The sequence below is a fragment of the Rhizobium sp. P2_G2 genome (assembly GCF_056403555.1).
On record NZ_JBFUFF010000005.1, the window covers coordinates 169,677 to 214,084 of the forward strand.

Genomic DNA, 44,408 nt, shown 5'->3' on the forward strand with positions numbered 1-44,408 from the left:
GCCGGTCTTCGGCGGCGACCGTGGTGCGGTGCCGTTGAAGGCGCATGATGACGTCGATATTTATATTCCAGTGGACAACGCGGACAGAATTCGGGCAAGAATCGCCTATACATGGCCGCTGAAGGCGCCGGTGAGCAACGACCAGAAGATCGGTACCATGACGATTTCCCTGGGTGACCGCCCGTTGCGCGACGTCGATGTCTACGCGACCATGCCCATCGGAACCGGCACGCTGACGTCGAAGGCGTTTGACGGGCTAAAGGAGTTGCTGTTCTTCTGGCTTTGACCGGAGAGCAGGCGCCATTGGGCGCGAGTAGTGGAACGGGATAGACTGGTGCGATCCAAGCAAGGGCTGTTTGTGACATTCGAAGGCGGGGAGGGTGCCGGCAAAAGCACCCAGATCCGGCTTCTTGCGGATCGCCTGCGCCGCATGGGTGTCGACGTGCTCACCACCCGCGAACCGGGCGGCTCGCCCGGCGGCGAAGCTGTGCGCCACCTGCTCCTGTCTGGCGCCGCCGAGGAATATGGCACGCGCGTCGAAGCCGTGCTGTTCGCCGCTGCCCGCAATGATCATGTCGAGGAGATCATCCGGCCGGCACTTGCCAGCGGTGCCGTCGTGCTTTGCGACCGTTTCCTCGATTCGACACGCGTCTACCAGGGCATTACCGGCAATCTCGAGCCGGCCTTCATCCAGAACCTGGAGCGGGTGGCTGTCAACGGCGTCATGCCCGACTGTACGATCATTCTCGACCTGCCGGCGTCCGAAGGCCTGAAACGCGCCCGCAGCCGCGCAGAAGCCCAGCCGCAGGCCGCTGCTCCCGACCGGTTCGAGAAGGAAGAACTCGATACCCATGAGAAGCGCCGCGAGGCATTCCTCGATATCGCCGACCAGGAGCCGCTACGCTGCCGCGTCGTCGACGCATCGAACGCGCCGGAGGTAATCGCGGAAAAAGTATTCTCGATCGTCGAGCCGCTGCTGCCGATCCAATCGTCCCGGGTCAAGGAGACCGGCAGCGCGTGAGCACGGAAGCGGAGACGACGCTGCTTGATGGCGCCATCGCGCCCTCGGCCAACACGGTGCTGTTCGGCCACGACCAGGCGCAGGCTTTCCTGGCGCAGTCCTATGCCTCGGGCAAGGGGCACCATGCCATCCTGATCGATGGGCCGGAAGGCATCGGCAAGGCGACGCTCGCCTTTCGCTTTGCCAACCATGTCCTCAACCATCCGGATTTCCGCACCGCACCCGACACGCTTGCCGATCCGGACCCGAGTTCCCCGGTCTACCGGCAGATCGCCGGCGGCGCCTCTCACAATCTGCTGTATCTCACCCGCCCTACCGATCCCAAGACCGGCAAGCTCAAGACCACGACGACGATCGATGAAGTGCGCCGGGCCGGAAAATTCTTCTCGCAGACATCGGGAACCGGCAATTGGCGCATCGTCATCGTCGACACCGCCGACGAGCTCAACCGCAATGCCGCCAACGCCATTCTGAAAATGCTGGAAGAGCCGCCGAAGCGGGCCATGTTCCTTGTGCTCTCGCACGCTCCGGGCAAATTGCTGCCGACCATCCGATCGCGCTGCCTGCCGCTGGTGGTGCGGCCGCTTGCAGAGGATGATTTGCTGGCCGCACTCGGCCATCTCGGCGTTCAATTACCGCAGAATGTTGCGGGCAGGGTGCTGGATCTCGCCGGCGGCAGCGTCGCGCAGGCGATCAAGCTCGTCAATTACGGTGGGCTCGACATCATCGATGCTTTCGATCAGGTGATATCGCAATCTGGGCCGACGCAGCGCCTGGCGATGCATCGGTTGGCCGACGCAGTTTCGCAGCGCGACAGCGACACGCTCTACAGCTTCTTCGTCGATCACGTCAGCGTATTTGTCGCGGAGCGGGCGCGCGAAGCGGCCTTCGCGGGCAAGGTCGGCCGCGCCTTCGATCTGTCACGCCTGCAAAGCGCGATCACCGAACGGTTTACCGTGGCCGATGCCTATAATCTCGAGCGCAAGCAGACGGTTCTGACGACGCTCGGCGAACTGGTCTTGCAGGTTTAGGGTCGGTCAGTGATAGACCAGCTTCCAGGCGACCAGCGACAGGGTGATCGCAAGGATCGGGCGAATGACCTTGTCCGGCATGCGTGGCGACAGATAGCTGCCGATGATGATGCCCGGGATGGAGCCGATCAGTAGCGAGCCAAGCAGCACCCAGTCGATCTCGCCGATGTACCAATAGCCGAGCCCGCCAACCAGCGTTAGCGGCACCGCATGCACGATATCGGAACCGACGACATCGCGGATCTGCAGCCGCGGAAAGAGAACCAGCAGCACGGTGACGCCCAAAGCTCCTGCGCCGACCGATGTCAGCGTCACCAGCGTGCCGAGCGTGATGCCCAGCAGAAAGGTCAGCACCTTCACGGTATTTTCGCTGAGCGGCGGCCGGTGACTGCGCCATGCGGCAACCTTGTTGACGATGACATTGCGGAAGAGCAGAAGCACGGCTGTCAGCAGCAGCATCCAGCCGAGCGCATAGGTGATGAACGACACCGCCGCTATGCTTTTGCGGTCGACGCCGGACATGAGATAGAGCGTGATCAGCGCTGCAGGCACGCTGCCGAGTGCCAGGAACCGCACGATCATCCAGTTGACGGTCTTGTTGGTGCCGTGCACGGCAGTGCCCACCGACTTGGTGATCGCCGCATAGAGCAGGTCGGTACCGACGGCCGTCGCAGGATGGATGCCGAGCAGCACGAGCAGCGGCGTCATCAGCGATCCGCCACCAACCCCGGTCACACCGACGAGCGCACCAACAACCAGCCCCGAAATAGAGTAGATCGGGTTAAACGAAGTCAAAAACGCCAATTCAGCCCCTTTCAGGCATGACGAAACGCCATGCTTGGCCACCGCCGGACGATCATGTCCTGCCGCTGTGCCTCACCCACACGATAGCGGGATATACTTTGTGACAATTCGGTGTCAAGGCGCGGCAGCTTAACGATCCCCGGACATAGCGCCGCGATCGCTGGGCGGATTTCCTCTCCCGCGATGCAAACTTATTGTTTTCACGTCACTTCACATAGGCTAGAAGCCCTGCCAGACAGAAGAAAAAAGGCATAGCGAATGACCGACAATTCGCCATTTTACATCACCACCGCCATCTCCTACCCCAACGGCAAGCCGCATATCGGCCATGCTTATGAGCTGATCGCCACAGATGCACTGGCGCGCTTCCAGCGGCTCGACGGCCGGCCGGTCTATTTCCTGACGGGCACCGACGAACATGGCCAGAAGATGCAGCAGACGGCACGCAACGAGGGCATCGAGACGCGTGCGCTCGCCGATCGCAATTCGGCCGAGTTCCGCCGCATGGGTGAAGCGCTGAACAGTTCGAACGATGATTTCATCCGCACCACGGAAAAGCGCCACTATGAGTCGGTGCAGCATCTCTGGGTCAAGATGGCCGAGGCGGGCGATATCTACAAGGACAGCTATTCCGGCTGGTATTCGGTGCGCGACGAGGCCTATTACCAGGAAGAAGAGACCGAGGTGCGCGACGGCGTCCGTTATGGGCCGCAGGGCACGCCGGTCGAATGGGTCGAGGAGGAGAGCTATTTCTTCCGCCTCTCCGATTATCAGCAGAAACTGCTCGATTACTACGAGGCGCATCCGGATTTCATCGGCCCGGATGAGCGCCGCAATGAGATATTGTCTTTCGTCAAATCTGGTCTGAAGGACCTGTCGATCTCGCGCACCACCTTCGATTGGGGCATCCCGGTGCCGAACGACTCGAAGCACGTGATGTATGTCTGGGTCGATGCGCTGACCAACTACATCACCGGCATCGGTTATCCCGACACGACCGATCCGAAGTGGAATTTCTGGCCGGCGATCCACATTATCGGCAAGGATATCATCCGCTTCCACGCCGTCTACTGGCCGGCTTTCCTGATGTCGGCAGGCATCGAAGTGCCGCGCCGCGTCTTTGCCCACGGTTTTTTGCTCAACAAGGGCGAGAAGATGTCGAAGTCGGTCGGCAATGTCGTCGATCCCTTTAATCTGGTCGAGCATTTCGGCGCCGACCAGGTGCGGCATTTTTTCTTGCGCGAAGTTTCCTTCGGCCAGGACGGCTCCTATTCGGAAGAGGCGATCGCCAACCGCATCAATGCCGATCTCGCCGACAATTTCGGCAATCTGGCGCAGCGCTCGCTGTCGATGATTGCCAAGAATTTCGAGGGCAAGCTGCCCGAGCCAGCGGCGTTCACCGCTGAGGATGAGGCATTGTTGACGCTGGCCGACAGGACGATCGAGGTCTGCCGCGCCGAAATGGCAACCCAGCAGATCCATAAGTCGATGAGCGCCGTGTTCTCGCTGAGTTCGGAAGCCAACGGCTATTTTGCCGCCCAGGCACCTTGGGCGCTCGCCAAGTCCGGTGACACCGTGCGGATGGCAACCGTGTTGTTCGTGACGGTGGAGGTGGTGCGGCAGATCGGCATCCTGTTACAGCCCTATGTGCCGGCTGCGACCGCAAAGCTGCTCGACCTGCTGGCGATCCCCGAGGTGGAGCGGAAGTTCAGTTTCCTGGGTGAGGTCGGCCGCTTGAAGAGTGGCGTGGACCTGCCAAAGCCCGAGCCGGTCTTCCCGAAATACTACCCGCCGAAGGAGTCGTGACGGCATGCTGATCGACACGCATTGCCATCTCGATTTTCCTGATTTCGATGCGGAACGGGATGAACTGCTGGCGCGCGCCGATGCGGCGGGCGTCAAGCAGATGATCACCATCTCGACGCAGGTGCATCGTTTCGAGCGCATCAAGGCGGTCGCCGAGACCTATGCGAATGTCTTCTGCTCGGTCGGCACCCATCCCAACCATGCTCAGGAAGAAGATATCGAGACCGAAGAACTGGTCCGCCTGTCCGAATACGAAAAATGCGTGGCGATCGGCGAAGTCGGCCTCGACTACCACTATGACTATGCGACACCCGAGCAGCAGTCCAAAGGGCTTCGCAAACATATCGCCGCCGCCCGCATCACCGGCCTGCCGATGATCATCCACGCGCGCAGCGCCGACGATGACATGGCCGCGATCCTGCGGGATGATCATGAGCGCAATGGCGCCTTTCCCTTCCTGCTGCATTGCTTCTCTTCCGGTCCTGCGCTCGCAGCGACTGGCGTCGAACTCGGTGGCTATGTGTCATTCTCCGGCATCCTGACCTTCCCCAAGTCCGAGGATATCCGCGCCATCGCCAAGGCCGTGCCGCGCGACCGGCTGTTGGTCGAGACCGATGCGCCCTACCTCGCGCCGAAGAAGTGGCGGGGCAAGCGCAACGAACCCTCCTACGTCGTCAATACCGCCGAGGTGCTGGCCGAGACGATCGGCGTGAGCGCGGAAGAGATCGCCGAGATCACGACGGAAAATGCTTTCCGCTGCTTCTCCAAGATGCCGAGGCTGGCCGGCTGATGGGGACAAGGCGTTTTACCATTCTCGGATGCGGCTCGTCCCCCGGCGTGCCTCGCATAACCGGCGATTGGGGCGCCTGCGACCCGTCCAACCCGAAGAACCAACGGACCCGCGCGGCGATGCTGGTCGAGCAATTTGCCGACAACGGCGCAATGACCTCGATCGTCATCGACACAGGACCGGATTTCCGCAGCCAGATGATTGCCGTCGACGCCAGGGACCTGCATGCCGTCGTCCTGACGCACGCCCATGCCGACCACCTGCACGGCATCGACGATGTCCGCTCTTTCGTCTACAAGAACCAGCATCGCATGCCGGTCTGGGGCGATCCGATCACCATGCAGCGGGTGCTGGAAGGCTTCGGCTATTGCTTCGAGACGCCGGAGGGCAGCTCTTATCCGCCGATCGGGCGCTCGAAGATCATCTCTGACCTCGATGCCGTCTTCGAAGTGGAAGGCCCCGGCGGAAGTGTTCCTTTCCTGCCGCTCTGGCAACAGCATGGCGAGACGCATTCGCTCGGTTTCCGCATCGGCGACATCGCCTACTGCACCGATGTCAGCGACTTCCCGGAAGAATCCGTCGCCAAGCTCGCCGGGCTCGACATCCTGATCATCGATGCCCTGCAATACAAGCACCATCCAAGCCATCTGTCGCTCGAGCAGGCGCTTGGCTGGATCGAGAAGATCGCGCCGAAGCGGGCGATCCTGACGCATATGCACATCCCACTTGACTACGAGACCGTGATCCGCGAAACGCCCGCTCATGTCGAGCCGGCCTATGACGGCATGCGTTTCGAGGTTGCATTCTGAATTACATAAAGTGGTCTTGGGCTTGGCGCACGCCCTCCGAGGTGGCGACGCCTGGGATTGTCCATGCCAGTGCGATCTTCAACAGGTGGCGCAGCATCAGGCCGCGCTACGCCGAAATTTCGTGCGGATGTTGTCGATATAATATTCGCCGGGCGAAGGAGCGGCGGCAAGGTTTTCCGCCTCTTCCTCGGGTACGTTTTCGAAGAAGCGCTCCTCGCCGCTCTTGAAGCTGATGCGCAGCTTGCCGTCTTCGGGGCTGAAATACACTGCCTGGATGATCTTCGACTGCACCGGCAGTTCCCGCATATAGCTTTCCACGGAGGTGCCGTCGGCAACCGCCAGCACCGGCTTGGTCCGGATGCGCCGGGCCGATATTGTCCAGCCGGCGATCCGGGAGGCGGCGATATTCATCGCCACGGCAAGGCCCACGCCGATGAATGCGCCGCCGGCCTTGACGATCGCGTCGTCGATCCGGGCATGCCGGGTCGGCGAGAGAAGCTGGAGCGCCTCGATTGCCGCGGCGCCCGCGACCATGATCAGGCCAATTAGCTTCCAATGCTTTGGGTAAGCCAGGACGAACAGACCGGCGAACACCGCACAGGCGAGCGCGCGATCCGCATCAACAGGCAAAACGTCCCGCGGCCGCAGGTTTAGCGGCAATACGGTGACAACGACAACGGCAGCGAGGGCAAGCCAGGCTAAAATCTGAATGGGGCGTCTCATCATGGGGACGCACACTAATGATGCGGYCTTGCAAAATCATGTCCCGGAATTCGGAAACAGGAATCGAGGTTAATGAATTCAAACAGTTAGCGGCAGGCCGTTTCAACACGAAGCATCACGCCTTGCATTGCTTGGCGAGGTGGCGGATCCGCACTTTGGCGCCGAATGTTCAACAAATCCGCGCGGCCAGCGATGCCGCGTTCAATTCATGGGCCGTTTCTTGCCTTTGTTATTCGCAATCCCATTCACCACGCAGGATGTAGATACCCTCGTTCACCACGCCGCCTCTTGGAGAGTAGAGATCGCCATGCAGATATTTGCCGGTGAGATCGTCACTCTCGGGCACGAAGCTCCAGCTCAGCCCGATCCTGCTGCTGCCCGCCCAATCCGGATGGATGTCGTTGGGCGAGGGCGATGCAAGAATCCGCGCTGCGTCGCTCTTGGGCGCGCAGCTGACATCGGCGAGGCAGGCGGTAGGCAGGATGATCGTGGCAAGTGCGAGCGGGACAAGATAGTGCTTCATGGGAATCCTCCGACGTTGCTTGGCCACACGGTGCCACGACCATATGACAAGTCAAGCAACGCTCAGGACACCATTTTTGGGAAGATCGGCCACGGAAGCGAGGGGCAATCCCGGTTGCCCACGGCATTCCCGCGAGACGACGCTGCATCGCAGTGGATTTTAGCCGGATTTATGGTTTACGATAGCGGAAAGGTGTTGTGCTGCGCGAGCCCAAAACGGTGCCGACGGCTCTACAGCTATTGCAGGGAGGCAGGAAAATGGCTTCGGATCAACCTTTGAACTTTCTGGACGACGACCAGCTGACGTCGGGGGAGGGACGTCCGCGCTATGCTCTTGTGGGCGAGGAAAACGGCACCTGGTCGGTCTATGATCGCATCACCGGCCTGCCGGCAATCCTCGATGAGGAGATGCTGGTGGAAATGACGTTCGACCAGGCCGACAATATGCTGGAACTGATGAACAACATCGCGGATGACCTCAAGCGCAAAGCGAACGCGCGAGACTGACCAGCGCGTTCGACCGAATTGTCAGCATCGGCCCCGCCAGGAGGCGGTCCGCCTGCTCGATTTGTCTTACCGATATTTCGTCTGCGATCCTCTCAGCGATTTTGCTGGTTGTCCCGCCCGGTGCAGTTGGCGCCTGGAGGCGGGTCGTTGCCGACCGCGCAGCCATTCTCGTGGTCTTTCCAGATGAAAGTGTCGCCGTGGCTGCCGCCTTGGTCATTGCCACCTCGGTCGCCACCCCTGGCATAGGCGGCGGATGACATGACCAGCAGGATTGCCGCGACAGGAGCAAGTCTCTTGGCAAAGGTGCGCATGGTTATCCTCTTTTTCTTCGTGCACGTCATTCAGACAAATGAACCTGGCTTTTCTATGTTACCGGAATCATTAGTGAATTCGTTCACGTTATTGTGCTTTCGCGTGAGGTCAGGCCGCTGAGGTTCGCCCCTCAGCTTTTGTTCTGTGCATGGCAGTCAAAACCCTATTGGCGTTTTTGACGATTATCCCGCCCGGTGCAGTTGGCGCCCGGAGGCGGATCGTTGCCGACGGCGCAGCCGTTTTCATGACGGCGCCAGATAAAATCCTTGTCGCTGTGGTTTCCACGATCGCCACCCCGGCCACCCTTGTCGGCATAGGCGGCAGATGACATGACCAGCAGGATGACAGCTGCGGGAGCAAGTTTCTTGGCAAGGGTGCGCATCATCGATCCTCTTCTTCTCATGCAGGGCACAGCAACAAGCGAACCTGAATCCATGTGCCTTAAATTATTCAAGCTTTCGACGGCGAAAATAGCTGTGTATTGAGATAACCCGCCGGAGCGGAATGCCTACTTCGAAAACGGAGACCATCTGGTCAGAAAGCCGTCTCGTAGATTGGTCTCGTACAATGACAGTTGGGGATAGCATCAAACCCTGTCAATAGCGTCTTTGCTCTCCATTTGCACGCAGCCGTGGAAGTGGCGCAAATGGCTCCAGGTGTCCTTCGTCAGGCAAGAGGGAGGATGCCGACCTTCGGCCTCCTCCCACTTTACAGGTCTCGCAGCGTCTCAAATGCTCCGGCTCTGGACCTTCTATTCGCGATCATGACCGCGACGCCGATAGACAAAGCGATCAGGAGAAGGACGGTGAGCAGGTATCCCCAAGGTATCGCGATCGTCTCCGGTGGCGGGTCGAAGACTCCGGTCAGGAGCTTGACCAGCATCCAGGCGGTGATCACGCCCGACGTCAACCCGAAGACGACGCCTCCGACCAGGACCAGGACACCTTCCGACCATAGGAAGCTCGCCAGCTGCGGCGGCTTCGCGCCGATCAAGGTCAGGATCGCGAAATTGCGGCGGCGGTCGACGAAGCCCAGAGCCAACATGAGCCCCGCGGCGGCGACGGCCATGACTGCTCCGAACAGGAGCTCGATGACCGTGAGCCGTCCCAGGTTCACGGCGGTCAGACTTGTGCCGATGATGCGGGACGCATCGCCGATATGCTTGACGTCAAGGCCCGAAGCCGGCCCCAGGGCCTTGCGGATGGCCCCGGCCAGCGCGGCGGGATCGGTCGCAGCCCGCACGAGCACATATTCCTCGGCCGGCGTCCCGCTCATCCTGGCCACGTAGTCGGCATTGGCGACGAGGAAGGAATCCCTCGGAGCCGTCGGAAACTCACGCGCGACGCCGATGAATTTGAACGATATCGCGTGGTACTGATTGTCCGTGGCGCTCACCAGCCGAAGATTGATAGCGTCGCCCTCCTGCAGTTGGAAGTCGCTGACCGTCTCCTCCGACACCAGGACGCCGTTCGGCGTATCGGCGAGCTTTTTCAGGATTTCACGCGTCGACCCGCCGCTGAAATAGGCGTCGGACAGGCTCGTCGCGGCGCCGATCAATCTTGGATCGATGCCATAAAGGTCCTGCAGGTCGGCTCCGACATAGGCGAAGCGATGTTGCATGGTTCTCGCGGCCTCAACGCCCGGCACGTTCCTGATCGCGTCCAGTTTGTCACCCGCCGGACGGGCGGTCGTGCCGAAGACCGTGACGTCTGCGCCGTTGGTCAGTTCCGCATCGATCCGTGCCTGCCCTTCATAGGTCAGGTTGAAGATAGAAGTGGACGTCACGAAGGAGATGGCGAGCGCGGTCATGACGATCCCGTGGGTCAGCCGCCGTTTCTGAAAGCCGAGCGATGCCGCGACCGCGCCTGACAGATTTTCGGCGATCGGTCTGAGCGCGACAGCAAAAACCGGATTGCGCGTCGAAACGAAATACATCGAAAGCCGGACGGCAAGGAGACCGCCGCCGATCCAGAACAGCGCGGGCGACAGGAAGGCGTTGTAATCGACGGCGGCGGCGGGCACGCCTTCCGGCGCCAGCACGATCTCATAGCCCGTACTGGCGGACTGCCAGAAGAGGAGGCCTGCAATCGCCAGCAAGGCCATGTCGAGCCACAGTCTCTGCCATAGCGGCACATGATCCCGGCCGACCGTCCGGCGGGCGGCCGCCACCGTCAGGGACCGTGATGTCCTCAGTGCCGAGATCGCGATCGCGGCCACCACGACCAGACTGCCGATCGTGGCCGCGCCGATGACGGGAAGCAAGGTCGCGGCGTCGAAAACGGGCGACCCGGAATATGCGGTGAACGCGAGCGCGCCTCCCAGCCCGAGGGTGGTCGAAACCACGCTCACCGCAAGCGGCTCCGACAACCACAGCAGCATGGCTTTCCGATCCGCAGCACCGTGAATGCGCAGCAGCGACTGCTCCTGGATCCGCAAGCCCGATCCCGCATTGGCGAAGGACACGGTCAGCATCATGGCGAGCGCGACACCCGGCGTACCCAGGAACAGGAAAAGCACCGTGGCGTAGAGCGCGTCGCTTCTCACCGCGTCCAAACGGGAGCCGAGGTTGCTTGACACCAATGCCTGTCCGGCGACGCGTGCCTCGAGATTGCGCGATTGCCCCTCGACGATCGTATGGGCCCGTGTCGGATCGGACGGCAGCCCGTCATGGCCGAGCCTGACATGAAACTGCGTCCGCGTCGTGTCGGGTCGCTTGACCTGCTGCGGATCGAAGATGTCGTGCCAGGCCGCGACCGGCAGGATAATGACATTGTCCGGCGGAGCTTGGGGCGCGGCCTGCGCGGGCAGGCCCACCCCCTGGAACAGGGCGTCGGCGTCAGGAAGATCGACGACCCCGTCGACAATGACATCCACGGGCGGCAGTCCGACGCGCCGGATGGACACCTTGTCGCCGGGACCAACATGCAGGTTGGCGGCGGTCTGCTGGGCAACGAGAACGCCCGTCCGCTTGCCCTCAAGCCATCTCAATTCCTTGGGAAAATCGGCCTGGTAGTTCTGATCGAAGGCGATCGCTTTGCCCGGACCGGTCTGCTGGGTCGTATACTCAGTCTGCGCCTCGAAGCCGTCGACCGCAGCGTATTGGACCTGGTGCATGCTGGAAACCGGGGCGGCCTGTCGGATCGCTTCGGCGATCGCCGGTCGATCGGCCGATGGCACCGCCTCGACCTGCCAGTCGATCGGAACGTCGCTGATCGCGCGTCGGGTCATCGACGCGCCGCTCTCCGCCAGAAAAAGCGCAAGCGTCGACAGAAGTGCTGTGGTCAATGTGGCGCCTGCGGCCAGGCCCGCAAGCCTGGCGGCTCGCCTCTTCAACAGGCCGGATAGCCAAAGACCGATCATCGGTTCTCTCCAACCTCTGAACCGGTCCAAAGCTGGCCGTGATCCATACGCCATCGCGTTTGCATCCGTCCGGCCACTTTTGCGTCATGCGTCGCCATGAGAAGGGCCGCAGGCGTGTCGGCGAGCTGTTCCAGCACAGTATAGAGAAATGCGGTCGCGGTTTGCGTGTCGAGCTGTCCGGTCGGTTCGTCGGCGATCAGCAGCTTCGGGCGCGCTAGAAGCGCCCGCACCATCGCGACCCGCTGCGCCTGACCGCCGGAAAGTTCTTCCGGAAGTTTGTTGGCGAGGTCCGCAAGCCCGAAAAGGTCGAGCAGGTGTTCGGCTCGCTCGGTGGAGTGTAGCACTTTCCCTGCCAGGACGAGGGGCAGAGTGACGTTCTGCAGAACCGTCATGGGAGGAAAGAGGCTCGGGGTCTGGAAGACGAATGCGACTTGCAGGGGCTGGAGGCCGCGACGGTCTCCAAGCGCGGGCCAGGTGACATCGCCGGATGTCGGGACTATGAGCCCGCCCAATATGGCGAGCAGGGTGGATTTTCCGCTCCCGGAGGGGCCGACCACTGCGATGCGATCCCCAAGGCTGATCGTGCAACTGGCGTCGCGAAGCACCTCCAGGGGCTCGCCGTGGCGTGACGCGAAGTGCTTGGAAAGACCCTGTGCCTCGACGACGTGCTCAACCATGATCGATCCTGCCGTCCTTGAGCCGGACGATGCGATCGGCGCGCTCGGCAAGCGCTTCGCTATGGGTGGCGATCAGGGTCGCCATTCCGGCTGTCCGTCTCGCTTCGAAATGGGCGATCAGGGATTGTTCCGTCGCGCGATCAATCTCGGCTGTCGGTTCATCGGCCAATAGAAGGGGTGGATCGACCGCGAGCGCCACGGCAAGTCCGGCGCGGGCGGTTTCTCCACCGGACAATTGGACGGGGTAACTGTCCTTGCGGGGCGTCAGATCGACGATCGAAAGCACCGCCGCCAAACGCGTTTCGTCCCGCCTTCCAGCGAGCATCATTCGCAGACGAATGTTCTCCGCGACGGTGAGATGCTGAAACAGGTTGCCTGTCTGCATCATCACGCCCAGGTGCCGGGCGCGGAGGCCCGCGCGGACCTTTTCGGATTTCCGGCTCATGCGTTCGCCGTTAATGTCGACAAAGCCCCCGTCCGGCTCGTCGAGACCGGCGATGCAAGTCAGAAGGGTGGATTTGCCGCTGCCGGAAGGACCCACGAGGGCGACGAGTTCGCCCGCGGCCACGTCGAGGCTTACGCCTCGCAGCGCCGCAGTCTCTTCATCTCCGACGTGATAGAACCGATAGAGCTCGGCGACCCGCAGCAGCATCGGTCATTTCCACGCGAACGAACGTGACATCAGCCGCCATTGGTCGACATTGTCAGCTCCTTTCGGCGCATAGAGTTCCAAGGTCGCCAGCTTGCCGTCCTTGTAGAAGAGATAGCGCTCGTTCTCGAGCCGGACCTGCTTGCTGGTGACCGGGTTCGGTTCCGAATTGGATGTGTAGACGATCCGGATTGCATCGCCGGACGGCAGTTTCACCGCTTCGACTGCGCTTACCTTGACGGCACGGGAGGTCTTCTTGAGCTCAGCGAGATAGTCCGACTTCGCTGATGCCACGTCCGGCTTCTGCTTGGCGTCGGTCACGATGACCACGACGCCATCGAGCTTGTCGACGAAGCTCGCGCCATCGGCCTTGTCTTTGCGTGCCCACCCTTCAGGCACCTTCATCGTGAAACCAAGCTTTGAAGTGTAGTCGATGAAGACCTGGCTGTCGGGAATGTCGCCGGGTGGATTTTTCTCTGAGGCAATGGGTGCTTCCGCGGCGTAGGCCGGTGCTGCGAGTGGGAGCCGCGTCACCGGCATCGTAAGGATTGCCGTGGCTACGGCGGCGGCGGAAATGAAACGAAAAGCGCGGTCGGAATGAACCTTCATGGAAGGGACTCCTTGATGCCTGCGGCGATCGCTGCCCTTTCCGTGAGAAAGGCCATTCCGATGCCGAGCGACAGAAAGGTTAGGCGTAGCGGTATACGGAATTCTGTCCGGGAACTTACCGATTTGTAAGGTTGGCGAAAACTTACGGGTTCGTAAGGTGTCCGACCGGCAGCGGCGTTGGATTTTGCCGACCAGTCCATTTGAAACGTAAGTCCCTCAATTGCTTCGTTTTTCTCGAAGTTTTCCGGCGGTGCGATTTGCACGGGCACGTTGCCTGTTCTCCGATCGACCGGCAGCAGGCTTCTCATCTGCCGCGATTGCACTGCAGTCGTTGACTTTTTTGTATATTAGAGAACACTTTATTGCCGATTTTCGAACCGAGTTCTCAGCTACCCCGATGGTCCGGGAAAACTTGGAGAAACGAAATGAAAGTGGCAATGACTCTCGCCATTATGACGGCGATCGCATTCACTGCGGTTTCCGCAAACGCCGCGACAATGTCGGGGGTCGTCAAGAGTGTCGACACGGCAGGCGATTCACTGCGATTGACCGATGGCAGCGTGTTCACGCTGGCGGAGGGAACCGAAGCGGAGAACTTCAAGCCAGGCACGAAGGTCGCCATTACCTATGCCAGGAAACACGGCAAGAACATCGCCTCGTCGATCAAGATAGCGAAGTGACCGGGTAAGATGGCGCGCCGCTTGTCTGTGGGCGGCGCGCGATCGCCTAAACCGCTTCAGTGGACGGCCCGACAGCAAGCCAGAAATAATGCTTCATCTGTTGCGGCCTGTCGGAGGGATGGGGAGCGGTCATGAACAGTCTGCCGCCATTCCCTTCGATCACGCGCCTCGACGCATGATTGTCCGCGTTGCACAGGATCAGCAGTCGCTCGAGCCCTTCCTCTCTCGCGACCTCTGTCAGTAGCCGCAGAGCGGATTTCGCATATCCCCGGCCTTGCTTCCACGGCACAACGGAATATCCCACGTGCCCGGCAACGCTCGACGGCAATTCCTCTGTGCCGGGCCGGAATCGCAGGACGATGTTGCCACAGAATTCCGCGTCCCAAATCCAGAACAACTGGTTGACGAAGCCGGGTTCCGTCGGCCGCGTCAGATTGGCCAAAAATTCCAATCTGTCTTCACGCAATTCCTTGAGCCTCGAACGAATGTAGATCTCATCTTCTGCTCTTCTGGGGTTCGGAGACCAGCCAGCCGCAAGGGCCGCTTCAAAGCCCGCGAGGTTTTGCTCATCCGGTACGACAAGCGCGACATAGTGATCGTGAGGTGCCATTCGTGCTGATTACATTTGCTCTCGCAGGACCATTCGGCGCCACCACCATTGCGTTCCCCAAGGTGGCTGAACACCTAATAATCGAGAAAATTCAAAGAGTTCGTTTTGGAATAAGCTGGACGTCGCGGTCGATTGCCGATATGATTTGAGTTTAACGGAAAGCGCGACTCTGGGGGGAGTGTGTGACCGAGTTCATTCTGCATATTGGAACCCATAAGACGGGAACGACGGCTATCCAGGCCTATCTATCCGAGAACCGCGAGCGATTGCTGGAGCAAGGCGTGGATTTTCCCATCGTCGGCCGTACCCCAGCGGGCGCACAGGCGCATCGACACTTCTCGGCGCTGTTCAGGAATACCGTCAATGAAATCCCTCCGGAGTTCAAGCAAGCTATCTCGGGCGGATTCACGTCCTCTGAAAAATGTATTCTGTCATCGGAAGATTTCTGGTTCTGCGCGGAGCGTGAAGCCGTTGATCGAGCTTTCAGTGTCATTGGCACAAACGCCAAGGTGGTCTGCTATCTCAGGGAGCCAGTATCGCACATTTTCTCAATGTATCGAGAAGCGATAAAGGGCGGCGAAACAGCCCCCTGTGGTGAATTCGTCAGCCGATTTCGAAGGGGATTAACCGAGGGCAATAAATACGGCTACTACCGCTATCAGGAGCGGCTGGGAAACTGGCGGGAGCGCTGGCCTGTCGTGGTCGTTCACTATCGCGAGTGTGACGATGCCGTTGCCACGTTCCTGGCTCAAAGCGGGATTGCGGTGCAAATGGATGGATGGCCGGATCCTGGCCGCAGGAACGAGGCGATGTCGGATGTGGCTGCCATGATGGTGCTCCGATGCAATCGCATGGTTGCATCAGGAGCAATGACCCCAGTCGAGCGGAGGTCATACAGGATTGCGGCTCAGAGGATGTCCAAGCCCCTGCAGACAAAATATGTCTCTCTCTTGATTTCGGAAGCGGTGGACATGAACCCCTTGAAGGATTCTTTCGCCAAGCAAAATCCTGATTTTGCCGCGATGAGGGACGCGACGGGGGACACCATCTCGCGACCGGTGGACATCGATCTGTCTGATGATCGCGTCCGCAAAATTCTGAGAACATCGGGCCGATTTTCTGAATCCGTAGGGATTTGAATTGGCCGAAGTTGTGCTTCAACGAAGCAGAAGGTCTGGCCCTTATGTTCCGTGTCTCCAGTCATGACGATTGTTCGGCAGTAAAAGATATTGCATAAAATCAGTAATTTAATGAGCGTCGCCACGACGGGACGGATTCGGTTTCGTTGAATGTCCTAGAAAATCATCGCTGCCGATGCAGCGGGTTTCGGACTCGTCGCCACACAAGAGCGGATTCCCGCGCCGTTCGCCACGAGACAGCAGATTCAACGTTCAGCTTATCTCTTGTTCGGCCAGCTCATGATTAGCTTGTCAACGACGATTTCGCTTAGCCACGCTCGCTGGCACAATTGGACCGCGATATACCGAACCTCTCCAACACCATATCGACGCTTTCCGCAGAACCTCCCGCAAGTAAACGTCCGTCGGCTAGCACAATCGTCGGTCCTTGTCCGACTATCAGGTACTCAAAACGCTCGGTTTCCACGAATTTCTGGGTATTGTAATAAAATACCCAGCCTTCGGGATCAGCCAATTCTTCGGCAGAGCCGATCGCCAGCGGTACAAGTTCAGGCTCCATGCCGGTCTCGGCGTCTTTTAGAAACCGGCGCATGATTTCCAGCGCTTCCGACTTTCCCATTCCAACTCCGTGTCAGACTTAAACGGCCACTGAACTAGCCGAGAAATAACTCTGGGCAGGCGAGTCCGGATTTCGTGGCGAGAGTCCGGGGATATCAGGCGAGGCATATTTAACTGGCGACCCCTGCAGGAATCGAACCTGCGACAACCTGCTTAGAAGGCAGGTGCTCTATCCAGCTGAGCTAAGGGGCCGCTCACCGCCCGGAGGCGGATATTGATGTTCCTGCCGGACCGTCAGTGGGTCCAGGGCTGGACGCGGGTATAGCGGAAGTTATCCGAATAGGAAACGGCCTTACGCGTCGGATCCTTGGGTTCGATGACCCGGTATTCGATGCCCTCGCGTTTCGCATAGGCTTCGGCTTCTTCCTGCGTGGCGAAGGTCAGCTTCAGCTGCTGGCGCATGTCGCCGGAGCCCGTATAGGCCGTGACCGAATCGATGACGGGCGGCTTCTCCTGATCATATTCCAGGACCCAGAGATGGGTCTTGGCCTTGCCCGACTGCATAGCGGTCTTGGCGGGACGGTAAATCTTGGCCGGCATGCTCGAAATCACCCCGTGAATCTGGCTTCTGTTGGCATCGTCATTGCTCATGCCACAAAATCGTGAACAGGAAAATGACCGCACCGTTTTTGGAGCCGCATGGCGCGAAGAATTTTTCGCGCGCGCATGCAATTCCATCCCGGCACTCTCGCCCGAATACAGCGACTGCCTGTTGTTTTCAATATGCAGCAACGCCTGCAATGCTTTTCCCCCGATCATTGGGGCAAATGAGCGCGACAGTGACGAAGCCCATTCCGGCGCGGGCTTTGTGAATTTCTTATCGCTCTGTCCGATCAACGCGTCAGCTGGTCTTGAGACTCTGCTGAGCAGCATGGGCGCCGACAAGCGGCACGAAGACGACGCCGCCCAGATCCTTTTCCTCAAACGTCGTGGCGCTGGTGCGTGTCACCTTCAGCAGACGCTGCGGTTCCGCCGCGCCAATGGGAATGACCAGCCTGCCGCCGATAGCGAGCTGCTCGGTCAGCGCTACGGGAATGTCGCCGCCTGCGGCCGCGACGAGGATTGCACTGAATGGTCCGGCCTCCGGCCAGCCCTTCGTCCCGTCACCAGTCCTGGCGGTGATATTGCCGTAATCCAGCGTTCGGAAGCGGGATGTCGCGCTTTCGGTCAGGCTGGCATGTCGCTCAATGGTGAAGACGTGCTTCGCCAGGCGGCTCATCACGGCGGCGGCATAGCCGGAGCCGGTTCCAATCTCAAGCACGATATCGTCATGTTGGATCGCCGCATGCTGCAGCATCAAGGCGACGATATAGGGCTGTGAGATCGTCTGCCCTTCACCGATCAGGAGGGGTGAATCCTCGTAGGCGAATTCCTCGGAGCCGGGCTCGACGAACCGCTCGCGCGGCACAGCCTCCATCGCAGACAGCACGGACGCCGCGCTTATGCCCCGGCGCCGCAGCTGAGCGTCGATCATCCGGCTCCTGGCCTGTGCGATGTCGAGCATGGCTTTGTCTCCGCCTTGTTTCCATCCGTCGAGCAGTCTGACTGAACAACGCCGGCGGCGTTCCATATCGCCACCCATGAGCGGCCGGATTATGGCGCCGGCGCGCTCCCGTCATGTTGTCGTCGATCGCCTATGCAGATCCGGATTCTACGCTCAGGGCTTTCTGAACGGCGTCGAGGAGCTGGCGTTCCATAAACGGTTTGGAGAGCTTGACGAGATCATGGCCGGCGCCGACCGGAAGTTCCGCATAGCCGGTAGCGATGATCACCGGGATTTCCGGCCAGCGTTGGCGTACGGCCTTGGCGAGTTCCAGACCCGTCATGTGTGGCATCGCCTGGTCGGTGATAACCATGTCGACAGGCTGCTCCTCAAGCATTGAGAGAGCCTGATTGCCCGAATTGGCCTCGATGACGGCGTGCCCCACGTCCTCCAGCATGAACACCGTGTTCATGAGCACCAGCGGGTCGTCGTCGACGGCGAGAATCGTGAGCCGCTTCTGCTCGGGGACGGTTTCGATTACCGGCTCGGGCGGCGCCGGCATGTGCTCCGGCGTGCCCACCGGCAGCCATAGCTCGGCAGTCGTGCCTTTGCCGACCTTCGAGCGGAGCACGAGCTTGCCGCGGGACTGACCCATCAGGCCCTGCACCATGGGAAGGCCGAGGCCTGTCCCTTTGCCGATGCCTTTCGTGGTGAAGAAGGGCGTGGTGGCATTGGCAAGCGTCTGCTCGTCCATGCCTTCGCCGCTGTCCTCGACGTAGAGACAGACGAATTCGCCGGAGTCCAGATCGGAACAAAGCTGTTTCGTGTCCGCCACGACCCGCGCCCCTATGGCGAGTGTTCCTCCGTGCGGCATGGCATCGCGGGCATTGATCGCGAGATTGAGAAGCGCATTCGCGAGCTGGTTGGGATCGGTGCATACCTTGGGCAGTTGCAGCGGAAAATGCGTTTCCACGATGATCGCCGGCCCAATGGAGCGTTGCAGCATGTCGGTCATCCCGCGGATCAACTCCACAATGTCGACCGCTTCGAGTTGCAGTTCCTGCCGCCGCGAGAAGGCCAGCATGCGTTGTGTCAGCGACGCGCCACGCTGCGTCGCCTGCAATGCGTTTCCGATCAAAGATGCGCTTTCCGTGGAATGGGGGATGCGCTTCTTGAGAAGCTCCAGGCTGCCCTGGATCGCCATGAGCAGATTGTTGAAATCGTGGGCCACGCCGCCTGTCAGCTGTCCCACGGCTTCCATCTTCTGCGCCTGGAACAGTTCTTCGCGCGCAAGATCGAGCRCCCGCTGGGCGTCACGCTTTTCGGTGACGTCGCGGGTGATCTTGGCAAAGCCAATGAGCTTGCCGCTCTCATCCTTGAGCGCATCGAGCACGGCATTCGCCCAGAAGCGTGTGCCATCCTTGCGTATGCGCCAGCCCTCGGATTCGAACCGGCCGACCCGGGTCGCTTCCTCCAGGGCTTTTAGCGGAACGCCTTTCTGCCTGTCCTCAGCCAGGAAAAACCGCGAGAAATGCTCGCCGATGATCTCCTCTTCACTATATCCTTTGATCCGCTCGGCACCGGCATTCCAACTGGAGACATGTCCTTCAGGGTCCATCATATAGATCGCGTAATCGGTGACCCCTCGGACGAGCAAGCGAAACTGCTGCTCGCTCTTGCGCAATTCCTCGTCGGCGGCTCTGCGTTCGCTGAGGTCGCGGATGATCTCGGCGAAACCGACAAGCTTGCCGGAGGAATCGAAGATAGGATCGATGACATCATGCGCCCAGTAGTGGGAACCGCCCTTGCGCAGGCGCCAACCTTCTGCCTCGAAGCGGCCTTGTTCTGTTGCGGTTGCAAGCGCACGACGCGGCAAATCGGCCTGCCTGTCCTCGGGGAGATAGAAGCGCGAGAAATGCCGACCGACGATCTCCGCCTCCGCATAACCATTGATCCGCTCGGCGCCGGCGTTCCAACTGGTGATGTTTCCTTCCTTATCCAGCATCAAAATCGCATAATCGACAATTGAATCGATCAGAAGCCGGTATCTGTCATCCGCGTTCGACCACGCTTCCGATATCTTTAACAACGAATTTCCCCTGATATGTCCAAGTCGATTGAAACGTATTTCGCGATGAAGAGTTCCGCATGGTTCGACCGACGTTGGAACTGCGCGTGGAACAAAGTTGTTCTTCCATCTCGATGCGCAAAATAATTGCCTGCTTTGCTGCTCCCGGAACGTCTTCGACACTGACCCGCTTGATTGGGCGTTACCTCCGAGTCTGCCCATGCTGCATTTCGGACATCAGCGCGATCGCCTTCCTGACTGTGAGCGTCTGCGGTCGGATTGTTGCTCCCGGACGGTTGGAAAAGCCCCAAATGCACGGGCCTTCACCGCACGCGCTCGATCAATCCCATTGAAGGGCATGGCGATCGCTCTCGGACCCAACCTCCACGTCCTGCCGCTGTAGGAGAAGGACATGTGGGGCGTCACGCTTGTCCGATCCTAGGGGCGCAACCAAGGCGGCAAATTCGCTTCACAGACCTGCGAGGAGAACAATGCGGTTCCATCGCGAACCCTGCCAATTGCGCGAAGCGAACCATTGCGGGCACTTCGAATACGCATGAGACTATGCAGGCGGTACGCCCGAACAAGCCCATCGATTTCGTTTTGAAGCGAAGCAAGCTCGCCGGTCGGAAGGCCGCGCGGCGCCGCAAACGAATCCGCGCGTTCTATGAACTCAGCCGCCATCTCTGCCAAGCGACTGATGGTGCCTTCAGTGCTGAATTTCACCCCGGCTTCCAACATCGATAAGGAGTCATCGAGAGATTTCGTCATGACGCTACCTCAAACTAAGACGTCCGGATTTTGTGTCGACACCGAACACAACGCCGCCAACGATCACGGTGGGAAACGCGGGGCTGCGTGGCCACCGCAAAAGCAGTGCCAGCACAAAAAACACAGCAAGTGCCTGGATAGCAGCGATAACAGGATCAACAGAGTGGGACGTCAACACCAACATCACTCGCAAACTCCACACCGACGCGGAAAATGCACTCAACCGAAAATCATGTCATTCTTGGCGATTTGAAGGGCGAACATGCTCCCCTCTGCCGCGACCGCAGTGAGCCGGGCAGAAATTCTTTGGGTGGCTGCTTTCGCCGCCATCATATATACATGCACTTAGAAATAAATCTTGCAAGCGAGAATTCCATTTAGGAACAGAAATCTTGGAGTATGAAGTAGAGGCGGCACCCTAAGCTCGCTTCGGCGAAAGGCTTACTCAAATCGAACTAGAATTGGTGTTGGAGGCGCGGCCGCTGCTTGTCTTCTCTGCCGTGACCAGGCCGGCAGCTGGCAGCAGTGTTCCTTATAAAATCGGGTTCTGACGTAAACTTCACCGATTCCAGTATTGCGTGTAGTTGAAAAATCGTCTATTATTTGCCAAGTTGAGATGGATATATTTGCCGGAATCCAGGGAAGCGAAGATGATGGCAGACTTTTGCCGGTCCGTTCGCGCGTTCTTGCACCTGATTTTGTTTTTCTTTGCTTGTTTTTCTTCGGCAAACGCCGCTGAGCGGCCAATTTTGGAATTCAAACAGCGGCCACGGGCCTATCGAATCCAAAACCGCGAAGGTCTGGCCGGCATGATTTTCCAGGTCGCAGGCCCCATAGACGATGTTGGCACGCGGCTCTACAATCAGCAGCTTCCCCAGCACAGCGCCGAGGCCGTCGTCAATCATCTCGTCGCCTTTTATGGCATTGCGCGCGAGCGCCTGAAGCCCGACGGCTACGGCCAGACTTGCCTCACGCTGCCAGGCGACCCGAAGAACGCAGCCAACTGCCAGGTAGAGATTATCAATCTCGCCCCCGTTTCGTGATCAAACAAGACGATATTCAAGGAGTTACTCCGATGAATGGCATGAGAAAGATCCAGCTACTGTTTTTCGTCCTGCTTGCAGTCGTGTTTTCCTTTGGCACGTCCCATGCTGCGGTCGGCAAACGCGTCGCGCTGGTTATCGGCAACAGCGCTTACCGCAATGTCGCGCGTCTGCCTAATCCGGAGCGTGACGGCAGGGCCGTGGCGGCGAAGCTCAAAGAACTTGGTTTCATCGTGGTCGAGGGATATGATCTCGATCAGGCGAGCTTCACCACCAAAATACGCGATTTCTCGGTGGCCGTCCGCAATGCGGATATCGGGCTGGTCTTCTATGCCGGCCATGGCATGCAGGTGAACGGCAAGAACTACCTGGTACCGGTCGACGCTGCCTTTGCCGATGCGAGTTCGCTCGATTTCGAGGCCGTTCCGATGGATCTGGTGATGCGCCAGATGCAGAGTGACGTGGGCGTGAGCGTCGTCATCCTCGATGCGTGCCGCAACGATCCTTTTTCCCAGATCCTGGCGCGGTCGATGTCGTTGGCCACGCGTTCGACGGCACTGCATGAAGGCCTTGCCGAAGTGAAGGTCAGCGATGCCGGGCAAGGCACGGCGATCATTTTCGCCACCAGTCCCGACGAGGTCGCGCTGGACGGTGACGGAGGGCATTCGCCTTTCACCACCGCACTCCTCAACCGGATTGACGCGCCGGATACGGACCTGCAGGTCGTCATGGCGCGCATCACCGGCGATGTCTATTCGGCCACCAAGAAGACGCAGCGTCCGTGGATGAATGCCTCGCTCACAGGCGAGGTCGTTCTCAATCCAAGCAGTACCGCCAAGGTCGAAGCGAAGCCCAAGGATGCTGAAATCGTCACGCCCGCGCCAGCGACGGACGCGTCGAAAGAAGCCGATACGCTCAACCGCGAAACCATGCTCTACAATCTGGCCCGGGAGTCGGGTGCACGCGAAGACTACCTTGCTTACCTGGAGACATTCCCCAACGGCCTCTATGCCGCCAATGCCCGCAAGCRGGTCGAGCGTCTCGACGCCGAGGCGGYGACAAAGGCCCAGGAAACAAAGGTCGCTGCCGTCGATCGTGCCGGTGTTCCAGACACCACGCCCACCCTGGCGGCGACGGATGCCGTCAAATCCATGCCGGCCAACCAGGACACCGAGGCGGGACTGCGACTGGACAAGAGCAAGCTCAAGGAAATCCAGGCGAGATTGAATATTGCCGGCTTCGATACCGGCACGCCGGATGGCAATTTCGGTCGGCGAAGCCGAAATGCTGTCTCCAACTGGCAATTGTCGAAAGGATTGCCGGCTACCGGCTACCTCAATCAACCCCAGCTCGAAATGCTTTCATTGCAGACCGAAGCCGCGCTTTCTTCTTATGTGCCACGAAAGAAGGTGACCACTTATGTACCATCAAAGAAGGTGACAACGGGCCAGCCGGATACTCGCGTCAGGAAAGTTTACAAGAAGGGGGCACAGACACACGTCGTGGTCGCGAAAGACAATAACAATCAGCAGGATGTTCGGCGCCCGAGCCCTGATGCAGAAGCGGTCGGCCGGTTCCTGGGCGGGGTTCTTCGCGGCGTGAAGCGACTTCCCCAATAATCACCGTGGAGATAGCATATTTGGCTTGCGGCGTTTGTGTGGAGCAATGCTGTGCGGCGACGTCAGTGGGCTTCTCGAACCAGAGATGCCGACCGGCCTGATTGACTCTTGGACTGGTTGCTTGGATTTACGCTGGAAAAGTAGAGAAGCGGTTTCAAGCGCTTACAGAATGGATTGCGATTTTGTCGCGCTTGGCAGCAGGGACATTGGCTCAGTGACTTGGCGATGCCGACGGTAATCTTTCGTCGGACGGTAGCGATCGAGTATAATACACGACGCTCGGGCCGGATGGGGGGAGCCTCGGGGCTGAGGACGATCGGGTAAGGCAGGTGTTTGGCGCTTGCCGGCGGCTGAGGGGGAAATCGCCGCGCGCTCGTGGATCAGAAAGCTGTAGGCGGCGATGCACAGCGTCGCGTCGTGGTGGCAACCGATCCAGCCGCGACCTTCAAAAAGCGCCAGCCCGAGTTCYGACTTGAACTCCTCGTAATCCCGTTCGATCCGCCGGCGCAATTTGGTCGCGTCGACGAGCGTGGCCAGGGTTGTATCTTCCGGCAGYGTCGAGAGCCAGCACTTTGCCGGCTCCGCTTTGCCGTTGCGCCATTCGATCAAAAATCATAGGACGGCGCGCTGTGGTCGGCATGCGACAGGCTGCCGCTTTTCATGCTGACATGCCATTCTTCCCCTCCAGATACGTGGAGCACTGCCAGAGCGAACAGTTGGCGCGCTGGCAGAGTCGGACCTTATCGCCGAGGATCATATAGGATGCCATTTTGCCCTCTAAATTGTGCGAGATGTATGTGAGGGTATTCTAGCCTGTTTTGCGGCGGAATTAATGCGCTAAGCTATTGAATTTGTTGGTGAGCGCGATGGGATTCGAACCCATGACCTACTGATTAAAAGTCAGTTGCTCTACCGGCTGAGCTACGCGCTCTCACGCGGGTGGCCATTTCCGGTCCCGCAGAGTCGGGCGATACATATGCGAAGCGGCTTTTGCGGGTCAAGTCTCCGTGCGACAAATTTTCTCTGTCGGCACAGACAAATCTCAAGAAAAGGTGACTGGCGCTTGCCGATAAGCTTCACTAAGTACGCCTGAAGAAGATGAGTGGAGACGCCGTTGGCCGCCGCCGAGATTTCCTATGTGAGCGCCGTTGCCGCCGGGGCGCTGTCTTTCTTGTCTCCCTGCGTGCTGCCACTCGTGCCACCCTATCTCTGTTACATGGCGGGCATTTCCATCGAGGAATTCCGCAATCCGACGGTGGCGGACAGTGAGCGGGCGCCGCGCCAGGCCGTCATGCTGTCGTCTTTGTTCTTCACGCTTGGCTTTGCCACCGTCTTCGTGGCGCTTGGCGCCAGCGCCACCTCGATCGGCATGCTGCTGAGGCAGCATCTCGATATTCTGGCGCAGGTCGGTGGGGTGATCATCATCGTCATGGGGCTGAATTTTCTCGGCGTGCTGAAAATTCCGCTGCTGTCGCGCGAAGCGCGGTTCCAGGCCGGCGGCCAGCCGTCGACGCTGACTGGCGCCTATATTATGGGGCTCGCTTTTGCCTTCGGCTGGACACCCTGCATCGGGCCGATCCTGGGTGCCATCCTCGCCGTTGCCGCCTCGCAGCAGACGGTGGGGCAGGGGGCCGGGCTGTTGGGCATCTATTCGCTCGGGCTCGCCGTGCCGTTCTGGCTGGCGGCTGCATTTTCCGGGCTGTTCATGGCCTTCCTCGTCCGTTTCCGCCGGCATCTCGGACTGGTGGAGAAGGGTCTTGGCGGCCTTCTGGTGCTGACCGGGCTTGCCTTCATCTTCGGCTATGTCGGCGATATCTCGATCTGGTTCCAGCAGACCTTTCCGGGGCTGATGAAGATCGGCTGAGCTTTACGCTCTGGTATGAGGCCGGGCGCGCTCTGCGGCCTTGCGCAAAAAGTCCGGAAAGCTCTTCATGGCACGCCCTGGCGCCACGCCTTCCTGCATCAGGAAATGCCGGAGCGGCGGAACCGATGAAAGCAGCTGCAAGCCCGCCGCACGCAGCATCTGCACCGGCAGGAAACCGGAGAGCAGCGAACGATTGAGCAGATCAATGCCGGCGGTGCGCGTCAGCACGTCCGTGCGCCGTGTCCGATCATAAGCATCGCCAATGGCGAGCGGCCGGGCCTCAGTGCGTGCCTTGGTGGCGAGATCCACCGCCGAGCCGATGTCGCGCAGGCTGAGATTGAGGCCCTGTGCGCCGATCGGCGGGAAGACATGTGCTGCTTCCCCGACCAGCACCGCGCCGCCCTTGCCGAAAGCGCACGCTGTCTCGGCCGTCAAGGGCCAGCCCTGCGGCCGCGTCTCGATCCTCACCTTGCCGAGCATGGAGCCCATGCGCTCCTCGATCCGGCGGTTGAGCGCCTCGTCGGTCATGTCGACCAAGTCCTTGGCTTGTTCCGGCTTGACGACCCAGACCAGGCTCGAGCGATTGTCGCCGAGCGGCACAATCGTGAAGGGGCCGGTTTCCGTATGGAATTCGGTCGAGATATTGCGATGCGGCAGGTCGTGGGCAAAGTTGAGCACCAGCGCCGTCTGCGGATAGGTTGTCGTCCTGACGTCGATGCCGGCCGCCTGGCGGACTTTGGATTTCCGGCCATCGGCGCCAACCACAAGCCCGGCCGTCATCATTGTGCCGTCCGCGAGCGTCAGATGCGTGCCGGTGTCGGCAAGCTCGACGCGGTCGACCGTTCCGTCGAACACCGTGATGCCAGCCCTGGCCGCGATTGCCTGGCCAAGCACATCGAGGAATGCGGCATTGGGGATGTTGTAGCCAAACGCTTCGAGATTGATCTCAGCGGCTCGGAAGGCCACTGTCGGCGCGCGCAGCAAGYGGTTCGTGCCGTCAATGATCTGCATGGTCTGCAGGGCCGCTGCATGCGGACGGATCTTCTCCCAGAGATCGAGCTGGGTGAGGAATTGCAGGGAATTGTCCATCAACGCCGTCGTGCGGCTGTCGGCCCGCTTGTCGGCCGGCGCGATGAAAGCGACGGAAAATCCTTGGCCGGCGAAGGCGATGGCTGCGATGGAACCGGCCAGCCCGCCACCGACGACGGCGATTTCGAATATGTCCATGGCCCGACTCCTGCGTGATGAGCTTTATAGGACCTATCTAACCCCTGCGACGTGGCAATTCCATGGGCGATTGCCGCAGCAACACGATTTGCCGTGGGCAATGCTTCGGAGCCTGTAATTCTGCTGTCAACCGGTGCGGCAACGGTCCCATCCAATGTATTCCCGGCTGCGGTGGGGCAGGATCGAATAGGCTCGATTAAGCGGGGGTGGCAAAATCGTGTGAGCTGACATCGTGGAAATTGACGCTGAGCAAGGTGATCGTGTCGCCGTGGCCGAAGTCGATCAACGTGTTATGTCCGGCGGCTTCGATCGTGTAATGCTCATCGGCGGTGATGCCGATCAGATCGTGGCCGGAGCCCTTGGCATCGAAATCGGTGATGACGTCCTTGCCGTCACCCTTGAAGAAGAGGAACGTGTCAGCGCCGGCGCCCCCCGTCAGGCGATCATTGCCCTTGTTGCCCTGGATGTCGTCGTCGCCGAAGCCGCCGCTGATCTTGTCATTGCCCTTGAGGCCGAGCAGGCTGTCGCCGAACAGCGTGCCCTGGATCGTGTCGTTGCCTGCCAACATCTTGCTGAGCAGCGCGTCGACGCCCTTCGTGGAATAGACCTGGAAAAGCGTTGCAGCATCATAATTCCCTTCGATGATCGCCAGCGGTTGGTCATCACTGATTTGGAACTTGATCTGCGTGATCGTGCCGGTGAGAAGCTGGCCACGGTCGTCATAGGTGAAGCCGCTGCCTTGAAAGAGCACGCCGTCGCTGGTTTCACTGTCGAGATAAAACGCTTCACGCGGAGCCTGATCTTCGGTGGCCAGGATCAGGCCAGCGTAGAAGCTCCCAAGGTCGCCGTGATCGCTCAGTGCTTCGCCATATTGGAGCGTCGACATGCTTCACCTCCAAGTTAAACGTGTTGCCTCGCTACACGCTAACCTGTCGATAAAGGGTAAGTCAACGACGGCCAGAGGCCAGGCGGAACGGGAGCCTACGTCTTGTGCGGAAACCAGCTCGGGAGACAGTCCTTAATCCTTGCGGCCGCCCTGCAGTACCCTGAGATGCGTCAATCCGCTACGCGAGGCAGAGATCTGCGACGTCACGACGGCGAAGGCCTCGTGCGCTTCCGGCTGCTGCGGCTCTTCCTGCGTGAGGAAGCGAAACGCGCCGGCGACCAGGATGCGGTTGCGCTCGCCAAGCAGAGGAGGCTTCCCGAGATCGACCAGCGAACCGATGACCCTGTCGCAGATGCCGGGACGGGAGAAGAGCGGCATCAGCAGCATTTCGAGTGATCCGTCCATTTCCTCGTCGGCGATGCTCCAGGCCTTGATGAGAAGCGGCGCCTGATTGGCCAGCACGGCCTCGACGCCTAGGCGGACCTTGTGACGATTGGGCGTATGCCAGAGATCGACAAAATTTTCTCCGCGCAGCTCGCGTCCTAGTATGGCACAGACACGTGTCCCGGCGAGACGGAACTGCGGCTCGCGCTGACGGTTCGTTTCGAGAATGAAAACGTCCGGGAGAACGGTTTTCAGCTCCGCCGGGTCGATTTCCGTGCGTAAAGGCGCGGTTCTTTCGCCGCGGATACGGTTAAAGTAGGCAAAAACCGTGTGTGTCGTTCTGTGCTGCATTTTTCAAGATGAAGCGGTTTACGCTCCAAATTCCATCAGTTTGCATCGATAAAGATGGAATGAGCGAAAACCATGCCACAGAAACGGCACCGGACCGCTGACGTCATGTTAAGGTTAATTTTTTGTTTGATTTGCCATTATCCCGCCGAAATGGCATGAGAAATACAGTCTGAGGAAGGGTTGTCCTTCAGCACAAATTTTAACCGGTCAGACCTCCATTCGTCGATCGTGTGCCGTCCGCAAACTTTGCTGGACGGCATTTTTTTAGCTGCTATGAACACCGCTTCGAATTGAAGTTGGATCAGACGCCTTGAGCGAAGACGCAGATGATCGTCCGGCAGCCACTGCCGCCGAGGCGGAGCAGCCGGTCGAGGGCAGGCGGCGCGAGCCGATCTTCAACATCCCCGGCATGCTCATGGCCTTCGTCGTCCTGATGGCCGTCATCCATGTCATTCGTACTTATATGCTGACGGAACAGCAGGATGAAAACCTGCTGTTCCTGATGGCTTTCCTGCCAGAGCGCTATCTCCATCCCCTGTCCGGCCAAGGCCTCGGTTGGCTCATTGGCCCGGTTGGCTATTCGCTGCTGCATGGTGGCTGGCTGCACCTGATTTTCAATTGCGTCTGGCTGATTGCATTTGCCACGCCGCTGGTCGTCCGGATCGGCAGCCTGCGCTTCCTCATCCTTTGGGTCACCTCCGCTGCGGCAAGCGCCTTCTTCCAGGCTTTCGCCACCGGTTTTCAGGAAAGCCTGCTGATCGGCGCCTCCGGTGTCGTCTCGGCCACGGTCGGGGCAGCCTGCCGGTTCTCTTTGCAGTTTTCTGGAACGCCGGCGATGCGCTATGCTCATTTTGCCCCGCGGCTTGGGATTTTCGAGGCGCTGACGCATCGCTCCATCGTCATGTTCATCCTGGCCTGGGCGATCTCCAACGCTGCCGTCGTCTTCGGCGCCGGAATGCCGTCCGGGGCTGACTACAATGTCGCCTGGCAGGCGCATGTCGGTGGCTTTCTGTTCGGCTATTTGACCTTCACCTTCTTCGATCGGACGCCTCACTTTCCCGGCTGAACAGAAGCGTTCTGCCGAGGTCGGTTTCGTCCGGAAGAGAGCGATCGCCTCGTCCGCAAATTAACCCTCACGCGACGTTCTGCCGCAGAATTTCTTGCTTTTGCCGCCTTTCGGGAGCACCATGCCTTTCGTTCGACGGTGGTTATCGGCCCCGCGCAAACCACCGGCATTATTCCCATGCAAGGAGGAGAATGCATGAGTGTGAAGGCAATAMTCGATGAAAAAGGCCGCAATGTTCTGACGGTCGGGCCTCAGGCCACCGTCCGGGACGCTGCCAAGATGCTGCATGACAATCGCGTCGGCGCTCTGATCGTGCTCGATCGCGTCGATCATATCGCCGGCATCCTGGCCGAGCGGGACATCGTCTCCGGCATCGCCCGCTTCGGCGCCGACTGCCTGGAAAAGCCGGTCTCCTCGATCATGTGGCCGAACGTCTATCGCGTCAAGGAAGAGACCACGATCAGTGAGCTGATGTCGCTGATGAGCAGCAAGCGCGCCCGCCATGTCCCGGTGGAAAACAATGGTCAGCTGGCCGGCATCGTGTCGATCGGCGACGTGGTCAAGGCGCATATCCGCGCCATCGAGCGGGAGGCGGAAGAGATCAAGGCTTATATAGCCGGCTAATTGTCTGGCCGCCGTGTGGAGGCGCGGCGGCCCGCTGATCATCTCGATAGCATCATAGCTCTAAAAATGTCGGATCGCTTCCTGCATCCGCTTGATTTCCCGGATCATCATCTTGGCTTCTTCATAGCCGCGTTCGATCAGTTCGGCGGCGCGGTGGAATTCGGACATGCCAACGTCGGAAAGCCGCGGCTGCAGCGCCAGATCCGGCGGATCGCCGGCCAGCCTCGCCCGCGAAATCCGGTCCTGGATGATGTTGAACGCCTCGACCATCACGCTCGTCACCCAGAGGCTGCCGGCCGTGCTGCTGCCGGGATCGCGGGAGTAGTGCGGCTTTTCAGGTACGGTGTCGTCGGCTGAGACCTTGATCACCGCCGAGCGGCCATAGAGGTCGTAGTGAAGGTTGACCGCGACCACCAGCGGCTGCTCGTAGGCGCGGCAGACGGAAACCGGAACCGGATTGACCAGCGCGCCATCGACCAGCATGCGGTTGCTGCAGCGGACCGGCTCGAAAATGCCGGGGAGCGCGTAGGATGCACGCAGTGCGGTGATCAGCGAACCGGATTCGATCCAGACTTCGTGCCCGGTCCTCAGTTCGGCTGCGACGGCAACGAAAGGCCTGCCGAGGCTCTCTATCGAAATACCTTCGAGATGCTCCTGCATGCGCTTGGTCAGCCGCATGCCGGCGAACAGGCCGCCGCCGCCAATGGTGAAATCGAGCAGCGCCGCCATCCGGCGCATGGTCAGCGATCGGGCGAAGCTTTCGAGCTCATCGAGTTTCCCCGCCAGGTAGCAGCCGCCGACCAGAGCACCGATCGACGTGCCGGCGATCATGCCGACCTCGATACCGGCCTCGTCGAGCGCCCGCAGCACACCGATATGCGCCCAGCCGCGCGCGGCACCGCCGCCAAGGGCGAGCGCGATCTTCGGTTTGGGCGGCTTTGGTTGGGGAAGGGGTTCCGGGGTTCCGGGCACGCCGGCAATGTTTGAGACACCGTTTTCCAGAGGGACGGGTTGCTCGATTTGGCGGTGAAAAGTCCAATTCATCGTAATCACGCATCCTACACTGGCTGAACAACTGGCCAGTGATACAATAGTTGCGCAAAGCCGTTAACGAAAGTCAAACAAATCTTGCCGCTGTATAAATATCGTGCAGATGCTTGATCTCGCATCTCCACGGTTGCGCAAAATTGCTACAACTTTATGGCGCGCTTTAACTTTTATATAGGATCTCAGGATCGAAATGTCGATCACTGTCGACTATTTTTAGCGAGATTTCGCCGTCCTGATTGACCACGCTGCGATAGAAGCAGGAGCGGCGGCCGGTATGGCAGGTTGCGTCATGGCCGGCGACCTTGACCTTCAACAGCAGGACGTCCTGGTCGCAGTCGGTCATCATTTCGACGACGCTCTGCAGATTGCCTGACGTCTCGCCCTTCTTCCAGATTTTGGCACGCGAACGGCTCCAGTAATGGGCGATACCGGTTTCGAGCGTCAGCGACAAAGTCTCGGCATTCATATGCGCTACCATCAGGATGACACCATCTCTGGCATCGGTGACGACGGCGGTGATCAGCCCATTGGCATCGAAGCGCGGCGAAAAGGCCGCGCCTTCTTCAAGGGCGGCCTTGTCGGTCGAAGGGGACTGGAATGCGATCGTCATTGTCAGGCCGGCGCGAAGCCGCGCAGGATCGACATGAAGCGCGCCTGTTCGCGCGGATCGGTCTTGAAATTGCCGGTAAACGTCGTGGTGATCGTCGACGAACCGGTCTTCTTGATGCCGCGCATGGCCATGCACATATGCTCGGCCTCGAGCAGCACGGCGACGCCGCGCGGCTGCAGAGTTTCGTCGATCGCATGCGCGATCTGCGACGTCATCGATTCCTGCGTCTGCAGGCGACGGGCAAAGATGTCGACGGTGCGGGCGATCTTCGACAGACCGAGCACCTTGCCGTCAGGCAGATAGGCGACATGCGCCTTGCCGATGATCGGCACCATATGGTGTTCGCAATGCGAGAAGAACGGGATGTCGCGGACCATGACGATATCGTCATAGCCGTGCACTTCCTCGAAGGTGCGGCCCAGGACCTCTTCGACGGAATCCTCGTAGCCGCCGAACATTTCCCGGTAGGACTTGACGACGCGGGCAGGGGTGTCGCGCAGACCTTCGCGGTCGGGATTTTCGCCGATATAGCGAAGCAGGGTACGGACGGCTTCTTCCGCTTCCTTCTTGCTCGGCTTGTGGGACAGTTCTTCCTCGCGGAATTTCTTTACAATGGCATCCATAGCGGCCTTTCGATCCCATAAGGGTCACGGTAATCAAATCGGACTACTCGCCGCTGGCCATTCACCTGTCCCTGCAGGCATGGGTTCCGTTGGCGGGCTCCGGGGCATCGGCGCTCATCGTCTCAGTGACGAGTTCCTCCGCACGGTTTCCCAGACAACAGGCAACATATTCTCTTGCAATTCTGTCGCCCCATCGCGACATACAATATAGGAAGCGCGACCGGGTGGCAAAGGGGTGACGTTGTCTTTTTCGCGCAATTAGTGGAAAATACTGCCATATTCAGGTGGCGCGGTGAAATTGCGGTGACGGTCGATGGACGAAATTTATAATGCGAAAATCCTGGAATTTGCCGGCAATATTCCGCTGACCGGTGCGCTCGACGACGCCGATGCCATCGCCCAGGCGCATTCAAAACTCTGTGGCTCCAAGGTCAAGGTCTGGCTCAAGATGGATGGCGACCGCGTTGCCGGTTTTTCCCATGAGGTCAAGGCGTGCGCGCTTGGCCAGGCATCCTCTTCGATCATGGCCCGCCACGTCACCGGCGCCACCACCGCTGAACTGAGGCAAGCAAAGGCCGACATGCTGGCCATGCTCAAGGACGGCGGTGACGGCCCGACAGGCCGTTTTTCCGACATGCGCTACCTGCTGCCGGTGCGGGATTACAAGGCGCGCCACGCCTCGACCATGCTGACCTTCGACGCCGTTGTCGACTGTGTCGACCAGGTGGAGGCGAAGCGGCTGGCGGAAGCGGGGTGAGGGTGGGCAGGCCTACCGTCGGGGATTTTATTGCAGGGGCAGGGTAGGTCAGATGGCGTTAGGTTGCGTTCCTATCAATGCGTGTCGCGTTCTGTGGCACCCCCCTCTGCCCTGCCGGGCATCTCCCCCTCAGGGGGGGAGATTGACAAGAGGCTCGCTCCCCGCTTCAAACAATATCCGAATGCCATGTACCGCTGCGGCGGCGAGGTGGGCAGCGCGAGTGCCCCATCCAATCTCCCCCCTTGAGGGGGAGATGCCCGCCCTTCGACAAAAGCTCAGGAGGGCAGAGGGGGGTATTGATGTGCAATGCCCCTGATTGTCGGCATGATCGGCCGGCCTACAAAACCCGCAACTGGTCCGGCCCTTTCCCCAAAACTCCGCTGCGTCTCCTCGGCATGGGCTTCATCCGCCTTTACCAGCTCACGCTCTCCAGCCTGATCGGCAATTCCTGTCGCCACGTGCCCACCTGTTCCGAATTCGGCTACGAGGCGATCGCCCGCCACGGCCTTTGGGCCGGCGGCTGGATGACGCTGTTCCGGGTCGCCCGCTGCGGCCCCGGCGGCACCTGGGGCCTCGATCCGGTGCCGGAGACACTCGAGCCCCGCATGCACTGGTATCGGCCCTGGTCCTATTGGCGGCGCAAACCGGTTGCGCCCAAATGACCACCCATATCGCGCTGCTCTATAGCGTCGTCATCGACAAGACCCACCGCGTCGCCATGTCCGACCTGCGCGGCATTGCCGAACAACTCGGCCACCAAAATGCGAAAACCCTGGTCTCCACCGGCAATCTGCTCTTCGATGCCGCCGACATGCCCATTGCCGCACTGGAGGGCGCATTCGAACACGCTTTCGCCGCGTTTCACGGCAAGCATATCGACATCATCATCCGCACCGCCGAGCATTGGCGACAGCTTGTGGCGGCCAATCCATTCCCGGACCAAAGTGCTGCCCGTCCTGACCAGGTCGTCGTCCGCGTCATGCGCGATCCGGTCTCTGCCGATCTTGCCGAGCGACTTGCCCCCTACCAGACAATGGGCGAAGAATTGCGTGTCGTCGATGGAGACCTCTGGATCGCCTTCGCCGGCCAGCCAAGCCAGTCAAAACTCCTCGGCCAGATCACGCCGCAGCGCATGGGCGGCATCGGCACGGCGCGGAACTGGAACACGATCCGCCGGCTTGGCGAAATGCTGGACGATCGACGTGCTTCTTAAGCCGTACGCTGCCGCTTTCGGCTGGACACCCTGGACAAGAAATGTCTGGTGCTTTCTATTGCGCTATCAATTGGCGGGGCGGGGATAATGGCGATAGATTTCTGGTTCTCGATCGGCAGTACCTACACCTATCTTGCGGTCCGGCAGCTTGAGGCCATGGCGGATGACAGCGCGGTCGAATTTCGCTGGCGGCCGTTCAATGTCCGTTCGATCATGATCGAGATGGACAACATTCCCTTCGCCAAGAAGCCGATCAAGGCCGCCTATATGTGGCGCGACATCGAGAGGTGGGCGGAGAAACTGGGCTTTGAGATCAGCCTGCCGGCGCCCTATCCGCTGACGGAACTGGAACAGGCCAATCGCGTCGCCCTGGTCGCTGCAAACGAGGGCTGGTGCGCGCCTTATGCGATCGAGAGCTACCGCCGCTGGTTCATCGGCGGCGAGCCGGCCGGCAGCGAGCCGAACCTGTCGGCCAGCATCGTCAAAGCCGGGCAGGATCCGGCACGGGTGCTGGCGCTTGCCAATTCCGAGGCCGGCATCGCCGATCTCAAGGCGGCAACCGAGAAGGCGAAGAGTTTTGGCATTTTCGGCTCGCCGTCCTTCATCATCGACGGCGAGCTGTTCTGGGGCCATGACCGGCTGGACGACGCGCTCGATTGGCACGCCGCCCGGACTGCCGCTACTGCAACTGCGGCTTCTTGAGCACGCTGAAACGGTCGACGGATTTCACCCGCAGCCAGGCATCGCGGCCGTTGCGCAGCACCCGCATCGGAATTTCGGCGCCAGCCGGGCCGCTCTTCCAGATTTTCCGGTAAAAATCGGCAAGTCCCTCGACGTCACCGTCGCGGATCTCGGCGATCACGTCGCCTTGGCGCAGGCCGGCTTGCGCCGCCGGGCTGCCGTCGATGACGCTCATCACCACCACCTCGCCATTGGTCTCGGCTGAGAAGGCACCGAGCCACGGCCGCGGCGGCTTGTTGACCTGGCCGCGCTTCAGGAGATCGTCGAGGATCGGCGGCAAGAGATCGATCGGCACCGACATGTTGATGTCGGCCACTTCGCTGCCCTGGCTCATCTGTAGCCGGAGCGAGCCGATGCCGATCAGCCGGCCACCTTGGTCGACCAGCGCGGCGCCGCCCCAGGAAGGATGCGCCGGTGCGGTGAAGATCGCCTCGTCGAGCAGATATTCCCAATAGCCGGCGAATTCCTGCTTGGCGACGATGGCGCCCTGGACGCCGCGCTTGATGCCGTCGACGATGATGATCGGATCGCCGACATCGGCAAGCGTCGAACTGCCGAGCTCCAGCGCCGGCAGATTGAGCGGCGCGAGCGCCTGCACCAGGCCGAAGCCGGTCTCCTGGTCATAGGCCAGCGCGTGGCCGGGCACCACGGTGCCGTCATAACGCGTGAGCCAGACTTCGTCGGCCTCGGTGATCAGATAGCCGATGGTCAGCACCAGATTGTCGCGAATGACGACGCCGGAGCCTTCGCGCAGCGTGCCGAGCGTGTTGGCGGTAAAAGCGTCGTCGGGGACATTGGCGCGAAGTGCCACGACGGATTGGACGATTTTTTCTGTGTTCATCTTCTTACCCCCGGTCAGTGGGACGCGTTTCAGGGTTTGGGCACGGTCTTGGGAGGATACCGCGCGGGCTACTATCCTAAAAGTAAGAAAACGCGAGGGAAGGTGCAAGGTTCGAATAGGTGAAATCTCGCAGGTGCGAAATGCCGTCCGCAGACGACCGCATACGGTTCGCCACACTTGCAGGCAAATCGTCGGGTTGCTCGATCCGCGAGCGCTGGAAATCGGCGTTGCAATTCTAGCGGAAAAGCAAGTTTTTTCATGCATGTTCGGCGAGTTCATGGAGCCTGTACTTGCGGTTGAAAATATCTCCCGTTATCAATGAGCGAGAGGGATTTTCTGGGTAGATGCGGTGCATATTTTCAGCTGTTTTCGACGGGCAGATGACGCAGGGTTCGTGCGGCTTTTGCTTAGCCTTTTCGGTATCTTGATGTTGGTGGCGACGCAGGCCGAGGCGAGTGCGTCCGATGCCGATACGTGCAGACGCCGTGCCAACGACCTCATTTCGGCGACCAACCTCGCATACTGGCGCGAGACGCTGCCGATCTGCGAGCGGGCGTCGAAGGCGGACCCTGCATCGGTCGACAGTCGTTATTTCTACAGCAAGAGTTTGTTCGAAACGCTTCAATTTGCCGAGGCGCTCAAAGGATTCCAGGCGCTCGCAGACAAGAATGGGCATACGAGGTCGATGCTCTGGATCGGCTTCGCCAATCTGCGAAGCTATGGTGTCCCGCAGAACTATGCGATCGCGCTCAAGTCCTTCCACAAGGCGCTGGATGCCGGCGATCCGCTTGCTGCGGTCCTGCTGTCTGAGATGTATATCCAAGGCTGGGGCGTGGAACAGAACTTTGCGACGGCACGATTCTATCTCGAGTTCGCCAGCCAACGTGGCGAACCATTAGGCGCTTTGGGTCTCGCAGCCGTGTACGAGAGTGGTCTCGGGGTTGCGGTCGACAACGCGGCCGCGCTCAAATGGCTGCGCAAATCGGCTGCATCCGGCTATGAACAGGCGGTATTGTTCGTCGGCGTCTTTTATTCGCGGGGCCTGGGCGTAAAGGCGGATTGTGCCCGCGCTGAGCACATTTTTCGTGCTTCGGTGGATCGCGGCAGCACGGAAGGCATGGTCGCTCTGGCCAATCTTTATCTGAGCGGCAAGGACAAGACCAAAACTGCGGAGGCGATCGAGTTGCTGGAGAGGGCTGAGGCGCTTGGAGACGCCAATGCCATGGAGGATCTCGGGGGGCGCTATCTCTCGGGCACCGGTGTCAAAACCGATCAGAACCATGCCCGGGAACTGTTCCTGCAGGCCATCGACCTCGGGGACACCGAGGCTTACCGCAGCATGGGGAATTATTTCCTCAACCGAGGGAACTGGGATCCTGAGGAGGCAATGCGCTGGCTGCAAAAAGGCGCTGCTTTCGGCAATCGCGACGCGATGGCGGATATCGGTTTGCTGTATGAGCTTGGTGAGGTCGGTCCGAAAGACGAGGCTAAGGCTATGGAGTGGTATGAGAAGTCGGCTCGTCTGGGTGCGCCGGCGGCTTATTACCGGATCGGAATGCTCTATCATCGGGGCCGGCAGATCAAACAGAATGAGGAATTGGCCGTCCATTGGATGACCGAAGGGGCCGAGCATGGCGATCGTGGGGCAATGCTGTTTGTCGGCAATGCCTATCGCGACGGCAAAGGTGAGCCGCAGAACTATGGCCAGGCACTCTATTGGTACCATCAGGCCGCCGACCTCAATGACGGCGCTGCCATGTATCGGATCAGCGACATGTATGCCGACGGTCATGGCGTTCCGGTCGACCCCGAGAAGTCGACTGCGTGGATGCTACGAAGCGCCGAGACCGGTTATGCCGGTGCCTTCTTCCTGGCGGGCCTGAGCTACGAGAATGGTTACGGCGTCACATCCAACCTGCGCACCGCTGCCGATTGGTATGAGAAGGCGGTGGATATGGGCGATGCCGAGGCGATGTACCGGCTGGGCGATCTCTATCTCGGTTCGGACACAATCGCGCCGGACGAGCACCGGGCGCTTTGGCTGTTCAGGCGAAGCGCCATACTCGGCAATGTTGAGGGAATGGAGTCTCTCGCCGGCATGTACGAAAGCGGCAAGGCAGTGCCGCAAAATTTTGGCGAAGCGATCAAGTGGTACGAGGCGGCCGCCGCGAAAAATTCCGGCAAGAGTTCGGCGGAGGCCATGTATTGGCTCGGCAATCTCTACCAGGGCAATACCGGGGCGCCGATCGACTATGCCAAGGCTATGGATTGGCTCAAGAAAGCCGCGCTCCATGGCGACAACGATGCGCGCTACAAGGTCGCCGAAATGTACGATGCCGGGCAGGGCGTGGCGAAGGACTATCATGAGACCTTTGCCTGGTACTGGATGGCAGCGGACAAAGGGCAAGCCGATGCGATGAATGCGTTGGGCTTTTACTATGACAATGGCACGGCCGTGCCCCAGGATCACCAGATTGCCATGGATTGGTATCTCAAGGCCGGCGATGCGGGATCGGCGACGGGTTATTTCAACGCCGGCTGGCTCTACGAATACGGTGAAGGGGTCGAGCCCGATGCCGAGAAGGCCTTCGAATATTACAAGAAGGCGGCCGAGCGCGATTCCATGCACGCCAAATTCGCGCTGGCACGGATGTATGACGACGGTAACGGCACCAAGCCCGACAAGGCCCTGGCGCTGAAGTGGTACTTGGCGGCTGCTGACGCCGGTTTCGACGACGCTGCGACGCGTTTGGCCTATCTCTATGACAGTCTCTACGAGTCCGACAAATCGGCCGAAAACATTCTCGAGGCGCTGAAGCAGGGCCACAAGGAGATCATCGACGACATGAAGCATTTTTCGCCTTTCACCAAGGTGTCGTTGAAGCGGGCGCTCAGCCGTCTTGGCCTCTATTCAAATAAGATCAACGGCAGGACCGACCGGCCGATGCTGGCGGCTTTGCGCAAGTTCTACGATGACAACGATACGGCAAAGGCGCATTGAAGGCTGCGCCGCGCGGCAGTCAAATCAAGCGCGATACTGGATCTCTACAGCCCGATTGTCGTGCACCAGGTTGAATCACGTAACGTCACTTGAAGTTGAAAATTCCAGCCGCTATCACTTGATGTCGGAGCAGGGAATGGCGGCTGGATCAATGCGTTATACGAGGATTTACAGGAACATGCGTGGCTATTGCCTTGGCTTGGCGATGACCCTTTTCGTTGCGATCGCATCTGCCGCCGCGGCGGCGTCTTCACCGGCCGATATTTGCAGACATGATGCCGGCGATGACGCCGCTCAGAGCTCGACCACGTATTGGCGCAATGCATCAGCTGTCTGCGGGGAATATTTCAAGCAAAACCCGACATCCGTCGAGGCGCGCTATCTCCATTACAAGACCCTGTTCTACATCGGCGATTTTTCCACGTCGGTGCCGGGTCTCGATCAACTGGCGACGAAGGACAAATATCCGCCCGCCATGCTCCAGATCGGAGACGTCTATGCCTGGGGGCTGGGCCGCCCGCGGGACTTCGCCGAAGCGTTGAAATGGTATCATAGAGCCTACGATGCCAAAAATGCGAGCGCGGGCAACTATCTCGGACGCATGTATCTGCATGGCTGGGGCGTGCCGCAGGATTTCGCCCTTGCCAGATCCTACTATGTGCTTGCGGATCGGCGCGGCGATCCGGTTGCCGCCGAATACATTGCGTTGTTCGATATCCGCGGCATGGGGCGACCCGTTGACGAAAAAGCCGGGCTTCAATGGATCCGCAAATCGGCTGCGGCGGGCCGTGAAGCCGCAATCCTGAGCGTCGGCGATGCTTATGGCACCGGCAAGGGCGGCGTGTCGAAGGACACCGCCCGAGCGGAGCGCATCTACCTTGCCTCCATGCGCCGGGGTTATGTCACGGCTATGGTTCGACTGGCCGATATCTACCTGGATGGCCCTGACAAAACCAGGACGGCCGAAGGGCTGGCGCTGCTCCACGAGGCAGAGCAACTCGGCAACACCGACGCAATGATCGACCTAGGTGGGCGTTACCTCTACGGCGTCGCTCCGGTGCCGAAGGACTTCGAACAGGCCCGGGCGTATTTCCAGGAAGCGGTCGATCTGCACGAAATCTGGGCCTACCGCTGGATGGCAGAGTATTATCTCGAAAAGTCGAAGGACTATGCCATGGCCATGCAATGGTTGCGGCAGGGCGCTTCCTTCGGCGATCGCATTGCGATGACGACGATCGGCATGCTCTACCAGATGGGCTACGGCGTTCCGCTGGACGAGACGAAGGCTGTCGAGTGGTATGAAGATGCGGCCAAGCTCGGCTGGTCCAACGCTTATTTCGGTATCGGGCGACTTTACGAAGAAGGCAGTCAGATCAGGCACAATCCCGAGATCGCGATGCATTGGTTGCGTGAGGCGGCAGATCGCGGCAACAGTACGGCCATGCTCTATCTCGGCAACGACGACCGCTCGGGTCACGCTGGGGCCAAAAACTATGCCGAGGCTTTGCAATGGTACCAACGCGCCGCCGACAAGAACAATGGCGAGGCGATGTACGAGATTTCCGATATGTATCGTCAAGGTCTCGGCGTTCCGGTCGATTCCGCAAAGTCGATACAGTGGCTGCGGAAAAGTGCCGATCGCAATACAGCGATCGCGTTTTTTGCCCTAGGCCTCCGCTACGAGTACGGCGAGATGGTAAAGCCGGACAGGAAGGCGGCGGAGCGATGGTTTCTCAAGGCTGCCGATGCCGGTTTGGTCAGGGCGATGATTCGTCTCGGCGGCATCTATTACAGCGGCGACCCCGATCAAGTCGATTACGGCAAGGCGATCAAATATTACCGGAAGGCTGCCGATCTCGGCGACGCCGAGGGCATTACCGACGTCGGCATGATGTATGAATTCGGCCAAGGTGTGCCCAAAGACTACGGCACGGCGATGCAATGGTACCGGCGTGCCGCCGACCAGAACAATGGCGAGGCGATGTATGCGATCGCCAATTTGTACTATGAAGGCCACGGCGTGCCCGTCGACTATACCAAGGCACTGCAATGGCTGCAGAAAAGTGCAGACCTCAATACGCCGAACGGGGTCAATGGCATGGGCCTCTACTATCTGTACGGCGATGCGGTGAAGCCGGACCTGAAGAAGGCGGCGCAATGGTTCCTGAAGGCGGCAGATGCCGGCTCCGTCAAGGCGATGGTCCACCTCGGCAACATCTATGACGGCGACGATCCCGATCAGCTCGACTATGGCAAGGCGCTTACATATTACCGCAAGGCTGCCGACCGAGGAGACGTCGACGGGATGACCTTCCTCGGCGCGATGTATCAGAATGGTCACGGCGTGCCCAAGGACTATGGCACGGCGCTGCAATGGTACCATCGTGCCGCCGACCGGAACGACGGCTATGCGATGTATGCGATTTCGAAGATGTACTACAACGGTGACGGCGTGCCCGTCGACTATGCCAAGGCGCTGCAATGGCTTCAGAAAAGCGCAAACCTCAACACGCCGCTCGCATTCAACGGCCTGGGCCAATACTATCAGAACGGCGATGCGGTGAAGCCCGACCTCAAGAAGGCGGCTGAATGGTATCTGAAAGGCGCGAATGCCGGCTCGGTCGGTGCCATGGTCAATATCGGCGACATCTATTACGGCACCGATCCGGCGCAGCTCGATTACGGCAAGGCGCTAACCTATTACCGCATGGCGGCCGACCGTGGCGACGTCAACGCGATCAACGATGTCGGTGCAATGTACGAGTTCGGCCACGGCGTCCCGCAAAATTTTCCCGAAGCGCTGAAATGGTACCGGCGCAGTGTCGATAAAGGTTCTACCGACGCGATGTACTGGATCGGTTGCCTCTATCTCGGCGATTCAGGCGCAAAGCCCGACTATCCGAAGGCCATGGATTGGCTGAAGCGCGCCGCCGACAAGAACGACACCGACGCCGAATACCGGCTGGCCGAAGTCTACGAGTCTGGCAGCGGCGTGCCCAAGGATGTGCACTGGGCTTTCGCCTGGTTCTGGAAAGCGGCGGAGGCCGGCAAGGTCGATGCAATGAACGCCATTGGCTTCTATTATGACAACGGCACCGCAGTGCCGGAGGATCACCAGATCGCTATGGATTGGTACCTCAAGGCCGCCGATGCGGGCTCGGCAAGAGGCTCTTTCAACGCCGGCTGGCTCTATGAATTTGGCGAGGGCGTCGCGGCCAATCCCCAGAAAGCCTTCGAATATTACAAGAAGGCGGCCGAGCTCAATTCCCAGAATGGCATGTTCTCGCTCGGGCGGATGTATGACGATGGCCGCGGCACCAAGGCCGACAAGGCAGCGGCGCTGAAATGGTACCTGGCCGCCGTCGACGCCGGTTTCGACGATGGCGCCACGCGCCTGGCCTATCTCTATGACAGCCTCTACGAGTCCGACAAATCGGCCGAAAACATTCTCACTGCGCTGAAGCAGGGGCATGAGGAGATCATCGACGACATCAAGAGTTTTTCACCTTTCACCAGGGTGTCGTTGAAAAAGACGCTGCGCCATCTCGGCCTTTATTCGAATGAGATCAACGGCGAGACCGACCGGCCGATGCAGGCGGCGCTGCGCAAGTTCTATGATGACAAGACTGCCGCGAATGCTCACTAGCGAGGTATGGAACCTGCATTCCCGCAAATGCGAGGCGCCCGTCACCGTTTATAGATCTTGTACCGATMGGAGTCCGTCTGATCGTCGTTGACGACATGGAAGGTCAGCCGGTTGCGGCCGGCATGCTTGGAGCGGTAGAGCGCGGCGTCGGCGGCCTCGAAGAGCCTGTGCGCCCCATCCACATCCTTCGCCAGCGCCACGCCGAGCGACACGGTCACCGCCAGCCGCTCGCCATCGCGAATGACGGCGGCCTTTTCGATGGCGATGCGTACGCGTTCGCCGACGATCTTGGCGTCCTTTTCCGAGGCGCGTTCGAGGACCACGGCGAATTCCTCGCCGCCGGTGCGCGCCACGAAAGTGCCGGCCCGGAGCGATTGCCGCATCGTATCGGCCACCATTTTCAGCACGAAATCCCCGGTGACGTGACCGAACGTATCGTTGACCCGCTTGAAGTGATCGATGTCGAGCAGGATCAGCCCGAAATCCGCTCCGGCATCGAAAGCGGCGGTGAGGCGTTCGTCGAAGCTGCGACGGTTGGCGAGATTGGTCAGCGGGTCGGTATTGGCCATGGCCTTGGCCTTAATCAGTTCGTCGCGCAACGCGCTGATCTCCGAGCCGCCCTCGCTCATCCGCGTCAGGGCGCGGGCGCCGGAGGAGACGCGGTGCATGCCGACTTCGACCACCGTCGCCGCCACGCGTTTGAGCACTTCGACAGAGACATTGTCTTCCTCGACCGAATGGGCCAACGCCTGCGTGACGCGCGCCATCGCGCCATTGAAGGTCTTCATCTCCGTCTGTTCGGAGCGCAGCCGGGTGCTGATATCTTCGAGCGTCCTGAGCACGGCATTGTGATGCCGCCGCATGGATGGTGAATCGGCCGCATCCGGACAGAATTCCTCGATCACCTGGTCGATTTCGTTCTGCGTCGGGTTGCGGCCGAGATTGCGCACAGCCCGCCGCAGCTGCTGGTCGGAATTGGCGATGCAAGTATAAAAAAGATGATAATTGCGAATAAGCGGCGCCACGCCGAGGCGGTCCATTAAGGCGATCACCTGATGTCCTACATGGTTATTCGCAGTCATCTTCACCCCGGACGGCGGACCTACGGATTTAGTTCAGGCGTGGCGGCAGAACTCGATGATTCCGTAGCTCCCTATTTGCACACCGATAGGTTACTAGAATATAACTGATATGAAATATAAGCCGGGAAAATTTGCGGGGGCCGTAAATTTTTCGGAAATGGGGGCTTGCAGGTGGCGTCGAGCGCTCGCTTTTGCTCGGCGTAATGGGTTTAGAGGCCAAGATCTCCCCAGTCTCCGAATGCATCTTCGTCATCATCAAAATCTTCGTCATCATCATCATAGCCATATCGAGTTCGGCTTATTGCAGCGGCTGTTTTAGACTCAAATGATTTTGTTGAATCGCCAATATTGACGAGACGAACTTTCCGAGAGGCGAGATGCTCGAATTCCGTGGACATATCTCCTCCGAAGCTCGCACGCGTGAACCCGGAAGATCTTGCCACGATATTTAGAAGCCAATTGCTATCGGTTGTTGCAAGTCGGTTTTGAAAGCGAACAGCAGGGCGTTTCCCAATCTTTCCTTCAACGAATGCCTGAACTATCAGTGAAGACATATGGGCGTTTTCGACACGAAGAAGACGATCCACCATTTCATCTTTAATTTCCAAGTCGCAAGCAACTGACATCCAAAATAGCCATACAAGCTCATGATGATCGCGATATGGAAGGTGTTGACTCATCAGATACTCAGACACTGCTTGCCAGCCATTCTTATCTATTGGCTCACCAAGCGAAAATCTCTTCACTACGAGAAGGCAAACGTAATCAATTGCATGAGGATGATAGTGCAT

Annotated in this window: 44 protein-coding genes, 2 tRNA genes and 2 pseudogenes (1 of these 48 only partly in view); 20 read left to right on the forward strand and 28 right to left on the reverse strand. The window is 59.6% G+C overall.

Annotated elements, in window-relative coordinates; translation table 11 throughout:
* The 3 genes in view from AC1D06_RS06765 to AC1D06_RS06775 are tightly spaced (at most 48 nt apart) and all read left to right on the forward strand, a layout consistent with a single transcriptional unit that may run on beyond the window.
* On the forward strand, positions 1-286 hold the 3' portion of the coding sequence (locus AC1D06_RS06765) for a D-alanyl-D-alanine carboxypeptidase family protein (RefSeq protein WP_477985657.1). The gene continues 887 nt to the left of window position 1, outside the view; the window shows 286 of its 1,173 coding nt (coding positions 888-1,173); its start codon lies beyond the left edge, outside the window; the stop codon is at positions 284-286.
* 48 nt (positions 287-334) lie between these two features.
* Positions 335-1,021 carry a dTMP kinase gene (tmk, locus tag AC1D06_RS06770; protein ID WP_477879828.1) on the forward strand — a complete coding sequence of 229 codons (687 nt, stop codon included), beginning with the start codon at positions 335-337 and terminating at the stop codon, positions 1,019-1,021.
* Positions 1,018-2,052: a DNA polymerase III subunit delta' gene (locus AC1D06_RS06775; RefSeq protein WP_477985658.1), complete on the forward strand. Its 1,035-nt coding sequence runs from the start codon at positions 1,018-1,020 to the stop codon at positions 2,050-2,052. The genes tmk and AC1D06_RS06775 overlap by 4 nt, the downstream gene beginning before the upstream one ends.
* 6 nt (positions 2,053-2,058) lie before the next feature.
* Here the strand turns inward: AC1D06_RS06775 and AC1D06_RS06780 are convergent, their stop codons facing one another.
* Positions 2,059-2,856 (reverse strand): sulfite exporter TauE/SafE family protein, encoded by a 798-nt coding sequence (locus tag AC1D06_RS06780; RefSeq protein ID WP_477985659.1) that lies wholly within the window; start codon positions 2,854-2,856, stop codon positions 2,059-2,061.
* Positions 2,857-3,114: 258 nt separating this feature from the next.
* Between AC1D06_RS06780 and metG the strand changes: the two genes are divergently transcribed.
* From metG to AC1D06_RS06795, 3 genes are read left to right on the forward strand one after another with little or no spacing between them, the layout of a single operon-like run.
* Positions 3,115-4,662 (forward strand): methionine--tRNA ligase, encoded by a 1,548-nt coding sequence (gene metG / locus AC1D06_RS06785; RefSeq protein WP_477985660.1) that lies wholly within the window; start codon positions 3,115-3,117, stop codon positions 4,660-4,662.
* A gap of 4 nt (positions 4,663-4,666) precedes the next feature.
* The gene (locus AC1D06_RS06790; protein ID WP_477985661.1) at positions 4,667-5,452 is read left to right on the forward strand and encodes a TatD family hydrolase; all 786 of its coding nucleotides are present in this window, start codon (positions 4,667-4,669) and stop codon (positions 5,450-5,452) included.
* Positions 5,452-6,261: an MBL fold metallo-hydrolase gene (locus tag AC1D06_RS06795; protein WP_477879835.1), complete on the forward strand. Its 810-nt coding sequence runs from the start codon at positions 5,452-5,454 to the stop codon at positions 6,259-6,261. Before AC1D06_RS06790 ends, AC1D06_RS06795 begins: the two co-directional genes overlap by 1 nt.
* Before the next feature lie 96 nt (positions 6,262-6,357).
* Here AC1D06_RS06795 and AC1D06_RS06800 read toward each other — a convergent pair whose 3' ends face one another.
* A complete protein-coding gene (locus AC1D06_RS06800; protein WP_477985662.1) occupies positions 6,358-6,891 on the reverse strand; it encodes a KTSC domain-containing protein in 534 nt (177 codons plus the stop codon).
* A 322-nt stretch (positions 6,892-7,213) separates the two neighbouring features.
* Positions 7,214-7,507, reverse strand: coding sequence for a hypothetical protein (locus AC1D06_RS06805; protein WP_477985663.1), 294 nt, complete (start codon positions 7,505-7,507; stop codon positions 7,214-7,216).
* Positions 7,508-7,764: 257 nt separating this feature from the next.
* On the opposite strand from AC1D06_RS06805, the gene AC1D06_RS06810 reads away from it, so the two are divergent.
* The gene (locus AC1D06_RS06810; protein WP_477879838.1) at positions 7,765-8,013 is read left to right on the forward strand and encodes a hypothetical protein; all 249 of its coding nucleotides are present in this window, start codon (positions 7,765-7,767) and stop codon (positions 8,011-8,013) included.
* 92 nt (positions 8,014-8,105) lie between these two features.
* Here the strand turns inward: AC1D06_RS06810 and AC1D06_RS06815 are convergent, their stop codons facing one another.
* From AC1D06_RS06815 to AC1D06_RS06845, 7 genes are all read right to left on the reverse strand, one after another.
* Positions 8,106-8,324 (reverse strand): hypothetical protein, encoded by a 219-nt coding sequence (locus AC1D06_RS06815; protein WP_477879839.1) that lies wholly within the window; start codon positions 8,322-8,324, stop codon positions 8,106-8,108.
* Between the two features lie 164 nt (positions 8,325-8,488).
* The gene (locus AC1D06_RS06820) at positions 8,489-8,710 is read right to left on the reverse strand and encodes a hypothetical protein (protein ID WP_477879840.1); all 222 of its coding nucleotides are present in this window, start codon (positions 8,708-8,710) and stop codon (positions 8,489-8,491) included.
* Between the two features lie 323 nt (positions 8,711-9,033).
* Complete coding sequence (locus tag AC1D06_RS06825; RefSeq protein WP_477985664.1) at positions 9,034-11,685, reverse strand: FtsX-like permease family protein; 2,652 nt, start codon at positions 11,683-11,685, stop codon at positions 9,034-9,036.
* Positions 11,682-12,362 (reverse strand): ABC transporter ATP-binding protein, encoded by a 681-nt coding sequence (locus tag AC1D06_RS06830; RefSeq protein ID WP_477985665.1) that lies wholly within the window; start codon positions 12,360-12,362, stop codon positions 11,682-11,684. The genes AC1D06_RS06825 and AC1D06_RS06830 overlap by 4 nt, the downstream gene beginning before the upstream one ends.
* Positions 12,355-13,014, reverse strand: coding sequence for an ABC transporter ATP-binding protein (locus AC1D06_RS06835; protein ID WP_477985666.1), 660 nt, complete (start codon positions 13,012-13,014; stop codon positions 12,355-12,357). The genes AC1D06_RS06830 and AC1D06_RS06835 overlap by 8 nt, the downstream gene beginning before the upstream one ends.
* A 3-nt stretch (positions 13,015-13,017) precedes the next feature.
* Positions 13,018-13,620, reverse strand: coding sequence for a hypothetical protein (locus AC1D06_RS06840; RefSeq protein ID WP_477985667.1), 603 nt, complete (start codon positions 13,618-13,620; stop codon positions 13,018-13,020).
* On the reverse strand, positions 13,617-13,928 hold the full coding sequence (locus AC1D06_RS06845; protein WP_477985668.1) for a hypothetical protein: 312 nt from the start codon (positions 13,926-13,928) through the stop codon (positions 13,617-13,619). Before AC1D06_RS06845 ends, AC1D06_RS06840 begins: the two co-directional genes overlap by 4 nt.
* A 129-nt stretch (positions 13,929-14,057) precedes the next feature.
* Here AC1D06_RS06845 and AC1D06_RS06850 point away from each other — a divergent pair, with 129 nt between their 5' ends.
* Positions 14,058-14,300, forward strand: coding sequence for a DUF1344 domain-containing protein (locus tag AC1D06_RS06850; protein ID WP_477985669.1), 243 nt, complete (start codon positions 14,058-14,060; stop codon positions 14,298-14,300).
* 46 nt (positions 14,301-14,346) lie between these two features.
* Here AC1D06_RS06850 and AC1D06_RS06855 read toward each other — a convergent pair whose 3' ends face one another.
* Positions 14,347-14,910, reverse strand: a complete 564-nt coding sequence (locus AC1D06_RS06855) for a GNAT family N-acetyltransferase (protein ID WP_477985670.1) — start codon at positions 14,908-14,910, stop codon at positions 14,347-14,349.
* A 182-nt stretch (positions 14,911-15,092) separates the two neighbouring features.
* Here AC1D06_RS06855 and AC1D06_RS06860 point away from each other — a divergent pair, with 182 nt between their 5' ends.
* On the forward strand, positions 15,093-16,049 hold the full coding sequence (locus AC1D06_RS06860; protein ID WP_477985671.1) for a hypothetical protein: 957 nt from the start codon (positions 15,093-15,095) through the stop codon (positions 16,047-16,049).
* A gap of 307 nt (positions 16,050-16,356) precedes the next feature.
* On the opposite strand, the gene AC1D06_RS06865 is transcribed toward AC1D06_RS06860, so the two are convergent.
* The 6 genes and pseudogenes from AC1D06_RS06865 to AC1D06_RS06890 all read right to left on the reverse strand — a co-directional run bounded on the left by AC1D06_RS06865 (position 16,357) and on the right by AC1D06_RS06890 (position 20,989).
* Positions 16,357-16,668, reverse strand: a complete 312-nt coding sequence (locus AC1D06_RS06865; RefSeq protein WP_477985672.1) for a YrhB domain-containing protein — start codon at positions 16,666-16,668, stop codon at positions 16,357-16,359.
* A 114-nt stretch (positions 16,669-16,782) separates the two neighbouring features.
* A tRNA-Arg gene (locus AC1D06_RS06870) sits at positions 16,783-16,859 on the reverse strand.
* 42 nt (positions 16,860-16,901) lie between these two features.
* Positions 16,902-17,207 (reverse strand): ETC complex I subunit, encoded by a 306-nt coding sequence (locus AC1D06_RS06875; protein WP_477879972.1) that lies wholly within the window; start codon positions 17,205-17,207, stop codon positions 16,902-16,904.
* A 331-nt stretch (positions 17,208-17,538) separates the two neighbouring features.
* Positions 17,539-18,171 (reverse strand): annotated as a pseudogene (locus AC1D06_RS06880) (protein-L-isoaspartate(D-aspartate) O-methyltransferase); the annotation flags it as partial.
* A gap of 130 nt (positions 18,172-18,301) precedes the next feature.
* Positions 18,302-20,239, reverse strand: a complete 1,938-nt coding sequence (locus tag AC1D06_RS06885) for a hybrid sensor histidine kinase/response regulator (protein ID WP_477985673.1) — start codon at positions 20,237-20,239, stop codon at positions 18,302-18,304.
* Positions 20,240-20,656: 417 nt separating this feature from the next.
* Complete coding sequence (locus AC1D06_RS06890) at positions 20,657-20,989, reverse strand: hypothetical protein (RefSeq protein ID WP_477985674.1); 333 nt, start codon at positions 20,987-20,989, stop codon at positions 20,657-20,659.
* A gap of 650 nt (positions 20,990-21,639) precedes the next feature.
* Between AC1D06_RS06890 and AC1D06_RS06895 the strand changes: the two genes are divergently transcribed.
* Both AC1D06_RS06895 and AC1D06_RS06900 read left to right on the forward strand, forming a co-directional pair.
* Positions 21,640-22,032 (forward strand): hypothetical protein, encoded by a 393-nt coding sequence (locus tag AC1D06_RS06895; protein ID WP_477985675.1) that lies wholly within the window; start codon positions 21,640-21,642, stop codon positions 22,030-22,032.
* A gap of 32 nt (positions 22,033-22,064) precedes the next feature.
* Entirely contained in the window at positions 22,065-23,651 is a 1,587-nt protein-coding gene (locus AC1D06_RS06900; protein ID WP_477985676.1) for a caspase family protein, read from the forward strand.
* A 285-nt stretch (positions 23,652-23,936) separates the two neighbouring features.
* Here the strand turns inward: AC1D06_RS06900 and AC1D06_RS06905 are convergent.
* Both AC1D06_RS06905 and AC1D06_RS06910 read right to left on the reverse strand, forming a co-directional pair.
* Positions 23,937-24,260, reverse strand: a pseudogene (locus AC1D06_RS06905) (IS701 family transposase); the annotation flags it as partial.
* Between the two features lie 246 nt (positions 24,261-24,506).
* Positions 24,507-24,582, reverse strand: a tRNA-Lys gene (locus AC1D06_RS06910).
* Positions 24,583-24,765: 183 nt separating this feature from the next.
* Between AC1D06_RS06910 and AC1D06_RS06915 the strand changes: the two genes are divergently transcribed.
* On the forward strand, positions 24,766-25,515 hold the full coding sequence (locus AC1D06_RS06915) for a cytochrome c biogenesis CcdA family protein (protein WP_477985698.1): 750 nt from the start codon (positions 24,766-24,768) through the stop codon (positions 25,513-25,515).
* 3 nt (positions 25,516-25,518) lie between these two features.
* Here the strand turns inward: AC1D06_RS06915 and AC1D06_RS06920 are convergent, their stop codons facing one another.
* The 3 genes from AC1D06_RS06920 to AC1D06_RS06930 all read right to left on the reverse strand — a co-directional run bounded on the left by AC1D06_RS06920 (position 25,519) and on the right by AC1D06_RS06930 (position 28,363).
* Positions 25,519-26,742 carry a UbiH/UbiF family hydroxylase gene (locus AC1D06_RS06920; protein ID WP_477985677.1) on the reverse strand — a complete coding sequence of 408 codons (1,224 nt, stop codon included), beginning with the start codon at positions 26,740-26,742 and terminating at the stop codon, positions 25,519-25,521.
* 196 nt (positions 26,743-26,938) lie between these two features.
* A complete protein-coding gene (locus AC1D06_RS06925) occupies positions 26,939-27,628 on the reverse strand; it encodes a calcium-binding protein (protein ID WP_477985678.1) in 690 nt (229 codons plus the stop codon).
* Positions 27,629-27,760: 132 nt separating this feature from the next.
* A complete protein-coding gene (locus tag AC1D06_RS06930; RefSeq protein ID WP_477879911.1) occupies positions 27,761-28,363 on the reverse strand; it encodes a PAS domain-containing protein in 603 nt (200 codons plus the stop codon).
* Between the two features lie 310 nt (positions 28,364-28,673).
* On the opposite strand from AC1D06_RS06930, the gene AC1D06_RS06935 reads away from it, so the two are divergent.
* Together AC1D06_RS06935 and AC1D06_RS06940 are read left to right on the forward strand one after the other, a co-directional pair.
* Positions 28,674-29,429 carry a rhomboid family intramembrane serine protease gene (locus tag AC1D06_RS06935; protein WP_477985679.1) on the forward strand — a complete coding sequence of 252 codons (756 nt, stop codon included), beginning with the start codon at positions 28,674-28,676 and terminating at the stop codon, positions 29,427-29,429.
* 195 nt (positions 29,430-29,624) lie between these two features.
* A complete protein-coding gene (locus tag AC1D06_RS06940) occupies positions 29,625-30,053 on the forward strand; it encodes a CBS domain-containing protein (protein WP_477985680.1) in 429 nt (142 codons plus the stop codon).
* Positions 30,054-30,113: 60 nt separating this feature from the next.
* Here AC1D06_RS06940 and AC1D06_RS06945 read toward each other — a convergent pair whose 3' ends face one another.
* The 3 genes from AC1D06_RS06945 to folE all read right to left on the reverse strand — a co-directional run bounded on the left by AC1D06_RS06945 (position 30,114) and on the right by folE (position 32,336).
* Positions 30,114-31,097, reverse strand: coding sequence for a patatin-like phospholipase family protein (locus tag AC1D06_RS06945; protein WP_477879917.1), 984 nt, complete (start codon positions 31,095-31,097; stop codon positions 30,114-30,116).
* Between the two features lie 166 nt (positions 31,098-31,263).
* Positions 31,264-31,713, reverse strand: coding sequence for a phosphoribosyl-AMP cyclohydrolase (gene hisI, locus AC1D06_RS06950; protein ID WP_477985681.1), 450 nt, complete (start codon positions 31,711-31,713; stop codon positions 31,264-31,266).
* Between the two features lie 2 nt (positions 31,714-31,715).
* Positions 31,716-32,336, reverse strand: a complete 621-nt coding sequence (gene folE, locus AC1D06_RS06955) for a GTP cyclohydrolase I FolE (protein WP_477985682.1) — start codon at positions 32,334-32,336, stop codon at positions 31,716-31,718.
* A gap of 313 nt (positions 32,337-32,649) precedes the next feature.
* Here folE and AC1D06_RS06960 point away from each other — a divergent pair, with 313 nt between their 5' ends.
* From AC1D06_RS06960 to AC1D06_RS06975, 4 genes are all read left to right on the forward strand, one after another.
* Positions 32,650-33,093: an iron-sulfur cluster assembly scaffold protein gene (locus AC1D06_RS06960; RefSeq protein ID WP_477985683.1), complete on the forward strand. Its 444-nt coding sequence runs from the start codon at positions 32,650-32,652 to the stop codon at positions 33,091-33,093.
* Between the two features lie 299 nt (positions 33,094-33,392).
* Positions 33,393-33,755, forward strand: a complete 363-nt coding sequence (gene yidD, locus AC1D06_RS06965) for a membrane protein insertion efficiency factor YidD (RefSeq protein WP_477985684.1) — start codon at positions 33,393-33,395, stop codon at positions 33,753-33,755.
* A complete protein-coding gene (locus tag AC1D06_RS06970; RefSeq protein ID WP_477985685.1) occupies positions 33,752-34,306 on the forward strand; it encodes a DUF1697 domain-containing protein in 555 nt (184 codons plus the stop codon). Before yidD ends, AC1D06_RS06970 begins: the two co-directional genes overlap by 4 nt.
* 87 nt (positions 34,307-34,393) lie before the next feature.
* Complete coding sequence (locus AC1D06_RS06975) at positions 34,394-35,008, forward strand: DsbA family protein (protein ID WP_477985686.1); 615 nt, start codon at positions 34,394-34,396, stop codon at positions 35,006-35,008.
* Here AC1D06_RS06975 and AC1D06_RS06980 read toward each other — a convergent pair.
* Positions 34,986-35,888, reverse strand: a complete 903-nt coding sequence (locus AC1D06_RS06980; RefSeq protein WP_477879931.1) for a S1C family serine protease — start codon at positions 35,886-35,888, stop codon at positions 34,986-34,988. The genes AC1D06_RS06975 and AC1D06_RS06980 overlap by 23 nt on opposite strands.
* A 427-nt stretch (positions 35,889-36,315) precedes the next feature.
* Here AC1D06_RS06980 and AC1D06_RS06985 point away from each other — a divergent pair, with 427 nt between their 5' ends.
* Together AC1D06_RS06985 and AC1D06_RS06990 are read left to right on the forward strand one after the other, a co-directional pair.
* The gene (locus AC1D06_RS06985; protein WP_477985687.1) at positions 36,316-38,889 is read left to right on the forward strand and encodes a tetratricopeptide repeat protein; all 2,574 of its coding nucleotides are present in this window, start codon (positions 36,316-36,318) and stop codon (positions 38,887-38,889) included.
* Positions 38,890-39,025: 136 nt separating this feature from the next.
* Positions 39,026-42,535 (forward strand): SEL1-like repeat protein, encoded by a 3,510-nt coding sequence (locus tag AC1D06_RS06990; RefSeq protein WP_477985688.1) that lies wholly within the window; start codon positions 39,026-39,028, stop codon positions 42,533-42,535.
* A 41-nt stretch (positions 42,536-42,576) separates the two neighbouring features.
* Here AC1D06_RS06990 and AC1D06_RS06995 read toward each other — a convergent pair whose 3' ends face one another.
* Positions 42,577-43,617, reverse strand: coding sequence for a GGDEF domain-containing protein (locus tag AC1D06_RS06995; protein WP_477985689.1), 1,041 nt, complete (start codon positions 43,615-43,617; stop codon positions 42,577-42,579).
* 209 nt (positions 43,618-43,826) lie between these two features.
* On the reverse strand, positions 43,827-44,408 hold a 582-nt coding region (locus tag AC1D06_RS07000), incomplete at its 5' end, for a hypothetical protein (protein ID WP_477985690.1).

Excerpts from the sequence above, each read along its gene's own strand:
- metG (WP_477985660.1), top strand. The coding sequence starts at position 3,115 with ATGACCGACAATTCGCCATTTTACATCACCACCGCCATCTCCTACCCC.
- AC1D06_RS06970 (WP_477985685.1), top strand. The coding sequence starts at position 33,752 with ATGACCACCCATATCGCGCTGCTCTATAGCGTCGTCATCGACAAGACC.
- AC1D06_RS06980 (WP_477879931.1), bottom strand. The coding sequence starts at position 35,888 with ATGAACACAGAAAAAATCGTCCAATCCGTCGTGGCACTTCGCGCCAAT.
- AC1D06_RS06805 (WP_477985663.1), bottom strand. The coding sequence starts at position 7,507 with ATGAAGCACTATCTTGTCCCGCTCGCACTTGCCACGATCATCCTGCCT.
- AC1D06_RS06840 (WP_477985667.1), bottom strand. The coding sequence starts at position 13,620 with ATGAAGGTTCATTCCGACCGCGCTTTTCGTTTCATTTCCGCCGCCGCC.
- AC1D06_RS06975 (WP_477985686.1), top strand. The coding sequence starts at position 34,394 with ATGGCGATAGATTTCTGGTTCTCGATCGGCAGTACCTACACCTATCTT.
- AC1D06_RS06890 (WP_477985674.1), bottom strand. The coding sequence starts at position 20,989 with ATGACGAAATCTCTCGATGACTCCTTATCGATGTTGGAAGCCGGGGTG.
- AC1D06_RS06985 (WP_477985687.1), top strand. The coding sequence starts at position 36,316 with ATGTTGGTGGCGACGCAGGCCGAGGCGAGTGCGTCCGATGCCGATACG.
- AC1D06_RS06875 (WP_477879972.1), bottom strand. The coding sequence starts at position 17,207 with ATGCCGGCCAAGATTTACCGTCCCGCCAAGACCGCTATGCAGTCGGGC.
- hisI (WP_477985681.1), bottom strand. The coding sequence starts at position 31,713 with ATGACGATCGCATTCCAGTCCCCTTCGACCGACAAGGCCGCCCTTGAA.
- AC1D06_RS06835 (WP_477985666.1), bottom strand. The coding sequence starts at position 13,014 with ATGCTGCTGCGGGTCGCCGAGCTCTATCGGTTCTATCACGTCGGAGAT.
- AC1D06_RS06795 (WP_477879835.1), top strand. The coding sequence starts at position 5,452 with ATGGGGACAAGGCGTTTTACCATTCTCGGATGCGGCTCGTCCCCCGGC.
- AC1D06_RS06850 (WP_477985669.1), top strand. The coding sequence starts at position 14,058 with ATGACTCTCGCCATTATGACGGCGATCGCATTCACTGCGGTTTCCGCA.
- yidD (WP_477985684.1), top strand. The coding sequence starts at position 33,393 with ATGTGCAATGCCCCTGATTGTCGGCATGATCGGCCGGCCTACAAAACC.
- AC1D06_RS06945 (WP_477879917.1), bottom strand. The coding sequence starts at position 31,097 with ATGAATTGGACTTTTCACCGCCAAATCGAGCAACCCGTCCCTCTGGAA.
- AC1D06_RS06930 (WP_477879911.1), bottom strand. The coding sequence starts at position 28,363 with ATGCAGCACAGAACGACACACACGGTTTTTGCCTACTTTAACCGTATC.
- AC1D06_RS06810 (WP_477879838.1), top strand. The coding sequence starts at position 7,765 with ATGGCTTCGGATCAACCTTTGAACTTTCTGGACGACGACCAGCTGACG.
- AC1D06_RS06820 (WP_477879840.1), bottom strand. The coding sequence starts at position 8,710 with ATGATGCGCACCCTTGCCAAGAAACTTGCTCCCGCAGCTGTCATCCTG.
- AC1D06_RS06855 (WP_477985670.1), bottom strand. The coding sequence starts at position 14,910 with ATGGCACCTCACGATCACTATGTCGCGCTTGTCGTACCGGATGAGCAA.
- folE (WP_477985682.1), bottom strand. The coding sequence starts at position 32,336 with ATGGATGCCATTGTAAAGAAATTCCGCGAGGAAGAACTGTCCCACAAG.
- AC1D06_RS06790 (WP_477985661.1), top strand. The coding sequence starts at position 4,667 with ATGCTGATCGACACGCATTGCCATCTCGATTTTCCTGATTTCGATGCG.
- AC1D06_RS06990 (WP_477985688.1), top strand. The coding sequence starts at position 39,026 with ATGGCGGCTGGATCAATGCGTTATACGAGGATTTACAGGAACATGCGT.
- AC1D06_RS06925 (WP_477985678.1), bottom strand. The coding sequence starts at position 27,628 with ATGTCGACGCTCCAATATGGCGAAGCACTGAGCGATCACGGCGACCTT.
- AC1D06_RS06895 (WP_477985675.1), top strand. The coding sequence starts at position 21,640 with ATGATGGCAGACTTTTGCCGGTCCGTTCGCGCGTTCTTGCACCTGATT.
- AC1D06_RS06815 (WP_477879839.1), bottom strand. The coding sequence starts at position 8,324 with ATGCGCACCTTTGCCAAGAGACTTGCTCCTGTCGCGGCAATCCTGCTG.
- AC1D06_RS06845 (WP_477985668.1), bottom strand. The coding sequence starts at position 13,928 with ATGAGAAGCCTGCTGCCGGTCGATCGGAGAACAGGCAACGTGCCCGTG.
- AC1D06_RS06960 (WP_477985683.1), top strand. The coding sequence starts at position 32,650 with ATGGACGAAATTTATAATGCGAAAATCCTGGAATTTGCCGGCAATATT.
- AC1D06_RS06865 (WP_477985672.1), bottom strand. The coding sequence starts at position 16,668 with ATGGGAAAGTCGGAAGCGCTGGAAATCATGCGCCGGTTTCTAAAAGAC.
- AC1D06_RS06825 (WP_477985664.1), bottom strand. The coding sequence starts at position 11,685 with ATGATCGGTCTTTGGCTATCCGGCCTGTTGAAGAGGCGAGCCGCCAGG.
- AC1D06_RS06830 (WP_477985665.1), bottom strand. The coding sequence starts at position 12,362 with ATGGTTGAGCACGTCGTCGAGGCACAGGGTCTTTCCAAGCACTTCGCG.